Raw genomic sequence first — 56204 nt, 5'->3', positions numbered from 1 at the left:
GTCGCGGGCCACTCGCTCGGTGAATATTCGGCGCTCTGTGCCGCCGGCACCTTCTCGGTTGCCGATACCGCCCGTCTTCTGCGCATCCGCGGCAACGCCATGCAGGCCGCCGTGCCAGTGGGCGAGGGCGCCATGGCGGCGATCATCGGGCTCGAGCACGATGCCGTTTCCGCCATCTGCGGGGAAGCCGGCATTCTCGGCGTCTGCCAGATCGCCAACGACAATGGCGGCGGTCAGCTGGTCATCTCCGGCGGCAAGGCCGCCGTCGAGAAGGCTGCGGCGATCGCTTCCGAAAAGGGCGCCAAGCGCGCCATCATGCTGCCGGTTTCCGCACCCTTCCACTCCGCGCTGATGGCGCCGGCGGCGGAAGCCATGCGCGAGGCGCTGGCGGCCGTCGAAAAGCACAATCCGGTCGTGCCGGTTATCGCCAACGTGCGCGCCGCCCCCGTTTCCGATGCCAATGAGATCGCCGCTTTGCTGGTCGAGCAGGTGACGGGTCAGGTGCGCTGGCGCGAGACGGTGGAATGGTTTGCCGCCAACAACGTCACGCAGCTTTACGAGATCGGCTCCGGCAAGGTGCTGACGGGCCTTGCCCGCCGCATCGACAAGACGGTGAACGGCGTTGCCGTCAACGGCGCTGCCGATATCGACCAGCTTCTTGCCACCCTCATCGGCTGAGACGGATACTCCGGCTGCCGCATTCATCGGGCGCAACTGCGCTGAACATTTTCAGTCCGAAGCTCTAAAGAAGGAATAGGACATGTTTGATCTGACAGGCCGCAAGGCTCTCGTAACCGGCGCGACCGGCGGCATCGGCGAAGAAATCGCCCGCCTTCTGCACAGCCAGGGCGCAACCGTCGGCCTGCACGGCACCCGCGTTGAAAAACTCGAAGCGCTGGCGGCGGAACTTGGCGAACGCGTCAGGATTTTCCCGGCTAACCTCGCCGACCGCGCCGAAGTAAAGGCACTCGGCGAAAAGGCCGAAGCCGAACTGGAAGGCGTCGATATCCTCGTCAACAATGCCGGCATCACCAAGGACGGCCTCTTCGTGCGCATGAGCGACGAGGACTGGGATAACGTCATCGAAGTGAACCTGACGGCGATGTTCCGCCTGACGCGCGAGCTGACGCATCCGATGATGCGCCGCCGTTTCGGCCGCATCATCAACATCACCTCCATCGTCGGCGTTACCGGCAATCCCGGTCAGGCCAACTACTGCGCCTCCAAGGCCGGCATGATCGGTTTTTCGAAGTCGCTGGCCCAGGAAATCGCCACCCGCAACGTCACCGTCAACTGCGTGGCGCCGGGCTTCATCGAAAGCGCGATGACCGGCAAGCTGAACGACAAGCAGAAAGACGCCATCATGGGCGCCATTCCCATGAAGCGCATGGGAACCGGTGCCGAAGTCGCCTCGGCCGTTCTTTATCTCGCCTCCAACGAGGCGGGCTACATGACCGGCCAGACACTGCACGTCAACGGCGGCATGGCGATGATCTGACGGCGCCTGAGGCCGTCATGAAAAGGATTGCGGCGCTGTTTAAGCACCTTCTTGGGTAGCTGGCGCCGCAAGGCCCCGCCGACTGGTTTTCGGCGAAATTGCCTGTCATACGCTGTGCTTAGCGCGTTTTCAGGCTTTTCGACCGATTGAAACCATGTTAAGCGGGCCAAGACTGTGAACAGTCGTCCCGGAGAGACAGGAAGCCGTTGCGATTTTGCGTGACGATGTCTAGCTTGGACCGGGTTGAACGGGTTTGCCAGCGGTGCCGGATTTGAACGGCGCATGAGGGCTTCTAACAGGGCAGGGTGCCGCAAGGCATTCCCTTCAAAATAAAGGTCGAGGAAACCGACATGAGCGATATCGCAGAACGCGTAAAGAAAATTGTAATTGATCATCTTGGCGTTGACGCCGACAAGGTTGTCGAAGGCGCCAGCTTCATTGACGATCTGGGCGCTGATTCGCTCGACACCGTTGAACTGGTCATGGCTTTCGAAGAAGAATTCGGCGTTGAAATCCCCGACGACGCAGCTGACTCGATCCTGACCGTCGGCGACGCCGTAAAGTTCATCGAGAAGGCCCAGGCCTGATCGACCTTGATGGGGGAGGTGCAATATCCTCCCGTCCTTGGCCCGGCTCGTCCGGGCCAATGTTTTATAGGCAGACGGTAACATGCACCCGGGTGGTGCGTGTTCCGGGCAATGCATGGGGGTCACGGGCCGGAGACGGCGCTCACAACCGTCATGCTGAGAGTTGAAATACTGCAGCATCCGATGAACATCTCCTGATGTCCGGCGTTGCATGAAGACCGATGATTTGGATAAGGGCGGAGCATTGGCGATGAGGCGTGTCGTTATCACCGGTACCGGCATGGTATCTCCTCTTGGATGTGGGACGGAAGTGACCTGGGAGCGGCTGCTGGCCGGCCAGAACGGTGCCCGTCTCGTGACTGAATTCGAAGTCGAAGACCTTCCGGCAAAGATCGCCTGCCGTATTCCCGTGGGCGATGGTACCAACGGCACCTTCAATGCCGATGACTGGATGGAACCCAAGGAACAGCGCAAGATCGATCCTTTCATCCTGTATGGCATGGCTGCCGCCGACATGGCGCTTGCCGACGCGGACTGGCATCCGGAAACGGACGAGGACCAGATCGCGACCGGCGTTCTGATCGGCTCCGGCATCGGCGGCCTTGAGGGCATTGTCGAGGCGGGCTATACGCTGCGCGACAAGGGCCCGCGGCGCATTTCTCCATTCTTCATTCCCGGCCGCCTGATCAACCTCGTATCCGGCCAGGTTTCCATCCGCCACAAGCTGCGCGGACCGAACCATGCCGTGGTGACGGCCTGCTCGACCGGCGCGCACGCCATTGGCGACGCCGCCCGTCTGATCGCGCTCGGCGATGCCGACGTCATGGTCGCCGGTGGCGCCGAGTCGCCGGTCTGCCGCATCGCGCTTGCCGGCTTCGCCGCCTGCAAGGCGCTCTCCACCCAGCATAACGACAATCCGGAAAAGGCCTCGCGCCCCTATGACCGTGACCGCGATGGTTTCGTCATGGGCGAGGGTGCGGGCATCGTCGTTCTGGAAGAACTGGAACATGCCAAGGCGCGCGGCGCGAAGATTTATGCGGAAGTCGTCGGTTATGGCCTTTCGGGTGATGCCTATCACATCACCGCACCGTCCGAGGACGGTGAAGGCGCCTATCGCTGCATGTCGATGGCGCTGAAGCGCGCTGGTCTCACGCCTGACGATATCGATTACATCAATGCTCACGGCACCTCGACCATGGCCGATACCATCGAGCTTGGCGCGGTCGAGCGGCTTGTCGGCGAATCGGCCTCGAAGATCTCCATGTCTTCCACCAAGTCGGCCACGGGCCATCTTCTCGGTGCGGCGGGCGCTATCGAGGCAATCTTCGCGACGCTTGCGATCCGCGACAACATCGTTCCGCCGACGCTGAACCTCGACAATCCCGATGTGGAGACGAAGATCGATCTCGTGCCGCACAAGGCGCGCAAGCGGCAGGTCGATGTGGCGCTCTCGAACTCCTTCGGCTTCGGCGGCACCAACGCCTCCCTCGTGCTGCGTCGTTACGAAGCATAATTGCGGCGGCGGCTCTGCCGCCGCTGGCGCCCTCCCACCGGGTGCTGACAAAGGACGTTCTTTCCTTTGAAGAACGCATTGCGGCTTGCGAAAGCCATTCCGGTTTTCGCGCCGATATTGTAGTCGTTTATGGGAAGCGTTTGTCGGTTCGGGGTGATTTCCGGCCGCAGGCTGCTTCCTCCATCGGCTTTGTCCGAAACGATGTTCGTGAAGCGGAACAGCAAGGCTTCACGATATCTCTATGTGGTGCAGGAAGACATTCCGAACCTGTTTTTGCCGCATTACCTGCGCAAAAAGCGCTGACAACGCCGAACTGAAAAGGACCGACGGTGAGCGACACGAACCAGAACAGCCAGGGACCATACGGACAAAACGGCGCGGGCGAAGGCAATCGCGGCCCGATCATTCCGAAATCCCCGACGGAAGCACTGCGGCCGGAAAAAGTGCCGGCTCCGCCCAAGCGCTCCCGCAAGGCCCATGGCCAGCTTGTGATCTTTCTGAATTTTCTGATGACGCTTGCGGTTGCCGTCTGTGTGCTGGCGATTGCCGCTTTCTATTACATGATCGATGCGTTCCAGGAGCCCGGTCCGCTTCAGACGAACACACATTTCACGGTGCGCAACGGCGCCGGCATTATCGAGATCGCCAATAATCTCGAGCGTAACGAGGTCATCTCCAACGCCCGTGTCTTCCGCCTGATGACCGGCAGCTACCTGCAAAAGGACCAGACGCTGAAGGCCGGCGAATATGAGATCAAGGCCGGCGCATCGATGAAGGACATCATGATGCTGCTGGAGTCCGGCAAGTCGATCCTTTATTCCGTGTCGTTGCCGGAAGGCCTGACCGTGAAGCAGATGTTCGCGCGCCTTGGAGCGGATGAAGTGCTGGATGGCGAACTGCCCTCGGCCCTGCCGCCGGAAGGCAGCCTGCGCCCCGATACCTACCGCTTCACCCGCGGCACCAAGCGCGAAGAAATCATCAATCAGATGAGTGCGGCGCAGGACAAGCTGATCGACATGATCTGGGAACGGCGCGATCCCGACCTGCCAATCAAGACCGTCGAGGAATTCGTGACGCTTGCCTCTATCGTCGAGAAGGAAACCGGCAAGGATGACGAGCGCGCTCATGTCGCTTCGGTGTTCTACAACCGTCTGAAGAAGGGCATGCGCCTGCAATCCGACCCGACGATCATCTATGGTCTGTTCGGTGGCGACGGCAAACCGTCGGACCGCCCGATCTACCAGTCGGACCTGCAGAAGCAGACGCCGTTCAACACCTATGTCATCAAGGGCCTGCCGCCGTCGCCCATCGCCAATCCGGGAAGGGCGGCGCTTGAGGCAGTGGCCAATCCATGGCGCACGGATGACCTTTATTTCGTTGCCGATGGCACGGGTGGTCATGTGTTTGCGAAGACGCTTGAAGAGCATAACGCCAATGTGCGCCGCTGGCGCAAGATAGAGGCCGAAAAGGCGGCCTCCGGCGCCAATCCCGATGTTGTCGTGGATGGCCAGCCGGGCGGAGCCGAGGCGGAAAAACCGGCCAACAATTGATAATCCTGACCGGGCCCTGCGATCCGCACGGGCCCGGTTTTGCACGGCATGACGGGGGGCTTCCAGATATGACATTGCAATCGATGACCGGCTTCGCACGCAGCGAAGGAACCTCCGGCCGTTACCGCTGGGCGTGGGAATTGCGCTCGGTGAACGGCAAGGGGCTCGATGTGCGCCTGCGTCTGCCTACCGGTCTTGAAGCGCTGGAAACCGCCCTGCGCGAAATCGCAGGCGAGCATCTTTCCCGCGGCAATATCCAGGCGGGTCTGACGCTGGCGATTGCGGAAAACCGGCTGGAGGCGGTGATCAACCGCGATGCCCTGGCGGCGGTTCTGGCCCTGAAGAAGGAGCTTGGCGATGTGGTGGAGGACAAGCCGCTGAGCTTCGACACGCTGCTCACGCTGCGCGGGCTCGTCGATTTTCGTGAGGCGGAAGATGACGCGGAGGCGCAGGCCGCGCGCAACGGCGATGTGCTTGCCGGCTTCGCCGCCGCCGTCGAGAAGCTGAAGGATATGCGCGAACGGGAAGGGGCGTCGCTGTTTGCCATCCTGTCCGGTCATATCAACCGGATCGAGCAGCTCGCGGACATTATTGAAAACGATCCTTCCCGCCAGCCGGAACAGATCGCGGCACGGCTCGCCCAGCAGATCGCCCTCATCGGCGACGGCTTGCATGGTCTCGACCGTGACCGGCTGCATGCCGAGGCGGCGCTGCTCGCGACCAAGGCGGATCTGCGCGAAGAGATCGACCGGCTGCACGCCCATGTTCAGGCGTCGCGGGAGCTTTTGGCCAATGGCGGGCCGGTAGGGCGCAAGCTCGATTTTCTTGCACAGGAATTTAACCGCGAGTCGAATACAATCTGTTCCAAATCGAACGCCAGTGCGGTAACCGCAGCAGGCATAGAGCTGAAAGTGGTGATCGACCAGTTCCGCGAGCAGGTCCAAAATCTGGAGTAGACCCCATGGTCCCGGTGAATAATTCTCCCGTCACGATTGCCCGCAGAGGGTTGATGCTGGTGATTTCTTCGCCATCGGGCGCGGGCAAATCCACGATTGCGCGCAACCTGCTCGACAAGGACAAGAATATCGGTCTGTCCGTCAGCGTCACGACGCGCCCGCGCCGCCAGAGCGAGATTGACGGCATTCACTACCATTTCATTTCCACGCGTGAATTCGAGCGCCTGCGCGATAGCGATGCGCTGCTGGAATGGGCGGAGGTTCACGGCAATTTTTACGGCACCCCGCGTGGGCCGGTGGAAGACGCGATGGCTGCCGGTCGCGACATGCTGTTCGATATCGACTGGCAGGGCGCCGAGCAGCTTCAGGACAAGATGAAGGCGGACGTCGTTTCGATCTTCATCCTGCCGCCGACCATGACCGAACTTCAATCGCGCCTGCACCGCCGCGCCGAGGACACCGAAGAGGTCATCAAGACCCGGCTTCTCAATTCCCGTGCCGAGATCGAACACTGGCGCGACTATGACTATGTCATCCTCAATGACGACCTGCAGGCCGCCTTCGAGGCCGTCGAAGCCATCGTGAAGGCCGAACGCGTCCGCCGCGACCGCCGCCACGGCATGTTCGATTTCGTGCGGGCGTTGCTCGAGGAAGAGCCGAAGCTTTAAGCGCTTCCGGTAGGCTAAGGCTGGATTCCGAGAGCTAAATCCCTCCCATCCGCTGGGATGGGAAGAATCCATCGCCCGGGCCGTATGGGATAATTTGTTTGACCTGTTTTAGTTAGCTGCGCCCAAAAGCAAGATCGAAGCCAGTCAGGTTTCTGATTGCGGCACCGATCACACCAAAAACCGCGTTCAGAACTGTCTGGACGGTATCGTAAACGAGGAACTCAGAATAAAGCAGCACGCTGCTGAGGGCGAGTTCCTGTGTATGCATGGCCATATCCGCGTGCTCTCGGGAAATCGTGCCGTTCTTGAGGCCTGTCTGCGTTAGCCATGCCTTTTGTGCAATCGACTTAATATGAACGGCAATTTCATTTTTGACTTCGTTGAAGTGCGAAATGAGAACCGCTGAAACCTGCTGCAAAATGCCTTTATAGAGTTCCGACGCATCTTTCGGTTCAAATTTATCCAGATCTAGTGCCTTTGCCATGTGAACCTCACTTCAACCGGGCTTCAAACAACTTCGGAACGCTACAGGCTTCCTTCGTGGCGAATGTGGACGCGGTCTCAACGTTAAAGGGTGCTTTTCGATGAGCAGCCAACTGTGTCATCAGCGCTTCCTGGCAGATCAGCAGTGCTTTGTGAATAATCTGGGCGGGTCTACCGGAAACGCGGTTGCGAAGGTAAGTTGCACGACCTTCGGCAATATAAATTGCCGAACGTACATTTGATACCGCGTCGACGTATATGCCTTCGACCTTGGAGAACGGCGTTTTATCTTCGTAAACAGCAGATACTGCGGCATCAATCTTATCGATATCGTTGTTTAGCGCCTCAATGTGCTTCATCAGCGCTTCATCAAAAGTAGGTGTCACGCTAACGCATGAGGAAAGCGTGAATAGCGAGATGGCCAAAACATAACTTATCTTCACGCGATCCCCCTGATATTTGAAACTGTGAAGTGGAAAATGTACAATAGGAATGGATATATAATTTACAGTTGTGTGTTTGGAGTCAAGCATTGGTTGTGGTCAGGCTTGGTGATTGCGGTCTGGATCATGTCACCCAAGGTGAAAAGCGGAAAATTTCCCAAATAGGCAGTGCTTTTCATAAAGTTTCTTGCGAGCCAGCCATGTTAACAGAGGTGGCTGTGCCACCGATTTCCCGTGGCGCGTGATCGTCGAAAATTCATCATCGGAAATTTATGGACCGCGCCGCAGATCAGGGTCTGCCGCGGACCTGAAGGTATCCCGTGTCGTTAAGCTTTCGTGCCTGGTCCAGCCTTAGAGGCAGTTCGCCAAAGTGACGAATTCCTCCACCGACAGCGTTTCCGCTCGCCGTGTGGGATCGATGCCCGCTTTTTCCAGCAGCGTTTCGCCGCCAAGGCTTTTCACACTCTGGCGCAGCATTTTGCGACGCTGGCCGAAGGCGGCTTCCGTCACCTTTTCAAGCTTGGCGACATCGCACGGCAGCGGCTTGTCCTTCGGCAGCAGGTGCACGACCGTGGAGGTTACCTTCGGCGGCGGGCTGAAGGCCTGCGGGGGGACGTCGAAGGCCATTTCGGCAACCGTGCGCCAGCCGGCGAGAACGCCCAGCCGGCCATAATGGTTGTCGCCTTCTTCGGCCACGATGCGCTGGCCGACTTCCTTCTGGAACATCAGCGTCATCGAGAGCCAGAAGGGCGGCCATTGTTTCGGCAGCAGCCAGTTGACCAGCAATTGCGTGCCGACATTATAGGGCAGGTTGGCGATGATCCGCACCGGTTCGCCGGCGGGAACCAGAGCCTCGAAATCGGTCTTGAGGGCATCGCCTTCGATGACTTCGAGCCGTCCGGGATAATGCGCTTCGATTTCCGCCAGCGCCGGCAGGCAGCGGCTGTCGCGTTCGACGGCGATGACCTTTTTTGCCCCGAGCGAAAGAATGGCGCGGGTGAGGCCGCCGGGACCGGGGCCGACCTCCATCACCGTCACGCCGTCTAGCGGCCCTGCCGTCCTTGCGATCTTCTGGGTGAGGTTGAGGTCGAACAGGAAGTTCTGGCCGAGCGATTTCTTCGCGTCGAGCCCGTGGCGCTGGATGACATCGCGCAGCGGCGGCAGTCCGTCGATGGCCGCCATTATGCGTTGGCCCGGCTGCGGAGGGAAATCTCCGCCGCCATCCTCAGCGCCGCCACAAGGCTCGCCTCATTGGCTATGCCCTGGCCGGCAATGCCGAAGGCCGTGCCATGGTCGGGCGAGGTGCGGATGAAGGGCAAGCCCAGCGTGACATTGACGGAATCGTCGAAGCCGAGCGCCTTGGCCGGAATGAGTGCCTGATCGTGATACATGCACACCGCCACGTCATAACGCTTGCGGGCGGCATCGTGGAACATGGTGTCGGCGGGCAGGGGGCCGAAGGCATCGATCCCATCCTTACGCAACCGCATGGTCGCAGGGTGAACGATATCGCGATCCTCGGTGCCGAGTGCGCCATCTTCACCCGCATGCGGGTTGAGGCCGGCAACCGCCAGACGCGGCGCCTCGATGCCGAATTTCTGCCGGAGATCGGCATCGATGATCCGGCAGGTCGTAACGATCAGCTCTTCCGTGAGAGCGGCCGGCACGTCTTTCACGGGGATATGGATCGTCACCGGAACGACACGGACCTTGGGGCCGGCAATCATCATCACCGGGATGACTTGCTCGCCGGTCTGGCGCAGGGCGAGATCGGCCAGAAATTCCGTATGACCGGGAAAGCCGAAACCCGCCTCGTAAAGCACGGATTTCGCGATCGGATTGGTGACGACGGCCGCAGCCTTGCCCTCGACCGTGAGGGAAACGGCGGTCTCGATGGCCTTGATCGTCGCGTGCGCCGCGCCGACATGCGGCTGACCCGCCTGCACTTCGAAGCCGACAGGAAGGGAGAGGATGGGGAAAGCCTGTTCGAACAGGCCGACGGCGCTTTCCGCATTGCAGGTCTCGATATTGACCGGCACGCCGATCAGCGCCGCACGGCTCGCCACCACATCGGGGTCGCCGATGAAGATGAAGGGCGGCACGCCGTTCTCCCGGCGCTTAGCCCAGGCGGTGATGGCGATGTCGGGGCCGATACCGGCTGGATCTCCCTGTGTCAGGGCAAGCGGCAGGGATGCATATGTCACGGAAAGACCCGGCTCTCGTATCAATATCAGGTGTTGACGATCTGCGCCTTCTTGCGCAGCTCATCCATATATTTCTTTTCGTTCGGGTTTTCGCCGTCCTTGGCCTTCATCAGATCTTCGGACTTGAACACCATCTCCGCCGCATAGTCGTCAGAAACCTGGCGCTGCTTGCAGATGGCCAGATATTCGACGCCCTTTTCGGTGACGCGGGTGCCGGTGGTGCCGCCTTCCTTGGTCTTCTCCACCAGCGCCTTCCAGTCTTCCGGCAGCTCTGGCGCCAGAATGCGGCCAAGGTCCTTGATCGCCACGTCGCGCATGGTCGCGGCGAAGCTCATGGCCTGGTCGCAGCCGGGATAACGCTTGCGCGATGCTTCAGCCTCGGCCTTGCGCTTGCCGGTAATGGCGTTGCGTTTCGATTCCGGGATGACGAAGATGATCTGCTGCAGGAAATATTCCGTGGTGACGGGCTTGTCGCCGCGTTCCTTCAGTCGGGTAACGAGATCCTGCGTCGACATCTTGCCGCGTGCGCCATAACGGGCGTTGACGAGGCGCGGCCAGCTCATCTGAACGGCGATGAAGGCCTTGAAATGATCGGCTCCAACACCCGCCTGCGCAAGCACCTTCGTCAATTGCTGCGGGGTCATCTTGTTGTTGCCGGCAAAGCGTGCGAAGGCCGCATCGACATCGTCGGTGCTGACCGACATCTTGACGCGGCCGATTTCCTCGCGCTTCAGCGCTTCATCGACAAGCTGCTCGCGCGCCTTTTCATTGAGATTACCGGACTGGCGCTGCAGCTTGAGGAAGGCGACGCGCTTGGCAATATCGTCATTGGTGATGGGGGTCTTGTTGACGACGATCTTGACGGTGCTATCGGCGAAGGCCTGGCCGGCATAGGGCACAACGGCCATGGGAACGGCGAATATCGCAAAGGCGAAAGCAGCGCCACGCAAAGCCGTCTTTCCGAAATTCATCATATCCTTCTCCCTTTCGTCGGGCAGGGTCCTGTTGCCCTGTCCCGCCAATCTGTTCTGCCTGATGAGGGGAATATTGAACTCTCCCGCTTTTCAGACCTGCAACTGTGCATCCGCACCGCGAATTTGCCACGTATATATCATCGCGATCCGCAAGACGGCAATGTGTCGGTTTGTTGAAAGAAAACCCGATAGGTTCCATGCGCGGCCGACATTGGCGTGTTGTTGCGGCGAAACCGTGGCTTTACTGGCCAAATGGTAAAAAGGCAGGTCACGATGCTGCGTAACCTGCCTCTAAACTCAGTAGTTGTTTGGCTTCCAGCCGATATCCATGTCATTCCAGTCCTCGTTGGCCGAGCCGACACTGATATCGCCGAGCGTACGGAAGGCCAGACGGGCGTTGATCGACCAGTCATTGGCGGCCTGGCGGCTGGAATTGATATTGCCTTCGTCGGAGTAGCTGACCGTCAGGATCGTGCATTCATCCTGATAGGCAATGCCGATGCGGCGTTCGGCGGCAAACTTCCCGTTCAGATCGTAATTGATCGAACCGAACAGCGACCAGTTATCGTCCATGCGCAGCGAACCGGATGCCTGGATGATATCGCGGTCTTCGTTATAGCCGTATTTCGGCTGCGCCTTGACCTGCGTATAGCTGAGCTTGCCGGTAAGGCGGCGGTCCGAATAGCTGATACCGGTTTCCGAGCGGTTGATGTCGAAATCGTCCTTGTCGAGACGCAGGCTCGACGACAGCGAAAGTCCGATCGGCGCATCGAAAGCGGCCATGGCGACGTAATCCGAACGGTCGGATTCGAGGCCGGAATTGGCGCCGGCATTGACGAGATCGTAAGAGGCGAAGGAATTATCGCCTGCCAGATGGAAGGACTGGCCGGCAATGGCGCGAACGCCGTAGCCGTTGTCGAACGTACCGTTATAACGGAAGCCGATATTGGCGCGCGTGCCGCCTTCGATCCGGTCGAAACCGGAGAATTTGTCGCGTTCGAACAGATTGGTCGCGTCGAACACGAATGCCTGTGCATCCTCGTTCGGAAGGCGGCCGGCATATTGTTCGTTCGGGCGCACGAAAATCTGGGCAATGGGCTCGATCACGTGGCTGCTGTTGAGCGCCGTGAACAGCCATGGATAACGCACTTCCAGACCACCGGTGACCATGCCGCGGAAAGCCGCGCCGTCATGCATCATGCCCTCATAGGCATAGGAGGTCCCGCCCGAGGTGAAGGCCGCGGGAGACATGTCCGTCCAGAGCGCGTCGCCGCGCGCGGCAAGGATCGGCGTAATCTGCAGGCCGCTGTCCATCGTGAAGGTGCGCTTCCACTCGGCTTCGGTGGAAAGGCGCGTATAGTCACCCTCAAGCCCGCTGAAACGCGGATAACCGCCGAGCGCGTAAGCATCCTGCCGCAGGCGCGTGATGCTCGTCAGGTTGGTGGTCAGCGAAAGTTCGCCGCCATAAACCGGATCCGGCACGAAATAACGGTAGTCGACAACCGGGTGGACGATTGCCTGTTTGCGTTCCTTGGCTTCGGTATTGTCCGTATCCTGAACGTTGAAATAATAACCGCGGGCTTCGAAGCTGTTACGCTCACTCGCACCGGTCAGATAGATCTGGTTGGTCTGAACGTCGTTTTTATAACCCTTCAGCCCATAGGTGCGCGAAAAGTTATTGTCGGTCTGCACCATGGCGTCCCAGCCGAACGCCCAGCGCGGGTTGATCGAAAAATCACCCTTGCTTGCGATCATGCCGCGATTGTCGTTGAGGGCGTCGCTGGTGCCGGCCGTGAAGGTTTCGGACTTCTGCTGGCTGATGCCCGCGATCGTGACCGTGTGCATGCCGGTTTCGAAGCGCTGGCGCAATTCTGCCTGCAGCAGCAGACCCTGCGTCGTATAATAGGTTGGCGTGACGGTCACGTCCGAGGTGTCGGACAGGACGTGGAAATAGGGGACACCGATACCGAAACCGAGATTGTCGGTAATGCTCATCTGCGGGAACAGGAAGCCGGATTTACGCTTCACCGTATTGTCCGGAACCGTAAGGAACGGCAGATAGGCGATCGAATGGCCGAAAAGCTGCAGGCGGGCCTTTTCCAGCCGCACCGTATGGGTCTTGCCGTCCTGAACGACGCGCTCGGCCTTGACCTGCCACAAAGGCGCCTTTTCGGGCCGCTCGGCGCAGGGCAGACACGCGGTGTAGACACCGTTGTTGAGCACCATCAGGTCGCCTTCGAGACGCTCGGCGCTTTCACCGGCGATACGGGTATTGTCCGTGGTCTCGACGCGCAGCGCATTGACGAAGCCCTGACCGAAATCGTCGGTCACGTCCATCTCGTCGGCATAGATCTTGTTGCCGCCCGGCTCGATCAGCTCGATGTTGCCATGGGCGATCACGCGGCCGGACTGCTGGTTATATTCCACTTGCTGGGCCACCATGCGGTAGCCCGAATATTTCATGCGAACCACGCCCTTCGCGATCACGCGCTGGGAATCGCGATTATAGGTCAGTTCATTTGCTGTAAGCAGGAGTTTCGAATCGTCTTGGCTTGCCGACGCAAGCAAACCATCCTGGCCGAAAGCGACCGGGCTGGATGCCAAATACGCGCACACAGCGGCACCTGTCAGAAGGGCCGTCCAAAGCCGCCTGATATTCCCGCGGTCAATTACCGCCACTTAGCCGTCCTCCTGATGAAGCAGAATGGTTGCCCCCAAAGCCAACGCCACGATGACTGGAACCCAGACCGCGACGGTGGGAGGGACAACACCACCACTCCCGAATGCCCTTACGAGCACGGTTACTACATAAAGCACGAAGCCGGAAACGATTCCACCCAGAATCACGGAGCGCGATTGGGCGAAGCGGCTGAACTTTAATGAAACGGTCGCGGCGATCAAGGTCATCGCAACCAGAAGCAGGGGCGTCGATAGCAGGAAATGATACTGCGTCTCAAGCGCCTTCGAAGATAGTCCAAAGGACTTTGCAACTTCGATCTTGTGAGAAAGGTCAAAGAAAGCAACGGTTTCCGTCTGCGTCATGCGCTCCTGAACGAATTCCCGTCTCAGATTGGTACTGATCCGCGTGCTTTCTTGCCGAACTGGCACATGCCCGGCGCGCGTTTCCGAAACGCCGTTAAGAAGCCAGTAACCATCTTCCAATTTAGCCGACTTCGCATCCTTACGCGAGACGATGTTTCCGTCCTTGTCGATGTCGATCAGAACCACGTCAAGCAGCAGCGTTCCATTGTCCTCGAAGCTCTTGGCGCCGATGATCGTATCCTGGCCGCCGCTTGACTGGCGCATCCACGGAACGATCTCCTGCTGGCGGCCGCCGCCTGCTTCGTTGCGCAGTCCGGCTTCCATCGCCAGCGACTTGTTCTGACCCCATGCCGCGATGGGGTTGAGGATGGTGACGGAAAGGATGCCGATGAACACCGCGCCGAGCACGAAGGGAAGGATGAACTGCCAGGCGGAAATGCCGGCGGCGCGCGTCACCACCAGTTCGTAACGCCGATTGAGCGAGATCAGCGTCGTCATGCCGACGAAAAGCGCAATGAAGGGCACGGTCTGTTGCAGGATCAGCGGCAGGCGAAGCGCCGTCAGGCCAAGGGCGGCCGGAACGGAATAGCCGGGCAGGCCTGACATGCGCCGTGCCGTTTCGCTGAAGTCGGCAAGGTAAATGATCGAGGATACGCCGAGCACGAACCAGATGGCAGTGATCAGATATCGCTTCAGGAAATACCGGGAGAGCGTGTTGAAAATCATGCGTTGCCGCTCCCAGAGCTTTTCGTCATCCGGCTGGAGAAGAGACGGCGCAGACGACCCATCGCATCGGCGATGGCTTTCGGCATTTTCGGCTTGCGGCCGGTCAGCAGAATGAAGGCGGCGGCGGCGCCGCTGAGGCCCGGAACGGCATAGACCAGCGGAATGAAGGCCGCGCTCTGCTTGATCTGATTGGTGACGTAAAAACCAAGCCAGCGCAGCATGAAGGCCGTCACCAGTGCGGCGACCATCGGATGCAGGCGCGCCTCGCGGTGCGAACGGGCATCGGCGGCGATGACCAGTGAAATCAGCGCGAAGGAGAAGGCGAACATCCAGTCCGACAGGCGCTTGTGCAGCTCGCTGCGGAAATTCTCCGGTGAGCGCTTGTAGCTCGCATTGTTCTCGTCGGGCGAGAGAAGGAAGCCGAGGCTGGCATCGCCCGGAGAGAGCGACGGCTCGGAATCCTGCTTTTCCGACATGGTCGAAAGGTCGAAGGCATAAGACAGGAACTTGACGATCGAAACCTTGCCGTCCGGCGTCTTCTGCTGCACTTCGCCATCGCGCATGGTGAGAGACGTACCGCTTTCATCGATCATGCCTTCCTTGGCATAATAGATGAGATCGAAATTCGGATCGCGGCGGTCGGCGACGAAGAGGCCCTTGAGGATACGGCCCTGCCGCTGGGCGATCTGCACATAGAGACCGTCCTGAATGGTGCGGAAAGTCTTTTCCTCGATCACCGAGGACAGAAGGTCGGCATAGGCGGCGGCCACCATCTGCCGGGCGGAGCTGCGGGCGGGCGGCTCGATGAAATTGGTGATGGTGAAGGAAAACGCACTCAGAATGGCGGCGAGAATGAGAACCGGGCGATACATGATCGAACGGGGCGATCCCGCCGCATCGATGATAGCAAGCTCGGAATCGTTGTTCATCGTCGTGAAGATCTGGGTAATGCCGATCACCAGCGCGAAAGGCAGGACGACGGGGATCAGCGTCGGCAGGATCATCGTCGCGAGCGCCATGAAGGAACCCATCGACTGGCCCGTATCGGTAACGAGATTGATTCTCTGGAGAACCTGGATGGTCCAGATGATGGCCAGCACCGGCAGCAGCGCGACCAGAAACATCTGCGTTGTCCGCCGCAGGATATAGTTCTCGAGAAGCTTCATACGGCCCTGTTCGACATTGTTTTTCCGTGCGATCGCTCGCCGAATTTCCGCCTATCTAATCGCATCGTTTGCAATTGGCTATTCCGGCGTGCTCACAAATATGTTTTGCGCGATGATTTTTCCATCGCCTGTGTCTTTTTGTGGAACAAGCTGTCGGTTTCATGACGCGATTTCGCATTCCACAAAAATGCCTTTCCTTTAACGGCTGTAGGCCTTTAAAGAATGCGGGGTTGCGCCCGGGGCCGAAAAGGCCATGATCATGCGCATCGTGCAAGTCGTAGAAGAAGAGCAGGAAAACATGTCCGCCAAATTCGATATTTCTTTCGCCAATTCAGCCGCGCTTGAAAACGCGCTCGCCGTTGTGCTGCAGGCTTCGGGTGAGGCTCAGGCCGTCGCCGGCGCCTCAGAGGCCGATCCGGGCGGTGTGATCGAAAGGGCGGCGAAGATTTCGGGCTTTTCCGCAAAGTCCATGACGACGCTCGACGTGATCGCGCCGCAGGGTTCCGCCGCCGACCGTCTGCTCGTCATCGGTCTGGGCAAGCCCTCGAAGCTGGTCGCCCATGACTGGCTGCGGGCCGGCGGCACCGCTGCCGCCAGTTTCAAGAAGGCGGACAGGGTCGTCATCTATCTCGATGCGCCGGGCGTAGAGGTCGGTGCGCAGGCGGCTGCAGATTTCGCGCTTGGCCTGCTGCTGCGCGCCTATAGCTTCGATGCCTACAAGACCAAGAAAAAGTCCGACGAAGAGAAGACGCCGAAGAAGGTGGAGATCGTCATCGTCACGGCCGCCCATCAGGAAGCGGAAAAGGCTTTTGCCGTCTCCGAGGCCGTTGCGGGCGGTGTTACCCTGGCGCGCGATCTCGTCAACCTGCCGCCAAATGCTCTCGGCCCCGTCGAATTTGCAGAGAAGGCGGAGGAGCTGCGCAAGCTCGGCGTCGAGGTGGAAGTCCTCGGCGAGAAGGAGCTGAAGAAGCTCGGAATGAATGCGCTTCTCGGCGTGGCGCAGGGGTCGGCGCGCCCGCCCAGACTTGCGGTGATGCAGTGGAACGGCGGCAACAAGAAGGATGAACCGATTGCCTTCGTCGGCAAGGGCGTCGTTTTCGATACCGGCGGCATTTCGCTGAAGCCCGGCCTCAATATGGAGGATATGAAGGGCGACATGGGCGGGGCCGCCGCCGTGACCGGCCTGATGCATGCGCTCGCCGCCCGCAAGGCCAGGGCGAATGTGATCGGCGTCATCGGCCTCGTGGAAAACATGCCTGACGGCAATGCCCAGCGCCCGGGCGATATCGTCACCTCCATGTCCGGCCAGACCATCGAGATCATCAATACCGATGCCGAAGGCCGGCTGGTTCTGGCCGATGCGCTCTGGTACACCAAGGATCGCTTCAACCCGAAATTCATGGTGAACCTCGCCACGCTGACGGGCGCGATCACGGTGGCGCTTGGCAATCTGCAGGCCGGCCTTTTCTCCAATGACGACGAGCTTGCAGCGCGTCTTGCGCAGGCGGGCGATGTGACGGCCGAAAAACTGTGGCGCATGCCGCTCGGCAAGGATTACGACAAGATCATCGATTCCAAATTCGCCGACATGAAGAACAGCTCGGGCCGTCTGGCGGGCTCCGTCACCGCCGCGCAGTTTCTCAAGCGTTTCGTGGGCGAAACATCCTGGGCGCATCTCGATATCGCCGGCACCGCCATGGGTTCGCCGCTGACCGAGATCAACCAGTCATGGGGATCGGGCTACGGCGTCAGGCTGCTGAACGAACTCGTTCGTGCCCATTACGAAGATTGAAGCGAGCGGAGCGGCACGTCTGCGGATGACTGAAATTCTGTTTTACCATCTGACGGAATCGAAGCTGGAGGATGCGTTGCCGCCCTTGCTCGAGAAATCGCTGGAACGCGGCTGGAAGGTCGCGATCCAGACGGTGGGCGAGGAGCGCCGTGATTTCCTCGACACGCATCTGTGGACCTTTCGTGACGACAGTTTCCTGCCGCACGCCACCGATACTTCGCCCGCACCGCAAAACCAGCCGATTCTCCTGACGGCGTCCGACGAGAACGCCAATGCGGCAAGTGTCCGCTTTCTCGTCGATGGCGCCGAGCCGCCGGCGGTCGAGGCTTATGAACGTATCGTATTCATGTTCGACGGATACGATGCCTACCAGCTCGAAATGGCGCGGAATCACTGGAAAAGACTGAAAACAGAGGGACATTCCCTGACTTACTGGCAGCAGTCGCCTGAGGGCCGCTGGCAGAAGAAGGCCTGATCGCACCGCCGATTGGGCATCCCACGATTGGTTCCATACGCAAACAGACCGGCAAAAATTCGCACGTGGCGTCAATTGCCGGTTTTTGCATTATGCGCCCGAAGGAAAGCTCCGAAACAGGCGTGGGCTTTCGTGGGGCGGGTCGTTTGATCCGGTCAAAGGCGGGCGCCGCAGACGAAACAGCAGAAGGACATGAGCATGGGGCAGGCGATTTCACGGCCGGACGGGGAAATGGAGCGTCTGGTCGCGGTGCGGTCGATCATGTCTTTCAAGAATGCCGAAATGCCGGAACTGAAAGTGCTGTCGCAATTGGGGCAGGGCGTTTTCGGTGTGCCCCGGGCGGCCGTCCATATCATTGACGAGGACTGGCTTCACATCGCCGAACAGGCGGGAATGGAGCTCTCGGAATGCCCGCGTGATCTTTCGATCTGCAACCGGGTCATTACCAGACAGGACGTGGTCGTCATCTCCGATCTGACCGCGCATCCGGATTTCCGTTTCATGCCTTATGTAAAGGGCGGGCCGGAATTGCGTTCCTATGCCGGTGCGCCGATCGAGCTGGAGCCGGGCCTCATCGTCGGCGCTTTCTGCCTGGTCGATACGGCGCCGAGAAAATTCTCCGTTACGGAAATCGACAGCCTAAGGCGTTTTGCGTTGCTGGCTGCCGCGCTTTTACGGCTTCAGAAGGCCAATTTCACCATGAGTCTGGCGGAACGCGAATTGCGGGATGCGGCGATGACCGATCCGTTGACCGGTTTTTATAATCGCAAGGCTCTGGAAGCGATTGTCGATAACCAGCTTGGCGCGGCCCTGCGTGCAAACGAGGCCTTCGGTGTCCTTTATCTCGATCTGGATGGTTTCAAGACGATCAACGATACTTTCGGCCATCCGGCGGGTGACCGTGTTCTGACCGAAGCTGCGGGACGCATCCGCAATGCGGTCCGCGGCGAGGATATCGTGGTGCGCATGGGCGGCGATGAATTCGCTATTTTCATACCCCGGCCGGGCACCGCCGAGGTGCTGAACGGACAGGCGGATCAGCTGCTTGCCGCCTTTCGCAAACCTTTCGATGTCGACGGGCAGGAGGTCAGCGCCCGTCTCAGCATAGGTGGCGCACTCGCCCCGCAGGCGGGTGCGGACCGCGCGACGCTTCTGCGGAGTGTCGACGAAGCGCTGTATCAGGCCAAAAAATCAGGGCGCGACCGTTTCGTCAGCCGCGCCCTTTGAGGCATTGTCCTTCAGGAGGCGTTTCTGCTTCTCAGTCGTAGAAGGAATCCACGAATTTGTGGCGGCCGAGCAGGAAGGCGTCGGCCACATGGGTCAGCGGCGCGAGATCGACATCGGAGCGGCCTGCCTTGATGATTTCCGAGAAACGCTCGTAAAGGGCAGGATATTCCCGCTCCGGCTGGGAGAGTTTCTCTTCGCCGTTGATCGAGAGCTTTGCGCCGCCTTCCGAAAGCACCATCCGTCCCGCCGCCGTCTCGGCAACGATATCCCAGCTCTGCTTGCCGGTCTGGCGCCAGTCGAATTCGGCGTGGACGGGCGTTTTCATCACATCGGAAAAATGCAGGTCGGCGGCGATCGGGGCGTCGCGGTTTTCCGGGAATTCGAGCGTGGCCTTGGTCAGGAACAGAGCGCGCGGCAGGATATGGGTGATGATCGAAAGCGCGTTGATGCCGGGGTCGAACACGCCGAGACCGCCCGCCTGCCAGATCCAGGCCTGGTTCGGGTGCCAGTGGCGCACGTCCTCTTTCCAGATGACATGCACGCTGTCGATTTTCGTGGAAGCTAGGAACGCCTTCGCAGCCTCGACCGCCGGCGCATAACGCGAATGCCAGCTTGCAAACAGCGAAAGGCCCTTCTTGTCCGCCAGCCGGACGAGATCCTGCACTTCCGAAAGGGTAGCGCCCGGCGGCTTTTCGAGGAAGACGTGCTTGCCGGCATTCAGCGCCGCGTAAGCAGCCTCATAACGATATTGCGGCGGCATGCACAGCGATACCGCATCGATATCGGGCACAGCCTCCAGCATGGCCTCGATGGTGCCATAGGAAGCGACGCCGTCCACAGTGCCGTGGCGGCTTGCGGTGCAGATCAATTCAAAATCCGGATTGCCTGCAATGGCGGGAAGATGCTGGTCGCGAACGATTTTGCCGACGCCGACGATGGCAAGCTTGGTGGCTGACATGAAGTGGAACCCGTGTGAGTGCTGCAGGGGATAAAGTGTGATTTTTACAAGTTTTTAGCAGAAACGACCGAAGGAGCAAGGTGATCGTTTCCACGCCGCGCGTCTTTTTTCAAGCTGTAATGTCATAACAAAATTTTGGTATGTACATTCGTGGGTTGGGTAGCATTTGAGAATAGCAACTATTTTTCTGAATTTTAAAGTGTTGTTTTTTGTGAATCAGCAGTTTTAATGTCGATTTTTTCCGGTATATTCGCAGAATATTCGTATTAATTTTAGATTTCGCTTTAATAGATTTTTTAAGAGCGGGTGCATGGTGGTTTTACTTGAAGATGGTCGTTCGTCTGGCTCCGTTCGCAAAGTCGATGACAGCAGCCATCCATTCAATGCACATGCATTGGTTTTCGGTGTCATGAGCTGGCCGTATGCTGGCCGTCGCTATGCCCGGTTCGCGGGCTGCTTCGGCATTCCGGTTCCCGATGACGGCAGGGAAATCACATAGGGGATGGTGAGGCGGGCCGATGCGGCGCTTTGGAAGGCGAAGCACCGTGGCCGGTGCTGGCCTCCGTGTATATGGGGCCAATTGTCGGGGGGCAGCGAAGCTTTACAGCGTCGAAGCCGCAATGGCGGCATAGGACACTGAAGGCCTGGCGATTGTGTTATAAATTCTGTCCTGCACGAAGCAGGATTTGTGAAGGCCATATGCCGCAATGCCGGCGCCAGAACAGATAATAATGGGGGAATGCAGATGATGGAATTGATCGCCGCACAAGCGGCAGCATCGGCTGCCGAACTTCCGTTTCTGCTGCTTCAGGCGGCTGCTGTCGTTGGCATGGTGTCTGTGCTGATCCTTCTGCGGCGAAACATCGCCCTCGAGGATCCACGCTATAAAATCTATTACGGCATCGTGTTCGGGGCGACTGGCTTTCTGCTGACATTGCTGGTTTCCGAATTCATCAAGCTGCCCTCCAAACCCTATATCCGCTCCGACCTGCTGTTTCTGGCCGGGGTGCTGGGATCCTGGCAGGGCGGGCTGATCAGCCTTGCCCTCGTGGCGGCCGGGCGTTTCGTGTTCGGCGGTCCCGTGCTGTTTTTTGCGGCCCTGCAGGACATGGTCGTCATTTCGGCCTGCGGCATCATCATGTATGGCTGGATGCGCAAGCGCCGCCTCGCCGATCTGGGAATTCGGGATATCCTTACTGTCTTCGCGGTCAGGTTCATTGCCGTGCTGCTTGCGATCTCTGTCTCATTCGCGCTCGGGCTGGTCGACCAGACGCTGTTTTTGAGCGCAATAGGCCGCCGAACCCTGGGCGCGGTCGCCGTCGGCCTGCCGATGATCGTCTGCCTGTTCATCCTGCTGCGCAGCGAGGCGCGGGCGCGGGAAGAGACACGGAAACGCGAGGTGGCGGCGCGGACGGATTCATTGACCGGCCTGCCCAACAGACGCGCCCTTAAGGACCATATCGAAGCGGCGATGCGGCAGGAGCCGGCCGTTCCGCACGCCCTCATTCTGATCGAGATCGTCAATATTGCCGATGTCGCTGCCTGCGAGGGCGAGGACTGGAGCGATCTTTTCTGGCCGAGGCTGGCGCGGGAAATCTGCGACCGGGAAGACGGCTTATTGTGCAGATCCAATACGCCCTGCAGTTTCATGTTCGGCGATACGACACTTGCGGTCGTCATGCGGGGGATTTCGCTGGAGAAGTCCGAAAGTGCGAAACTCATGATGCATCTGCATGACGGGTTGAGCGCATTTTGCCGCTCGGCGGAGGCGGGGCCGGTGCCGCATCTCAAGATCGGTGCGGCGAATCTGGACAGGCTTTCCCGGCAGAACGTCGCCTCCTTCCTCAGGCACCTCAGCCTCGCGCTGAAGGGAAGCGATCATCCGGTGCAGATTTTCCCCTTCTCCTTTGCCGAAAAAGCGACACGGGACGAGGCCGTGCGGCAGATGCTGGTCAACTGGATCAAATCCGGCACGCCGCCAATTTGCTACCAGCCGAAATACGAAATGCGCAATCGCCGCATGATCGGCGCCGAAGCGCTCCTGCGCGCGGTCGATGCGCGGGGGCAGGCGCTTTCGCCCTATTATGTGCTGGAGATCGCCGAACGCCATCGGCTGCTGGTGGAATTCGAATGGTCGACGATCGAAGCCGTCGTGCGCGATCTTCGCGACCTGCACGGTCTCGATGCGGATTTTCATCTGGCGGTGAATATTTCCGCTTCGTCTTTTGCGAGTGCGCATTTCGCAGACCGGGTCGTGGTGCTGCTGCACGAAATGGCAGTGCCGGCGCATCGCCTCTCGATCGAAGTGACGGAGATGAGCAGGATACCGACCACCGATGTCGTGCAGCAGAATTTCGATACGCTGATTGCCGCGGGCATCCGGCTGGCGCTCGATGATTTCGGCACCGGTTATGCCGCCCTCACTTTGCTTGCGCGGTTCCCGTTCGAAGAGGTCAAGATCGACCACTGGATGACGTCGAGGCTCGACCAGTCGCGGTTCAGGGACGCCATCGCGCTCGCCTTCGAGAGTGCGGAGCGTTACGGCGCAAAGCTGGTAACGGAAGGCATAGAAACGGAAGAGCAGAGCCGGCTTCTCATGCAGATGGGCATACGCTTCGGGCAGGGCTATCTTTACTCCCCCGCCGTGCCGCTCGACCGATTGCAGGCCCGCAGGGCGTGCGCCTAGCGCGGCGGCCAAGGACGGTCAGGGGCAAATTCGGCGACCGCTGCATTGAATGTTTTCCCGGTCTGTGCTGAGAAACGCCTTTGATGAGCGAATGTTATGACCCTTTTTGCAGGTCATGCGGGCGAGCCGATGCTGGAAAACAACGATGCATGGAACGAGGTGCCCGGAAAGCCGGCCGAGCACCTGCCGAATGAGGCGGCCAGGGGCGTGGACAGCGCCGGCCGCTCGCTTCGCGCAGCCGCCCATGCCGTATCAGGCGACAGACACGCGGCGGACAATCCGCGGCCGCTGACAGGATGGAGTTTTCTCAGGTTGTTTCTGGCCTGGGCTTTACTCATGGCGGCCGTCATTTCCGCTCTGGCGGCTTATCAATATGTCAGCCTGCTCGGCGAGCTGGGGCGGCAGAGCGATGCGTTGCAGGCCGAGGCATCCCGCCGGGCCGATCAGCATGATGCCCATGTGACGGCGCTTTCGGCGGTGGCGCAGGCGGAGCAGGGGGCGGATTACGGCCTGCTGCTCGATGTCGCGGCACCCATTCTGCAATTTTACCCGCGCATCGATGAGGTTCAGCTGGTTTCCCTCAATGAGGCGGGGCCTGTTATCGGCACCCGGCCGCTGGAAAACGAGTTGGCAGCGGCGATCCGCAAGGCAGCATCGGTCTTTACCGGACGGCCCGCCCTGGTGGCGAGCGATCTCAGGCCCGGCCATTACATGATCGTCAAGCGCAGCCCCAATAGCGAGACGGCCTCGAAAGTACTGGTGCTTGCCGTCGATGCCGCGCGGCTTCTGGCGTCCGATGCTCCGTTCTGGTCGGCGAAACAGGCGGTGATCCGCCTCAAAATGCCTGACGGTCCAGTCCTGTTCGGTCCGCCCTCTCTACCGGAAGCGCCGCAATATGTCCGGCAGCTGAGCAGCGCCACCCAGCCGCTCATGCTTGAGGTCGCGCTCTCGATCACCTGGCGCGATCTCTTGCCGGGCCGGGCCCTGTTGGCGGGCATGGCTGGGGCGAGCATCGTTTTCCTGCTCGGCACCGTCATGGTAAGACAGAGAACGCGCATGCGCGCCGCCGAAAGACGGGCCGAACTGAGCGGCATGGAGGCGAGGCTCACCCATGCTTCGCGGGTCAATGCACTCGGAGAGATGGCAAGCGGCCTTGCCCATGAACTGACCCAGCCTCTGACGGCGATATTGGCGCAGGCGCAGGCCGGGCGGCGGCTGCTTGCCCGTCAGGATGTCGCGGCCCTTTCCGGTGCCCTCGACGATATGATCGATCAGGCGCGATGCGCCGCCAATATGCTCGACCGGTTTCGCAACTGGTCGCTGCCGCACCGCCAGCCGGTGGCGGCGCATGATCTGCGTGCCGCTCTGCGCAACGTCGATGCGCTGCTTGCCGGCGAAGCGGCCCGGCATGAGGCCAGCATCGACATCGAGATGCCTGATGCTCCGCTCCTGGTGCGGGTCGATCCCGTCGAAATAGAGCAGGTCATGTTCAATCTGCTGCGCAACGCGCTCGATGCGCTCACTGCCATTGAAGGCAGACGCGCGATTACCGCCAGATTAAGCCGGAGCGGTGATTTCGCCCTTCTCGAAGTTGCCGATAACGGCCCCGGTGTCGCACCCGGCCTGCGCGACCGGCTGTTTACGCCCTTTGCCACCACGAAAACGAACGGCATGGGTCTGGGACTTGCCCTCAGCCAGAGGCTGGTGGAGCGCGCAGGCGGCGAAATCCGCTATATCGAGGGTGAGAATGGGGCGCTTTTCCGCGTTGTCCTGCCGCTTGCAGCGGAGGCGCAGAACCCATGACGCTGCCCGTCTATCTCGTCGATGACGATGACGCCGTGCGCAAGGCGCTGATCCTGCTTCTCTCCACCGTCGGCATCAAGGCGAAGGGCTTTGCCGATCCGGTGGTATTTCTCGGCCAGCTATCCGGGCTCGAACCGGGTTGCCTGATCTTCGATATCCGCATGCCCGCCATTACCGGATTGAAGCTGCAGGAAAAGCTGACGGAAGAGGGGATAGACTGGCCTGTCATCATCATTTCCGGTCACGGCAATATCGAAGCCTGCCGCAGGGCCTTTCACAATGGCGCGGTGGATTTTCTCTCCAAGCCCATAGATGAGCAGGATCTCATCGACGCGATCCAGAAGGCGCATCGGATATTGGCCCGCACGCTCGATGCAAAAGCGCTGCACGCGGAAACGATGGCGCTTTTGTCGCTGCTGACCGCACGGGAGAGGGAGATACTCGAACGCATCGCCCTCGGTTTTACCACGCGCCAGATCGCGGACGGGCTTGGGCTTTCGCCGCGCACGGTGGACAGCCATCGCGCCGCCATCGGCCTCAAGCTCGGCACCACCTCGCAGGCGGAAATGACAAGACTCTGGCTGGAAGCCGGCGCGGATCGGTAGAACTACCGAGCCGCCAGCAAGTCTTACGGATTCGCGATGGAACGCCGTCCGCTTAAGCTGCAGTCCTCATCAAGCAAGAGGACCTCTCAATGATCCGCACCCTTCTCATCGCTTCCGCCCTGATCGCTCCTTCGGCCGCATTGGCGCAGACGCTGCCGACCGCGCCCTATCTGCCGCTCGAAATGGCGGAAAAGGCGGCCAAGGCTGCGCTTCAGGCCTGCTCGACCAAGGGCAACGCCGTCACCGTTGCCATCGTGGCCCGCGACGGCGCCACCAAGATGGTGCTGAAGGCGGACGGCTCCGGCCCGCACACGGTCTCCAGCGCAACCGGCAAGGCCTTTGCTGCCGCATCGCTCGGCCGCGATACCGGTGAAATTGCCGAATTCGTCGCCTCCAAGCCCGCCAATGAAGGGCTGCGCACCATGGATGACCGTCTGGTCGTTCAGGCTGGCGGTCTGCCCATCAAGATCGGCGAAGCGCTGGTCGGCGGCATCGGTGTCGGCGGCGCGCCGTCGGGCGCGATCGACACCGAATGCGCCCGTGAAGGCCTCAACGCCATCGGCGCGAAGTAAGATTGTCAATAAGGTCCGGCGGCTTCATGGGAGGTCGCCGTATGCCTTGGGTTGTCAATCTCCGTCATTCCGGCTCAAGGCCGGAATGACGGAGATGGGTTTCCCTTCACAAGGTGCCGAAAACCACGTCACCGCCGCGCATCACCCCGCCATTGCTTCCTCATACTCGCTGGAAAGCAGCAGCCATTGCTCCTCCGCGTCGGAAAGTTTGCTGGCGGCCTCACCGCGTTCTTTCACTTTCTGCGCGGCCTTGGCGGGGGCTTTTTCATATAGGGCCGGGTCGGCAAGTTCCGTGTCGAGCGACTGAATCAGTTTCTCAAGCTTTGCCGTCAGGGATTCGATTTCGTTGATCTTTTTCTTGAGCGGCGCAAGCTGGGCGCGCTTTTCCGCACTGGCCTTGCGCTGATCCGCCTTTGAGGCCTGATCGGCCGCGGCGTCGGTCTTGTCTTCCTTCTTCTTACCGGAGGAAACGACGAGATCGCGATATTCCTCCATGTCGCCTTCGAAGGTCTTGACCGTGCCGTCAGCCACCAGCCACAGCCTGTCCACTGTCGCCTCGATGAGATGGCGGTCGTGCGAGATGAGGATGACCGCGCCGCTGTAGTCGTTCAGCGCCTCGATCAGCGCACGGCGGCTGTCGATATCGAGATGGTTGGTCGGTTCGTCGAGGATGAGCAGGTTCGGCGCATGGAAGGCCGCAAGTCCCATCAGGAGCCGAGCCTTTTCGCCACCGGAAAGGTCCTTTGCCGCCGTCGCCATCTTTTCCGTCGCGAGACCCATCTGTGCCACGCGGGAGCGCACCTGCGCCTCCGGGGCCAGAGGCATCAGTTTGCGCACATGTTCGACCGGCGTTTCATCCGGCACGAGGTCATCGAGCTGATGCTGCGCGAAGAAACCGATCTTCAGGCCAGGGGCGACGCGAAGATCGCCCGCCTGCGGCGCAAGCCGGCCGGAGATGAATTTCGCGAAGGTGGATTTGCCGTTGCCGTTGGAGCCGAGCAGCGCAATGCGGTCGTCATTGTCGATCCTGAGATTGAGCTGCTTCAGGATCGATTTGCCCGGCTCGTAACCCACAGCCCCGCCATTGATGGCGACGATGGGGGAGGCGGGCTGCTTTTCCGGCTCCGGGAAGGTGATCGGCTGGACGTGATCCTCGATCACGGCGGCGACGGTGCCCATGCGCTCCAGCGCCTTGATGCGGCTCTGTGCCTGCCGCGCCTTGGTGGCCTTGGCGCGGAAACGGTCGATGAAGCTTTGCAGGTGCTTGCGCGCGGCGTCGTTTTTCGCCTTCGCCTTCATCTGCAATTCGTCGGCCTCGGCCTTCTGCCGCTCGAACTGGTCGTAACCGCCGCGATAGAAGGTCAGCTTCTTCTGGTCCAGATGCACGATGGAGTTGACGGCATTGTTGAGAAGATCGCGGTCGTGGCTGATGATGATGACGGTGTGCGGATAACGCCGGATATAATCCTCCAGCCAGAGCGTGCCTTCTAGGTCGAGATAGTTGGTCGGCTCGTCGAGCAGCAGCAGGTCGGGCTCTGCGAACAGCACGGAGGCGAGCGCCACGCGCATGCGCCAGCCGCCGGAGAAGGAGGAGGCCGGACGAAGCTGCGCCTCGTGATCGAAACCGAGGCCGGCAAGAATGCTGGAGGCGCGCGCTTCCGCCGAATGGGCGTCGATATCGACAAGCCGCATCTGGATTTCCGCGATACGGTGCGGATCGGTCGCGGTTTCCGCCTCGGCCAGAAGCGCGCTGCGCTCCTTGTCGGCCGAAAGCACGATGGAAATCAGCGATTCTTCGGTGCCTGGGGCTTCCTGCGCCACCTGGCCGATGCGCGCCTGTTTCGGGATTGTCACCGAACCGCTTTCCGCCGAGAAATCGCCGGTGATGACCCGGAACAGGGTGGATTTGCCGGCGCCGTTGCGGCCAACAAGGCCCGCCTTCACACCGGCGGGAAGCGTCACGCTGGCATGGTCGAGAAGCAGACGCCCGGCGATGCGGGCGGAAAGATCGGTAATCGTAATCATGGCGCCGTTTTGGCCGAACTGTCTGGCCAAGGCAAGAGCGCCCGCGCCACATCGGGCGAGATTAAACTGTCAATCGCCGAGCTGCGCCAGATAGCTGCTGCGGCTATGCTGCGCCACGTCCCGCGAATAACCGACGACGCAGTTGCGCGTGCCGCAGCGGGCCGAAAGCAGAGCGAGTTCGGCATGGCCAAAAAACTCGGCCGGCGTCGCGGTTCCATCCACTTCCGCGACGCCGATCGACACGGTTAGATGTTCGCCATCGCCGCCAGTGGTCGCGAAGCGCAATGCCTCCACGCTCTGCCGCAACCGCTCGGCAATGGCCTCGGCCGTGTTTTGCGGCACGCCTGCAAACAGAAAGGCAAACTCATCGCCCCCGATGCGAGCGACGAAATCGTCCTTCTTGATGGTCTTGCGAAACAGGGCGGCGAGACGTCGCAACGCCTTGTTGCCGGCAGACGAGCCATATTTGCCGTTGATTTCGCGGAAATGGTCAATATCCAGCAGCACCAGCGAGGTGGCTGAGGCCGCCCGGTCCCGTGCAAAAAGAGCGCCAAGCTTTTCGAGAAAGGCGGCCCGGTTTGGCAGGGCCGTCAGCGCATCGCGAAGCGAGGCGGCCTGAAGCTCCGCGCGGTTTCTTTCAACCTCGCGGATTTTCACCAGCCCCATGGCGATGAAATGCCGAAGGCTCGTCTGTTCTTCGTGGATATCGCCCAGCAACTCCACGAAGCGCTCCGTTGCGGGCGGCTCGCCATCCTCATCCTGCTCAAGGCTGGCCAGGAAAGTCTGGGTACGCTGAAGGCTTGCATCCAGCCGCGCGGAAATCTGCGTCAGTGTATCGAAGGCCTCGCTTGCCATCTGTTCGGCTTCGATGCGCGAAAAGCCGGGCAGATTGTGCCGCTGGCCGATGAGGTCGATTTCATGCTGCTGAGGCGCATTGCCGAGCGCGAGAATGTCACGGCCCATGGCCGGATTGTGTCCGGACAATATTTCATAGATCAATTCATAATTGCGCGGCAAAGGTGCAATGTTCATCTTGGCGATGAACTGCGTGATCTTGGTAACGACAAGAGCGCTTCTTGCCTGTTCGCGTTTTTTATCGCCCGCCGATGTCGTCACTGACAGCCCCAATAGCAATGGATTATTATGAATGGACCGGCGATAACCGATTGTTGAACGGCGTTATTCTTACAAGCGACGGTTTAAAATAGAATAAATCCACAAAGAAATTTGCCGTCACGAAGCATAAATTCCGCGTTGCGGAAGGCGGGTGTGCCCCAAGCGTTCCTTGATCGATAATATGACAAATCCTGATTTGATTTCGGGCGGCGACCGTTTTTATATCGCTTCATCGATGTTGCAGAAGAGGGGCAGCCCATGACGACTTCCAGAACGCTCTATTCGCTATGCGGAAGCGATACTTCCCGGCCATTTTCTCCCCATTGCTGGAAAACCGTGCTTTCGCTGGCGCATAAGGGGCTGGATTTCGAGGAGCGGCCTTTACCCTTCACGGTGATCCCGACGGTGGAGGACGGGTTTTCGAAGACCGTGCCGATCCTGCGCGACGGGGACGAGCTGGTGAGCGACAGTTTCGAAATCGCGCTTTACCTGGACGAAGCCTATCCGGAGCGCCCGTCGCTGTTCAACGGCGAGGGCGGCAAGGCCATGGCCCGTTTCGTCGAAAGCTGGTCTCAGACGGTGCTTCACCCGGCCATCGTGCGCATTGCCGTGCTCGATATCCACAATATGCTGGACGAGCCGGACCGCCGTTATTTCCGCGACAGCCGCACGAAAGCGCTCGGCCGTCCGCTCGAGGATGTGGTGGCGAACCGCGAGGCGGAAATCGCAGCCTTTCCGGCATTGCTTGCGCCGATCCGGCGTATGCTGAGCTTCCAGCCTTTCATCGGCGGTACATCGCCGCTCTTTGCGGATTACATCGTGTTCGGCGCGCTGCAATGGGCGCGGATCACCACCGGGGCGGATTTGTTCGCCGATAACGACCCCGTGCGGGACTGGTTCGAAGGCTGCCTCGATCTCTACGATGCGAGAGGCCGCAGTGTGACAGCGGCGTGAAATGTCTGGCATGATCGTCGCAATCTCGTCGATCCCCCTTGTTTTCGGGCCTTTGGGCGGGTAAAGACCGCCCACTTTCTCTGAAGGAAAAGGAAACGGACATATGGCGATTGAACGCACATTTTCGATGATCAAGCCAGACGCAACCAAGCGTAACCTGACGGGCGCGATCACCAAGGTATTTGAAGACAACGGCCTGCGCGTCGTCGCCTCCAAGCGCGTCTGGATGAGCAAGCGCGAAGCCGAAGGCTTCTACGCCGTTCACAAAGAGCGTCCCTTCTTCGGCGAACTCGTTGAAGGCATGACCTCCGGCCCGACAATCGTTCAGGTTCTGGAAGGCGAAAACGCCATCCTCAAGAACCGCGAAATCATGGGCGCCACCAACCCGGCCCAGGCCGCTGAAGGCACCATCCGCAAGACCTTCGCGCTCTCCATCGGCGAAAACTCCGTTCACGGTTCCGACGCCCCGGAAACCGCCGCACAGGAAATCGCCTACTGGTTCGCCGAAACCGAAATCGTCGGCTGATTCAAAATCTCAACGGCTTGAATCGCTGTTGCAGGCGATTGCACGAAGCTGCTGAAAAGACTCGAAGAAACGGAGCCGAAAGGCTCCGTTTTTTTGTTTTAGGACGCCGGACACCCCTGGACCGGTCGCATATCCGTCGTGCCATCCGGTTTGAACACTTCCGGATTGGGCGTATAAAGCGGGCCGACCACCAGAGGCTTGGCGGGAAGAAGCGACTGGTCGGTGTCGGAGCGGATCGTGGTTTCGATCGTCTGGAGAATGTCGCCTTCCGGCCCCTTGATGCGGATGGTGACCTTGTAGGGCCGGTCCTGCTTCACGCATTCCACCGGTGGGCTCTGAACCGTGATCTTTTCGTCTTTCGGGAAAATCTTCTCGCGGCTGGTGAGGTCTGGACCGCCACGCGGGTTTTCGAACGTCGCTTCCACCGTGCTGCCATCGCGAACGGGGGCGATGCGCTGAAGCGTCACCAGATAGGTGGCGATGGCGACGCGGTAGTTGAAAACGAACATCCGACCGGAAACCTTGGCCACTTCGCGCGGTTCGTCCCGCTGGCAGCCGGAAAGAGCGAGCATCCCCGCAATCGCCAGCAAGGGGAGGCCAATTCTTCTCATGATCGCACGTCCTTCTTCCGGTGATAGTGCCGGCTGGCTTTCTGCCGGTTGCCGCACACAGCCATATCGCACCAGATACGGCTTCTGTTCTTGCTGCGGTCGATGAAAAGCCAGCCGCAATTGCCGCAGATCCGCAGCCGCTCCCGTGTCTCGCGGGCAAGCAGCGAGAGGGCGGAATGGGCGGTGGCGTTGCCCAGGTTTTCGGCAAGCGGAAACGTCCGCAGCGCCGTGCCGCAGGCGAAGAGAAACCCGGCCAGCCTGTCGTCGCCATCGTCGCCGCCGGTAATGGCGGCGCGGAAATAATCGTCGACAGCCTCGCGAAGATCGAGAAAAACCGCCTGCTTTTCCGCCTCGGGCGCGATGAGCGTGGGAAACCTGTCACGTTCCGCACCGAGCCTTGTGGCCGCTTCGGCAAAGGTCGCGATCTGCGCCGGCACGGCAAAACGGTCGACTGATTTTGCCGCATCCGAGCGCAGGATCACGCTATTGGCGACATCCAGCGCCAATGCACCGCCTGCGAAACGATGTTCTGTCCAGCGAAAGGTCATGCCGCACATTATAACTGTCAAAATTAGTTTTAACAGTTATAATCATGGCGGGAGGACGTGCTTGGCCTATTTCCTGCAACAATTTCTGAATGCCGTGCCGGTCGCCTCGCTTTATGCGGTTCTGGCCTTTGGGTATGCCATCGCCTTTTCGGTTACCAAACGCGCCGATGTCACCTATGGCGCCATATTCGCCTTTGCCGGCCAGACCTGCCTGTTATTTGCGGATTTCGGCTGGAACCGGCTTTGGCTGGTTCTGCCGGCAACATTGGCGCTCGGGGCAGGGGCGGGCCTGTTCGGCGGGCTGTGGGCGGCGGGTTTTGTCGGCAGGGCGGTGATGCGGCCGCTCGCGAAAGCCTCTCCCAATGCCGTGACCGTCGCCTCCGTCGGCGTGCTGATCGCGCTGACCGAAAGCGCGAGGCTGGCCGCCGACACAAGGCAATTATGGCTGCCGCCGCTTTTATCTCAGCCGGTGCGCTTCTGGGCCGATGGCGGCTTTGCCGTGACCCTGACGCCGATGCAGATGCTGAACACGGCGGCCTTCTGCCTGCTCATTCTCACAGGGTCGCTTTATCTTGGCCGTTCCGCTTTCGGCAGGCGCTGGAAGGCGGTGTCGGACGATGCTTTCGCCGCCGCTTTATGCGGGGTAAATGCCGGCCGGATATTTCTCGTGTCCTATTGCGCAGCGGGCCTCGTCGCCGCCATCGCCGGCGTGCTGGCCACATTCTATTACGGCACCATGGATTTCGGCGCTGGTCTGGTCTTTGGCCTGAAGGTGGTGCTGATTTCGGCGGCGGGCGGTTATGCGAGCCCGCTCATCTGCGGCCTCGGGGCCGCCGCCGTTGGCTTTGCGGAAACTTTCTGGGTCGGTTACGGACCGGCCGCCTGGCGCGATGCGGTGGTTCTGGCGATGCTGGTCGGCTGGCTGATTGTCATGCGCAGCAGGGTGGAAGCGCCCTGAGTCCGGCCCCTATCGCCACTTGTCCTTGGCCGTATCGTCGGTTGTCTTTGCCGCAACCCAGTCGCCCGCCGAGCCATCCTTGCCATGTTCCTTTTTCCAGAACGGGGCGGATGTCTTGAGATAATCCATCACGAAATTGGCGCCATCGAAGGCAGCCTGTCGATGCGATGAAGCTGCGATGACGAGGACGATATTTTCGCCGGTGGCGATCTTGCCGTGGCGGTGGATGGCGGTGAGGCCGAGAAGGCCGAAACGCTGCATGGCAAGTTTGGCGATGCGGGTTATTTCCGCCTCCGCCATGCCGGGATAGTGTTCAAGCTCCAGCGCCGCAAGCGTGCCGCCATCATCCCGGCAGAGCCCGGTGAAGGCCACGACCGCGCCGATGCTCTTGTCACCTCCCGTCAGCCGGCGGGTTTCTTCCGCAGCGTCGAAATCCTCTGCCTGCACGCGGACCGTCGGCTGCATCCGCTCATCCCCCCGTCATCGGCGGGAAAATGCCGATCTCGCGCGCGCCGACGATGCTTTCATCATGCTCGACATGTTCCTGATTGACGGCGACGCGGATCACATTGGGGAATTCGAAGGCGGCTTCATAATTTTCACCGCGCGTCGCAAGCCAGGCGATCAGCTCGCCGGCGGTGGTGACGGAGGAGGGGATGTCCAGCTCTTCCTCGTCCGTGCCGATCTTCTCGCGAACCCAGGCGAAATAAACGATCCGTGTCATCAGTCTTCGTCCACGATGTGCTTCAGGCCAGCCTTGAAGTAATCATAGCCGGTATACATGGTCAGCGCCGCCGCGATCCACAGCAGGGTGATGCCCATTTCGGTCGTGTAGGGCAGCACCTTGTCGCCCGCAGGACCCGCGAGCAGGAAGGCGATGGCGACCATCTGGATGGTGGTCTTCCACTTGGCGATGCGGGTGACGGGAACGCTGACCTTCAGCGCCGCCAGATATTCGCGCAGGCCCGAGACCAGAATTTCACGGCAGAGAATGGTGATGGCCGCCCAGAGCGACCAGCCGGCAATGGTGCCGTCCGCCGCCATCAAAAGCAGCACCGAGGCGACCAGCAGCTTGTCGGCGATCGGGTCCAGCATGCGCCCGATATTCGACGTCTGGTTCCAGATCCGCGCGAGATAACCATCGAGGAAATCGGTCAGCGAGGCGATGATGAACAGCCACAATGCCGTCCAGCGCGCGAAATCCGAGCTTTCCAGTTTCCCTTCGATGTAAAAGCACAAAACGATGACAGGAACCGCGAGGATGCGGCCATAGGTGAGTAGGTTGGGAATGCTGTATGCGCGCGAAGCCATGGGAAACCTGTCAGTCTAAGATTAGCTGCCTTGATGCCGCCGCCAGGGCATAGCGTCAACATGTGATTATGTTTTTTTAGCAGTTCGCCACGACGGCGCGGCATCAATCGCTGCCGCTCTCGTGGAAGTGATTGTAGATTTGCCGCGCAACCGTCTCCGAAATGCCGCTGACAGCCATCAGATCGTTGAGGCCGGCGCGGGAAACCGCCTTGGCCGTGCCGAAATGCTGCAGCAGGGAGCGCTTGCGGCCCGGACCGATTCCCGAGATTTCGTCGAGCGGATTGCGCACCATTTCCTTCTTGCGCCGCGCCCGGTGCGAGCCGATGGCGAAGCGGTGCGCTTCGTCGCGCATGCGCTGAATGAAATAGAGCACCGGATCGCGCGGCGGCAGCGAAAAATCGCTGCGCCCATCCGCAAAGAAGCGTTCGCGGCCCGCCTCGCGGTCCACGCCCTTGGCGACGCCGATGGCGGTCACGCAGTCGCGAATGCCGAGTTCGTCGAGAATGGCCCGTACCGCCGTCATCTGGCCCTGGCCGCCATCGATCAGGATCACGTCGGGCCAGGCGGGGAAAGGCATGTCGGCCGCTTCTTCCGGCGTCGGCGTCTGCGTCTGCCCACGGTCGGGTTTTCCCTCTTCCTTCAACAGACGCGAGAAGCGACGGGTCATCACCTCGCGCATCATGCCGAAGTCGTCGCCGGGGGTGATGTCGGTCGATTTGATGTTGAACTTGCGGTACTGGTTCTTCACGAAACCTTCCGGCCCCGCCACCACCATGCCGCCCACGGCATTGGTGCCCATGATATGCGAGTTATCGTAAATCTCGATCCGGCGCGGTACATAAGAAAGACCGAAGGTTTCCGCAAAACCCTTCAGCAGCCGCGCCTGAGACGAGGTTTCCGCCAGCTTGCGGCCATGCGCCTCGCGGGCATTGGCGAGCACATGGTCGGTGATGTCCTTCTTCTCGCCGCGCTGCGGCACGCTGATGGTAACCTTGTGCCCGGCTTTTTCGCCAAGTGCCGCGGCCAGCAGCTCCTGCTCCTCCACCGTTTCGGAAAGCAGGATTTGTTTCGGCACCGGCTTGTCGTCGTAAAACTGCGCCAGGAATGCGTTGAGGATTTCCGAGCCGGCGAGCGATGGGTCGGCCTTGGGGAAATAGGCGCGGTTGCCCCAGTTCTGGCCGGTGCGGAAAAAGAACACCTGAATGCAGGAAATGCCGCCTTCGTGGTGGATGGCGAAGACATCCGCCTCCTCGATGCCGGCGGGATTGATGCCCTGATGGCTCTGGACATGCGAAAGTGCGGCCAGCCGGTCGCGATAGACGGCGGCGCGCTCGAAGTCGAGGTCCTCGGCCGCCTCGTTCATCTGCCGCGCAATCGCGGTCTTGACGCTCTGGCTCTTGCCGGACAGGAAATCCTTGGCTTCCTTGACGAGTTCTTCATACCCCTGATCGCTGATCTCATGCGTGCAGGGGCCGGAACAGCGCTTGATCTGGTAAAGAAGACAGGGGCGCGTGCGGGTTTCGAACACGCTGTCGGTGCAGGTGCGGATCAAAAAGGCGCGTTGCAGCGAATTGATCGTGCGCCCGACCGCGCCGGCCGACGCAAAGGGGCCGAAATAATCGCCCTTGCGTGCCCGCGCTCCACGGTGTTTGAAAATCGCCGGCGCGCGGTTGTCTGCGGTAATGAGAATATAGGGAAAAGACTTGTCGTCGCGCAAAAGCACATTAAAGCGCGGCCGCAAGCGCTTGATGAGATTCGCTTCCAGCAGAAGCGCTTCGGTCTCCGTGCGGGTGGTGACGAATTCCATATGGGTGGTGAAACGCACCATCTGGGCAATGCGGTTGGAATGCACGCGGCCCTGGGCATAATTGCCGACGCGCTTCTTCAGCGAGCGCGCCTTGCCAACGTAAAGCACATCACCCGCCTCGTTGAACATGCGATAGACACCCGGCGAGTTGGGCAGGTGTTTTACGAATTCGGCGATGAGGTCCATGCCCTTCAGGCCGGATTCGTTCTTCCAGCCCGCATTCCAGTCCATGCCAACGACATCGCGCGAAGCCTCTGCCGTTTCCGTTGGGGCAAGGCTTGCATCGTCATCTTCGTCGTCGGTGTCATCGAAGAGAATACCGCCATCAGGCAGCTTCTTTCCGTTCATTCATTTATCTCCGCCACGTCAGGGGTTTCCCAGCCAAGATGCTGGCCGCCGTCGAGCGCGATCATTTGTCCGGTGACCGACGGCGTGTCGTAAAGAAAGCGAATCGTCCGCCCGAACTCGTCCGGTGCGGGACCACGCTTTAATATAAGGCCGTCGATCTGCGCCTGAAAGTCCTCGGGCGCCTGTCTTTCGCTTTTGAAGGTCGGACCCGGCCCGATGGCGTTGACCCGCACACGCGGCGCAAAGCTCTGCGCCATCGTCCGCGTGGCCGTCCACAGCGCCGATTTCGAAAGCGTATAGGAATAAAACCGTGGCGTGAGCGCAAGCACGCGCTGGTCGATGATATTGACGATCAGCCCGGATTTGTTGGCAGGCAGTTGCTCGACAAAGGCGGCGGCGATGAGGGAGGGCGCGCGCACATGCACGGCGAAATGCGCGTCGAAGATCGCCGGATCGGGCTTGTCCGCCGAGTCGTCGAGAAAAACCGACGCATTGTTGATAACGACGCCGATAGGCCCCAGCACTGACGCAGCCTGTTCGATGAGCCCCGAAGCAGGCCCGGATTGTGTCAGATCCGCCTGAACGGCAACGGCCTTGCCACCTTTTTGCCTTATTTCGTTAGCGAATTCCTCGGCGCTGGCCATGGATGCGTTGGCATGGACGGCGATGGCGAAGCCATGGGCGGCCAGATCGGTGGCGATTGCCCGCCCGAGCCGGCGGGCGGCTCCCGTTATCAAGACTGTCTTTTGTATATTTTCTTTCACGGCTGACCTGCATTTGCTCATATCCGTCCTATTTGCTGGATATAAATGCAAATCGCAAGCTGTCCATCGGCCCCAAAAGAATTGGGCGATTTTTTATTCGCAATGCAATTTCGGTTTAATTTGAATATAACTAAGTTTAAAGGCGATCTATTGCTGGTTAGGCTTCTATTAGGGTTAATAAACCCCTTGTGGCAATTAGGCAACGTCTAATTCTAGTCACGTCGCTGCCCCAAACAATTCACATTTTGGCTCTTTGATCTCCGCATTCTCCTATCAAATTCAGTTTCCAGAGGGGCGATTAACCCGACGAGTTTACACCGCGTCTGAGAACAATAGTTTTGAGTACAGAGCGGTCCTGAAAGGAGAATAGCATGCGTATTTTCGTAGCAACCCTTATGGCTTCGACCATGGCAGCCGCCGGCTTTTCGGCTGCTCACGCCGCTGACGCCGTAAATGAAGTGCCGCAGGCACCGGTTTCCTACGACCAGCCCGCGCCGGTCAAGGATTGGTCCGGCGCCTACCTCGGTGGTACGGTCAACTACGATTGGGGTCGTTTCAGCTCCAGCAACGACGGTCGTGACGCCAAGGGCGCTGGCGGCGGTCTCTACGGCGGTTACAACTGGCAGAACGGCCAGCTGGTCTACGGTGCGGAAGCAGACGTCAACCTCGGTGACGAGCGCGGTTCCGCCGGTACGGTCGCAGGTCGCGCCGTCGAAGGCAAGCAGGGCGTCAACGGCTCGCTGCGTGGCCGCGTCGGTTACGACATGAACCCGTTCCTGCTCTATGGTACGGCTGGTCTCGCCGTTTCCGACAACAAGGTTCGTGACGGCGTCAACAAGGACAGCGCCACGGCTCTCGGTTACACGGTTGGTGCCGGTGTTGAAGCCATGGTTACCGACAACATCACCGCTCGTCTGGAATATCGCTACAGCGACTACCAGAAGAAGGACTACACGCTCGGCAACGACGCCTTCTCGCGTGGTTATGACGACCACTCCGTCAAGGCCGGTATCGGCGTCAAGTTCTGATCCCTCAAGGATCGCTATTGGAAAAGCCGGGGTTTTCGCCCCGGCTTTTTTGTTTTTCGGTCTTAAGTGTCGGGATGAATGCCCGGCCTTCCGGCCAGGCATTCGTCTGCATTCGCCTCAGGCGGCGGCTTTCATTTCCGCATAGGCTTCGAAACGCTTGCCGAAGGTTTCCGGCCAGGCGGCCAGCGCCTCGCGCCCTTCGGCCCATTCGCCGGCGAAACGCAGGTCGAGATAACCGATCATTGCGGCAAGGGCGAAATGGCCGCCATGTAGCTTCTTGCCGGTTTTCGGCAGGTTGGTGTTGAGATAATCAAGCCCGCGGACCACCTTGCTCCACTGCTTGTCGATCCATGGCTGGTGGATCTTGTCTTCCGGGCGGTAACGGCGCTCGTAAACGATGGCCAGCAGGCAATCCATGATGCCGTCGCACAGCGCTTCGAGAATTTCCACATCCGTGCGCTTGCCGTTCTTTTTCGGGTAGAGCTTGCCGCCCGAAAGACGGTCGAGATAATGCATGATCGCCACGCTGTCATAGACCGAGCCGCCTTCATCCAGAAGCAGGACAGGAATCTTGCCGAGCGGATTGTTGTCCATCAGCGTTGCGGGCTCGGCATTGGTATCGACACGCACGGAGGTAATGTCGATGCCGAGATGGCGCGCGGCCATACGTACCTTGGCGGAGTAGGGGGAGGCGGGCGAGTAGAGCAGTTCCATGGTCGTGTCCTGTGGGTTGTCGTCTGGGGACTGGATTAGTCAATAAAGCTGCATAGCGGTTTTATGTCTGAAAAATGTGTAGAAGAGCGCAACAGGGAACATTCGATGCGCTCTAGCGAATGGGGATGATTTCCGTGGCGTTGGCGCGGCAGCCCTTGCGGTCAAGCTCGGGGCAGTCGCGGAATGTCATGTCCCTGTTGAGGCAGATGCGCACTTCCTCAAGGCGCCTGCCGTCGCAGCTGATGGAGATGCCGCGTTTCGACAGGCCGGGATTGGCATCGGTGAAGGCGGTTTCTATGGCATCGGCGGAGAGAGTGGCGGCTTCGGCGCCGGAGGCGATCTTTCCCGGCAGCCGGATGGCTTCGAATGCGGCCCGCGTCGCCGAGAAATAGTCCCTCTGCGAAAGGCCGGAGCAGGAGCCGTGCTTGCGCCACTGGTGGCCGATCAGGCCCATGGACGGCATGATGTCGAACATGGTGCGGCCGATCCCGTCCGAAACACGGTCGGGCTCGCCGCTTTGGCAGAATTCGGGATAGCCGTTTTCGTTCTGCGGCCACAGCCCATGCACCACGAAACCGTAACGCCTGTCGCTGCCGCATTGCTGGCGGTTGCCCGAGCCTTCGGAGCTGGCGCAGAACGCCGGTGACCAGGAGAGCGACAGCACGTAAAAATCGAACCCGTTTCCGCGGGGCGCAGGGTTTTTGCCCGTCTCCTGTCGGGAAACGTCGCGCCCTGGAACATCCAACCGGGAATTGCCGGCGGTCTGCGATTGGGATTGTGTCTGCCGGTTGCCGGCGGGTTCGGTCGGAGCCGGATTTTCCCGCGCGAACCACAATGCGCCGAGCGACAGAAGGCCCAGGGCGATGAAACCGGCATAACGCTTCATTCCGTGTACGTTCTCCGGAAAGTGGACGACCTCACATCGCCGGCGGGCGACGATCCGGTCTTACATCAACTTGTGAACGGGGCAAACCGCCAATCTTTGATGAAAAGGTTGAAAGCTTTGCCGCATAACGAATAAAGTCGAACGAATCTTCCGCAAAAGACGGAACAGGGCTGGGGTGAGGCTGGAGGAAATAGGCGGGCATGACCGCATGAAATTCAAGAAATATATCTGGCCCGTCGTTGGCTTCGCGACGATCGGTTTTTCCGCATGGTTGCTCTTTCACGAACTGCGCGGCCTGTCGCTCGATGATCTCTGGGACAGTCTGAAAGCCATTCGCGTGCGGGACTGGCTGTGTTCGGGCCTTGCAACATTGCTGGCCTATGCCGCGCTCGCCGGTTACGACCGCATCGCGTTGCAACATCTTGGCCGCAAAGTGAACTGGTTCTTCATCACGCTCACCTCTTTCACCACCTATGCGCTGTCCCACAATGTCGGGGCCTCGGTATTCTCGGGCGCCGTGGTGCGATATCGGGCCTATACGTCCAAGGGGCTGAGTGTGGCGGAAGTGGGCGTTCTCGTCGGCCTCTGCTCCTTCACCTTCCTCATCGGCACGATCATGCTGATCGGGCTGGTGCTGCTTTACGAGCCTGACATCACCGAACGGTTTACCGGCATTCTGCCCGTCGAAGCCTCCACCACCACAGGCGTGCTGCTGCTCCTTTTCGTCGGCCTTTATATTCTTGGCAGCCTGCTCAGGCTGAAACCCCTGAAAATCGGTTCCTTCGTGCTGCCGTACCCCGCGCCAAAGCTTGTTGCGCAGCAACTCGTCATCGGCCCGATAGAGCTGATCGGCGCGGCGGGCATCATCTATTTCGCGCTGCCGGAAGCCGGGAATCCCGGTTATATGGTCATTCTCGGCATATTTCTGGTTTCCTTCTCGGCGGCGCTCATCTCGCATGCGCCGGGCGGTCTTGGGGTGCTGGAACTGGTCTTCGTCACCGGCCTGCCGGACATGAACCCGGCGGACGTCATCGCGGCGCTTCTGGTCTTCCGGCTGTTCTACCTCATCATTCCCTTCATCATGGCCCTGTTCGTGATCCTGTTCTTCGAACGGTCACAGCTTGCGCAGGCGCAGAGGCGGGAAGGGCTGAGATAGCCCCATCAATTATCTTCCGATTTTTCCTCGCCGCGCAGCCAGAAGGCGCGCTGCGAGGCGAACCTGTCCTGCGCCAGCATTGTCTTCAGGTAGGGCAGCAGCGTATGCAACTCGTCCTTCAGCGTATAGGGCGGATTGACGATGATGAGGCCGGAGCCGCTCAGGCCATCCAGCCGGTCGCTTCTGACGGAAAGTTCCGCGCACAGCATCTTCGGAATGTCGAAGGATTGCAGCCGCTCGTGAAAGTCCTTGATCGGAGCGCCTTTCTTCAGGGGATACCACAGGCAATAGGTGCCGGTGGAAAAACGCCGATAGGCCTTGTTCAAGCCATCGGCCAGACGCTGATATTCATTCTCAAGCTCGAAAGGCGGATCGACGAGGATCAGGCCGCGCTTTTCCTTCGGCGGCAGATGCGCGCCGAGCGACAGCCAGCCATCCAGCTCGGTGACACGCACCTGGTAGTCCCCCTCGAACAGGCGCGCGAGCGCCCGGCTGTCATCCGGGTGCAGTTCCATGGCCGAAAGCCGGTCCTGCGGGCGAAACAGCATGCGCGCGAGTTTCGGTGAGCCGGGATAGAATTTCACGCCACCTTCCGGATTGAGCTCCTTCACGGCGTCAAGATAAGGCTCCAGCAGTTCGGCGATGGGGGCGGGCAGATCGGCCTCCGTCAGCTTGCCGATGCCGGTCTGCCATTCGCCGGTCTTCTGCGCTTCTTCCGAGGTAAGGTCGTAAAGCCCGATGCCGGCATGGGTGTCCAGCACCCGAAAGGCCTTGTCCTTGTTCTGCAGGTAGCGCACGAGGCGGGCGAGAACGGCATGTTTGAGGACATCCGCGAAATTGCCGGCGTGATAGATGTGGCGGTAGTTCATGGATGTGTCTCGCTTGCCGTTTATCCGGATGAATGGTCAGGATGAATATTCTTGATGGACGTCACTTCGGCCTTTTTGCCGTATCGTTGATGCAATATACAAAAGACATGAACGTTGCGACCCCGATTTCCGCTGAAAAAGCCGCCCCGAAGTCCGAAGTCCGTATCGGACACACGGTCTGCCCGCATGACTGTCCGAGCGCCTGCGCGCTCGAGGTCGACATCAATGCCGATGGCCGCATCGGCCGCGTGCGCGGGGCTAACGCCAATACTTACACCGCCGGCGTGATCTGCGCCAAGGTGGCGCGTTACTCCGAACGCATCTATCATCCCGGCCGTCTTCTGACGCCGAAGCGCCGCAAGGGTGCGAAGGGCGCCGGCGACTGGCAGGAAATCTCCTGGGAAGCGGCTCTGGACGAGGTGGCGGACGCTTTCGTCAAGGCCGAGGCGCGGCATGGTGCTGAGGCGATATGGCCGTATTTCTACGCCGGCACCATGGGACAGGTGCAGCGGGATTCCATTGAGCGGCTGCGCCACGCCAAAAAATATTCCGGCTTTTTCGGTTCGATCTGCACCAACATGGCCTGGACCGGTTATGTGATGGGCACCGGCGCGCTGCGTGGTCCGGACCCGCGCGAGATCGCCAAGGCCGATGTCGTGGTTATCTGGGGCACCAATGCGGTCGCCACGCAGGTCAATGTCATGACCCATGCGGTGAAAGCCCGCAAGGAACGCGGCGCGAAGATCGTCGTCGTCGATATCTACGACAATCCGACCATGAAGCAGGCGGATATGCGCCTCGTCGTCCGCCCCGGCACGGATGCCGCGCTTGCCTGCGCCGTCATGCACATCGCCTTCCGCGACGGTTACGCCGACCGTGATTATATGGCGCGCTTCGCCGACGATCCTGCCGGGCTCGAGGCGCATCTGAAGACCAAGACGCCGCAATGGGCATCCGAAATCACCGGCCTTTCCGTCGACGAGATCGAGGATTTCGCAAGGCTTGTCGGCACCACGAAGAAGACCTTCTTCCGGCTCGGATATGGTTTTGCCCGCCAGCGCAACGGCGCGGTCGCCATGCATGCGGCGCTTTCCATCGCCACGGTTCTCGGTTCCTGGCAATATGAGGGCGGCGGCGCGTTCCATAACAATGGTGACATCTTCCGGCTCAACAAGGCGGAACTGATGGGTAGTTCTTACGCCGACCCCGAGGTGCGCCAGCTCGACCAGTCGCAGATCGGCCGCGTGCTGACGGGGGACGCGGAGGCGCTGCGCCACGGCGGCCCGGTGACGGCGCTGCTCATCCAGAACACCAATCCCGTCAATGTCGCGCCCGAACAGCGGCTGGTGAAACAGGGCTTCCTGCGCGACGATCTCTTTGTCGCCGTGCATGAGCAGTTCATGACCGAGACGGCTGATGTGGCCGATATCGTGCTGCCTGCGACCATGTTCCTCGAACATGACGACATCTACCGCGCCGGCGGCCAGAACCATATTCTGCTTGGGCCCAAACTGGTGGAGCCGCCGGAAACGGTGCGCACCAATCTCTTCGTCATCGAGGAACTGGCAAAACGCCTCGGCGTCGACCATATGCCGGGCTTCGGCCTTTCGGCCCGCGATCATGTCGACCGTATGCTCAAAGTCAGCGGCTGGGGCGATTTCGACACGCTGGCTGAAGAGAAGTGGATCGATGCACAACCGTCCTTCGAGGTGGCGCATTATCTCGAAGGATTCGGTTATGGCGATGGCAAATTCCGCTTCAGCCCCGAATGGGCGACTGGACCGTCTCCGAACAAACCGCCGAAAAATATCGGTGTGATGGGGCCTGTTGCGCAATTTCCGAAATTCCCGGATCAGGTCGACGTTATCGAAACCGTGGACGGTGACCATCCTTTCCGGCTGGCGACATCGCCAGCACGCAACTTCCTGAACTCCACCTTCGCGGAAACCAAGACCTCCGTGCAGAAGGAAGGCCGTCCGGAAGTGATGATCTGTCCCGAGGATGCGAGCGGCAACGGCATCGCCGATGGCGACATCGTCCGCATCGGCAATGCGCGCGGCGAAGTGAGACTCCATGCGAAAATCGTGGAGGGTGCAAGACCGGGTGTGCTGATCGCCGAAGGGCTGTGGCCAAACAGGGCGCATCTGGATGGCGAAGGCATCAATGTGCTGACCGGCGCCGATGTCGTCGCGCCCTATGGCGGTGCGGCTTTTCACGACAACAAGGTGTGGCTCCGCCGCGATGACGGGGCTCGCGAGGCTTGATATTGCGCCGCAACACGGGCAGGCTGAAATCCCACGACAGGCAAGGACATATCCGGTGACACAGACGCAGGCGAAAAACATTCCGGCCGACACGGATGCGGGCAGAATCCGGCTGGTGGAAAAAGAAACCGTCTGGAAGGGCTTCGTGCATATGCAGAAGCTCGTTTTCGACCAGCGCATGCCGGATGGCAAAACCATACGCATTGTCCGGGAAGTCCACGACCATGGCAGCGCCGCCGCCATTCTCCTTTATGACCCGAAGCGCGACAGCGTGGTGATGGTGCGCCAGTTCCGCCCCGCCGCCTTCGTGAACGGCGATCAAAGCTTCATGATCGAGGTGCCGGCGGGGCTTCTCGACGACGACGACGCGGCCGTCGCCATTCGCCGTGAGGCGATGGAAGAATCCGGCTACGCCGTCGAAAAGGTCGATTATCTGTTCGATATGTATGCCAGCCCCGGCACGCTGACGGAAAAGGTCAGCCTCTTCGTCGCCCGCATCGATCTTGACGTGCAGGCCGGCAGCGGCGGCGGACTGGAGGACGAAGGCGAGGATCTGGAGGTTCTGACCTACCGGCTGGATGAAGCCTTCGCGATGATCGCATCGGGTGAAATCACCGATTCCAAGACGATCATTCTGCTGCAATGGGCGATGTTAAATCGTGCCGGACTCGGAAAGTGACGGTCAAGGCCTTCGTAGTGGACGCGGTTACTTGCGCCCTACATTTTTCCATTTAGTGACCTGATCCGCGGTTGCTTGTTTTCGTTGTGCCCGCTCTTTCCTTATCTTGGCGATGAGACTTCGCCGGGCTTGGGAATGAATTGTCTTCACAACACGCACGGCGACCTCCTTTCCAAGTATGATATAATTGCAGCTCAGCCTCGCCTATATTTTTACGAGAATCGGAGAGGAGTTGGCTTGGTCACTGGGCTTATTACCACGAATGGCACTGCCGAATCAAAACCTGCCTTTCACACCCATCCCCACGAAAATCGACTGCAAGTCACCGCCGCCGGCATTCTTTTCCGATGACAGGTTTCCGGCGCCTGCGCCGCTGTAGTGGGTGTCTCCGCGCCCGAGGCTGGTATAGTCATATGCGCCGTCGAGATAGATCGAGGCATTCTCGGTCAGGTCATAGGCGACGCCGGCCTTCACCCCGAACATGCCGGCGACGTCGAATTTGTCGGTAAAGCGCATGTCGCGCAGCCAGTGATCGTCGGTCGCCTTGCCGTAGACCATGGCGCCGCCTTCGAGGCCCAGATTGAGTGACCAGTTGCCGAACCTCTGGCCGCCCGTCAGGTTGCCGTAGAAAACCGGGATTTGCTGGCGATAGGTGATCCCCTTGAGGCCATCCTTGAATTTGCCGGAGAAATCGCGGGGGGAGAAAACGCTGTAAACGGCGTTGCCGCCATAAGCGGACCATTGAACATCCGTATAACGAAAACCGACGCCGGCGCTGAGATATTGCTGCGGATCGTCCAGTAACATGCGATTGAGCTCGAGGTTTCCCGAAAAATAATGGTCGAGCCGCGTATCGTCGTGCTGGGAACGGTGGCTCCAATTGTCCTTGGAGCTATCTCTGGAAAAAGGCCAAACCCAGTCATAGTCGGTCATGTAGCCGTCGCCCTCGAAGCCGACACGGCCTTCCGCCTTGACGCGCCAGCCGGGCGCAAGTTCAAGCCCGAGCGAACCGCGCAATGCCACGGCGTTTTTGGTTTCCCATTCGAGTTCGCTCAGCTTGCGACCACCGATATGGACGGTTTCCGTCGCGCGGAGATTGAGAACGCCGGCATCCACTGAGGCCGTAATGCCGCTTTGCTCAGCCGCGACGGGCAGACTGGCGCCCGCCATCAGGACAACAGAGAGCGGCAGGGAAAATCTCGAAAATGGCATAATCGCTCCTGAATGACCGGAGGGCCCGAAATAAGGGCCGTTGCGGGCATTAAAGATGATTATGGTAAACGATCGGTTTATTTTCCGAAAAATACCACTATGGGTGCTTTTTGTACTTTAGTTATAGCGTTATCAGGAGGCGGAGATGAGGTTGGAATACTCAGTATTACTTTCGTCATCCGTGGAGACCGCCTTGCCGTCTTCCATTCGAACCTTGCCTTCGGCAAGCCGCTTCAGGGTGAGCGGATAGAGCTGATGCTCGACTGTCAGGATCCGCGCCGCCAGAGTTTCAGCCGTATCGCCGGAAACGACCGGCACCGCACCCTGCGCGATTGTCGGGCCTTCATCCATGCCTTCGGTGACGAAATGCACGGTGCAGCCGGAAATCTTCATGCCGCTGTCAATGGCCCGCTGATGGGTGTTGAGGCCGGGGAAAAGCGGCAGCAGGGAAGGGTGGATATTGATGATGCGCCCTTCATAGGGAGCAATGAAATCCCCCGATATCAGCCGCATGTAACCGGCGAGACAAATGATATCGGGCGCGATTTCACCAAGTGCGGCCAGAATGGCGCCCTCATGCTCGGCCTTGCTGGCATAGGTCTTGCGTTCGAAGACCAGCGTGGGAATGCCCATGCTCCGTGCCTTTTCCAGCCCGCCCGCAGACGCCTTGTCGGAGATGACGCAGACGATTTCCGCCGGAAAATCCGCCGCCTGACAGGCCTTGGCCAGCGACACCATGTTGGAGCCGCTGCCGGAAATGAAAACGACGACGCGTTTGCGGCCGGACGGGAAGGCGGCGCTCATCATAGGCCGAGAGCGCCCTTGTAGATGGTGCCATGTGCGCCTTCTTCGCGGGCGACCATGCGGCCGAGCGGGAAGACGGTTTCACCTTCGGCAGTCAGAACCTCGGTGACCTTTTCGGCATTTTCAGCCGAAACGACGACGATCATGCCGACGCCGCAATTGAAGGTGCGCAGCATTTCCTTCGCTTCAACGCCGCCGGTTTTCGCCAGCCACGAGAAGACCGCGGGAACCTTGATCGCGTCGAGATCGATTTCGGCGGCGAGATGCTTGGGCAGAACGCGCGGAATATTCTCCGGGAAACCGCCGCCGGTAATATGCGCCAGCGCCTTCAGCGCGCCGGTCTCGCGGATCGCTTTCAAAAGCGGCTTCACATAGATGCGGGTCGGCGTCAGCAGCGCTTCGCCGAGCTTCTTGCCGTCCGCGAAGGGGGCAGGCGCGCTCCAGTCGAGACCGGAGATCGACACGATCTTGCGCACCAGCGAAAAGCCGTTGGAGTGAACACCGGAAGAGGAGAGGCCGAGAATGACGTCGCCTTCGGAAATATCGCCGGCCGGCAGAAGCTGGCCGCGTTCGGCAGCACCCACGGCAAAGCCCGCGAGATCGTAATCGCCATCGGAATACATGCCGGGCATTTCAGCGGTTTCGCCGCCGATCAGCGCACAGCCGGATTCGCGGCAGCCGGCGGCAATGCCGGAAACGATGGCTGCACCCTGGTCCGGGTCCAGCTTGCCGGTGGCGAAATAATCGAGGAAGAACAGCGGTTCTGCGCCCTGGACGACGAGATCGTTGACGCACATGGCGACGAGATCGATACCGACGGTGTCGTGATAGTCAGCATCGATGGCGATCTTCAGCTTGGTGCCGACGCCGTCATTGGCGGCCACCAGAACCGGATCGGTGAAGCCCGCGGCTTTCAGATCGAACAGGCCGCCGAAGCCGCCGATTTCGCCATCCGCGCCGGGACGCCGCGTCGAACGCACCGCCGGTTTGATCTTTTCGACCATCAGGTTGCCGGCGTCGATATCCACACCCGCATCACTATAGGTAAGACCGTTCTTGCCCGACTGGCTCATGGCTCTCGTCTCCGCTGGTTCCTTTGGCGTCGCCATTCGCACGGGACGGGGCCTGATGCAAGGGTTTGAGTGGCAAAAGCTCCGGTTTTTAACGGCTTTGGCGGGGCTTGTCGGATTGGGTGCTCACGATGGCTGCGGCGCGGCGCGACAGACGAGATTGAGCAGGCCGTCATTGGATGTATCGGAATTTTCCTCTATCGGCCGTCCGTTCTCACCATAACGTGCGGCGATCTCGAAGCCCGCCGCTTCCAGCTGGCGGGTCTGGGCGGCAAGGTCGATGAAATAAAACAGGCCGCTCCAGCGGTGCGCCTGATCCGCGAGAATGGCATATTCCGGTGTCCGCCGTGTCGAAGGTTGCAGGCGCAGATAGTTGATCCAGCTTTGCGGATGCAGCGAATTCACCACCTCGCGCGGGTGCCAGGAGCGGCGGTGCAGCGGCATGCCGCCGGCCCGCTTCCATTGGCGATTGTGAAACGAAAAGATGAAATATCCGCCAGGTGCGAGGATGCTTCGCACGGCATGGATGATGGCAAGCCGGTCCTCGTGGTCGAAGGCGCTTAGAATCGCGAGCGCGCCGAGCACGCAATCGAAACGCTCCGCGCCGAACTGGCCGATCGCCCGCACATCCATGTCGAGAAACGTGGCGGCTGGAAAATTGCGCCGCGCCAGCGCAAGCATCGGCTGCGAGCGGTCGATGCCGATATAGTCTCCCACCAGCGGCAGAAGCGGCTTCGTCGTTCGTCCGGTGCCGACGCCGAGGTCAAGCAGCCGCTTGCCCGCATAGGCGTGGCGGAACTGGTCGAGAATGATGCGTTCGGCCGGGTAAAGCTGCTGGTTGTCATACCATTCGGCGACTTCGGGATTATCGAAGAGACCGGCATTATATTCCGCGATGCCATTTTCACTGGTGCTTTGCATCGTGCCCCCCGGCCGCCGGACATGAAGGAGCGTCGTTGGCCCGCCCGGCAATATTTGATAGTTGTCTAATATTTGCTGCCGGTCAACCTGTCGTTGCGAGGGGTTGGCCGGAAATGAGGGATTTTACCGCTGTGCGGGCAGTCTCCTTCTGCCCACGCGCGAAAGCGCCGGTCTTGACCATTTGCATATGCGCATCCTATCTCCATCATGGGCGGTGACGGTGCGGCGATAAAGGATGAACGGATGCAACCCCATGTAAGCGGTACGAGCCTGCGCCGGCAGGTTTTTTTCTGGATCGGCGTGCTTGCCGTCTTTGTCCTTTTCCTGATGGTCTTCAGCTCCATTCTCCTGCCTTTCGTGGCGGGCATGGCGCTTGCCTATTTTCTCGACCCGGTCGCCGACTGGCTGGAACGGCGTGGCCTCAGCCGGTTGATGGCCACCGTCGTCATCCTCGTCTCCTTCGTGCTGATCTTTGCGCTGTCGCTCATCATCATCATTCCGCTGATCGCCGCCCAGGCCTCGGAATTCATCACGCGCATCCCGCAATATATCTCGTCATTGCAGCAGCTGATTGCCGGCGCCGACACCAATCTCCTGCCGGACTGGGTGAGCAGCCAGATCGACGCCGTGAAGGAGAATTTTTCGAAGCTTTTGACCGAAGGCGCGGGTTTCATCGGCACGCTTTTGACGCAGATATGGAATTCCGGCAAATCGCTGGTCGATGTCATGTCGCTTCTGGTCGTCACGCCCGTGGTCGCCTTCTATCTGCTGCTCGACTGGGACAGGATGATCGACAAGGTCGATAGCTGGATACCGCGCGATTATGTCCATACCGTCCGTCAGATCGCCCGCGACATGGATAAGACCATTGCCGGTTTCGTGCGCGGGCAGGGGTCGCTCTGCATCATTCTCGGCGTTTATTACGCCGTCGGCCTGTCGCTGGTGGGTTTGAACTTCGGCCTGCTGATCGGCCTTTTCTCAGGTCTTATCAGCTTCATTCCCTATATCGGCTCCATGGTCGGCCTCATCCTTGCCGTCGGCGTCGCCATAGTGCAGTTCTGGCCGGATTACATCTATGTGTTCCTGACGCTTGTGGTGTTCTTCTCCGGCCAGTTCATCGAAGGCAACATCCTGCAGCCGAAGCTTGTCGGCAAAAGCGTCGGCCTGCATCCGGTCTGGCTGATGTTCGCCCTTTTCGCCTTCGGTGCGCTTTTCGGTTTCGTCGGGCTTCTCGTCGCGGTGCCGGCGGCAGCGGCGGTCGGCGTGCTTGTCCGCTTCGCCCTGTCGCGGTATCTTGAAAGCGATCTTTACCACGGGCATGCCGCCAACCTTCCCTGGGACACAAACCCTGCCCTGGAAGAAGGGGAAACGTCCTCCGGCAAGGTTGACTCTCAGAGCTGACGATGACTGACCAAATCAAAACCGACAACGCCCGGTCGAAGGCCGAGCAGCTGCCGCTCGCATTCTCGCACCAGTCCGCTTCCGGAAGGGATGATCTCCTCGTCTCCGTCTCGCTTGCGGCTGCCGTCAGCCTCATCGATGAATGGCCGAACTGGCGCTCGCCCGTCGTCGTGCTGGCCGGGCCGCCGGGTTCGGGAAAATCGCATCTCGCCAATATCTGGAAAAATATCAGCGACGCGCGCGACATTCACCCCGAGACGGGCTCGGATGCCGCGCGTGCGGCCGAAACGGGGCCTGTTCTTTTCGAGGACGCCGACCGGCGCGGTTTTGACGAGACCGAACTTTTCCATGTCATCAACAGCGTGCGCCAGCACGGCACCACGCTTTTGATGACGAGCCGGCAATGGCCCGCCGCATGGCCGGTGACGCTGCCCGATCTGCGTTCGCGCCTCAAAGCCGTAACGGTGGTGGAAACCGGCGAGCCGGACGAGGGGCTTTTGGCGCAGGTGCTGGTGAAACTCTTCGCCGACCGGCAGCTTTACATGGATGACAAACTCATAGGTTACATCGTCAATAGAATGGAGCGTTCGCTCGATACGGCGCAGACGATCGTGGACCGGATCGACCGGCTGGCGCTCGCACGTGGAACGAGAATTACACGGCCGCTGGTGGCGGAGGTCCTCAATGCGATGGACAACGCAGCGGCGGGCAGCGGACTGGACGTCGATTGACTGTCACAGTTCCGTCGTCAAACTGTTATACGGGCAAGAAGGACGATCGCGCGATGCAGCAGGATCACGGAACGGAAATCGGTCAGGGGATGGAACAGGGAATGGACGCTATCGCGCAGGAAGACTTCAACAAGGTTCAGCCCGTGACCGAAGGCGAGAGCCTTTGGGACAGCCCGGCGCGTTTCATCAACCGCGAATTCTCCTGGCTCCAGTTCAACCGCCGCGTTCTCGAAGAAACGCTGAATACGGATCATCCGCTCTTGGAGCGGCTGCGCTTCCTCTCCATCTCGGCCGCCAACCTCGATGAATTTTTCATGGTCCGCGTCGCCGGCCTTGAAGGGCAGGTGCGCCAGAAGATCACCGTCAGGACGCCGGACGGCAAGACGCCGGCCGAACAACTTGAAGATATTCTGAAGGAAATCGACAATCTGCAGATGGAGCAGCAGGCCTCGCTCGCCGTTCTGCAGCAGTACCTTGCCAAGGAAGAAATCTTCATCGTGCGGCCCGCCGCACTTTCGGATGCGGACCGCACCTGGCTGGAAACGGAGTTCGAGGAACGCATGTTCCCCGTTCTGACGCCGCTCTCCATCGACCCGGCGCACCCGTTCCCCTTCATTCCCAATCTCGGCTTTTCCATGGGCCTGCAGCTCGACAGCGTCAACGGCCGCGAGCCGATGACGGCGCTGTTGCGCCTGCCGCCTGCGCTCGACCGTTTCGTGCGCCTTCCGGACGAAAAGAACGCCATCCGCTACATCACGCTTGAAGATGTGGTCGGCCTGTTCATCCACCGGCTCTATCCCGGTTATACCGTGCGCGGTTCCGGTACGTTCCGCATCATCCGCGACAGCGATATCGAGGTGGAGGAAGAGGCGGAAGATCTGGTCCGTTTCTTCGAGAGCGCGCTGAAGCGCCGCCGCCGCGGTTCCGTCATCCGCATCGAGACCGACAGTGAAATGCCGCAGTCGCTCAGGCAATTCGTGGTGCATGAGCTTGGCGTGCCGGATAACCGCGTCGCCGTTCTGCCCGGTCTTCTCGCGCTCAACACCATCTCGGAAATCGTTCGCGCGCCGCGCGACGATCTGAAATTCGAGCCCTATAACGCCCGTTTCCCCGAGCGTGTGCGCGAACATGCCGGCGATTGCCTCGCCGCCATCCGCGAAAAGGACATGGTGGTTCACCACCCCTATGAGAGCTTCGACGTGGTCGTGCAGTTCCTGCTGCAGGCCGCGCGCGATCCCGATGTGCTCGCCATCAAGCAGACGCTCTACCGCACCTCCAATGACAGCCCGATCGTTCGCGCGCTGATCGACGCGGCCGAAGCCGGCAAATCCGTCACCGCACTGGTCGAGCTGAAGGCGCGCTTCGACGAAGAGGCGAATATTCGCTGGGCGCGCGATCTGGAGCGCGCCGGCGTGCAGGTCGTCTTCGGCTTCATCGAACTCAAGACCCACGCGAAGATGTCGATGGTTGTGCGCCGCGAGGACGGCAAGCTCAGAACCTATTGCCACCTCGGCACCGGCAACTATCACCCGATCACCGCCAAGATCTATACCGACCTGTCCTTCTTCACCTGCAACCCGAAGATCGCCCATGACATGGCGAATATCTTCAACTTCATCACGGGTTACGGCGAACCGGAAGAGGGCATGAAGCTGGCCGTCTCGCCCTATACGCTGCGCGCCCGCATCGTGAAGCACATCAACGAAGAGATCGAACATGCCAAGCGCGGTGCGCCGGCGGCGATCTGGATGAAGATGAATTCGCTGGTCGATCCTGAAATCATCGATTCCCTTTACCGCGCCAGCGCCGCTGGCGTGGAGGTCGATCTTGTCGTGCGCGGCATCTGCTGCCTGCGCCCGCAGGTGCCGGGCCTGTCGGACAATATCCGCGTCAAATCCATCGTCGGCCGCTTCCTCGAACACAGCCGCATCTTCTGCTTCGGCAATGGTTTCGGCTTGCCGTCGGACAAGGCGCTGGTCTATATCGGCTCGGCCGACATGATGCCGCGCAACCTTGATCGGCGTGTGGAAACGCTGGTTCCGCTCACCAATCCCACCGTGCATGAGCAGGTTCTTTCACAGATTATGCTGGGCAATCTCATTGACAACCAGCAGAGCTACGAGATACTTGCGGACGGAACGTCGAGGCGCATCGAGGTGCGTAAAGGCGAAGAACCGTTCAACGCGCAGCACTATTTCATGACCAATCCCAGCCTTTCCGGACGTGGTGAAGCCTTGAAATCCAGTGCGCCCAAATTGATTGCCGGGTTGATTTCGTCCCGCAAGAAACAGGCTGAATGACTCGATCAGAAGCACAGGGGCGGCTGACCGGCCTTGCCCCCGTTTCCGTCATAGATATTGGTTCGAACTCCGTTCGTCTCGTCGTATATGAAGGTCTTTCCCGCGCGCCTGCGGTGCTGTTCAATGAAAAGGTCCTGTGCGGCCTTGGCAAGGGACTGGCGCTGACGGGCCGCATGCATGAGGAAGGCGTCAGCCGGGCGCTGATGGCGCTTCGGCGTTTTCATGTCCTTTCGGAGCAGGCGCAGGCGCAGAAGCTCTATGTGCTGGCGACGGCCGCGGCGCGTGAGGCGGAAAACGGCCCGGATTTCATCCGTGAGGCTGAAGCCATTCTCGGCTGCGAGATCGAGGTGCTGTCAGGCGAAAAGGAAGCGCTTTATTCCGCCTATGGCGTGATCAGCGGTTTCCATGATCCAGACGGCATCGCCGGTGACCTCGGCGGCGGTTCGCTCGAACTCATCGACATCAAGGGCAAGAGCTGCGGCGAGGGCATAACCCTGCCGCTCGGCGGCCTGCGGCTGTCGGAGCAGTCGGACGGCTCGCTGGAAAAAGCGGCGACGATTGCCAGAAAACACGTCAAATCCTTCGCCAGGCTTCTGGCGGCGGGTGAGGGGCGCACCTTTTACGCGGTGGGCGGCACCTGGCGAAACATCGCCAAGCTGCATATGGAGATATCGGGCTATCCGCTGCATATGATGCAGGGCTACGAATTGCCGCTGGAGGAAATGCTGAATTTTCTCGAGGAGGTCATCGTCTCCCGGGATAGCAAGGACCCGGCCTGGCAGGCGGTCTCCAAGAACCGCCGCTCGCTTCTGCCCTTTGGCGCCATCGCCATGCGCGAAGTTCTGAAAATGATGAAGCCGGCCAGGATCGCCTTCTCGGCGCAGGGCGTGCGCGAAGGTTATCTCTATTCGCTGTTGACCGAAGAGGAGCGGGATTCCGACCCGCTGCTGGTTGCCGCCGATGAACTTGCCATTCTGCGCGCTCGCTCGCCGGAACATGCGCGCGAACTGGCGGACTGGAGCGGCCGCACATTCCCGGTTTTCGGCGTTGACGAGACTGAAGAGGAGAGCCGTTACCGGCAGGCGGCCTGCCTTCTCGCCGATATCAGCTGGCGCGCCCATCCCGACTATCGCGGATTGCAGGCGCTCAACATCATCGCCCATTCTTCCTTCGTGGCGATCACCCATCCCGGCCGAGCCTATATTGCGCTTGCCAATTATTATCGCTTCGAAGGTCTGAACGACAACGGCACCACGCAGCCGCTCGCCGCCATGGCGGGCGACCGGTTGCAGGAGCTTGGTAAATTGCTCGGCGGCCTGCTGCGCGTCGTCTATCTCTTCTCGGCTTCGATGCCGGGCGTCGTCGATCACCTCAAATTCCGCAAATCCGGCAATCCCGATCTCGATCTGGAATTCGTCGTGCCGCACGATTATTGCGATTTCGCCGGCGAGCGGCTGGACGGGCGTTTGCAGCAACTGGCGAAGCTGACGGGCAAGCGGCTGGCGTTCGTGTTCGAGTAACGAACGGCGCGTTTCTGTTTCGCGACAGGAACGCTCCTGGCCTCCACTATGACCAGCGCTCGCAAAAGGCTTCGATATCGCTCGACTGAAAGTCGGAAAGCCGTGCCATGATCGTTTCGAATGGCCAGTCCCACCATGCGATTGAAGTAAGCTTTTCCGCGATGGATCGCGAAAATCGTTCGCGAATGATCTTCGCGGGAACGCCGCCGACGATGGTGTAGGGCGGCACATCTTTGGTGACGACCGCGCCGGCGGCGAGCACTGCCCCGTCTCCAACCGTGACACCCGGCAGGACGATAACCCCGTGACCGATCCAGACATCGTGACCGATGACGGCGCGGTCCTCCCTGCGCCGGTCGAAAAAGGCGTCATCGCGCACGGCATCCGCAGAATAATATTCAGGGCAATAGCTGAAACGGTGCATTGATGGCCGGTCCATCGGATGGTTCGGAGCGCCTATCCTGACCTCTGCGGCGATGGCGCAGAATTTTCCGATCGTTGCATCGCCCACCATGCAACGGGGGCCAAGATAGGAGTAATTGCCGAGTTCGACATTGTGCAGGGAGGTCTCAGCCAGAATTTCGCAGCATTCGCCGATATTGGAATCTCTTATGCTCGCCGTCGCATGGATGACGGTCTCTGCAATTTTCGGGCGCTTGATCTGTGCGGTCGAATCCATTCCAGCCTCCGGATTTGCGCCTGCTTAACAGGCGACGATGAAGGTGCTGTGACGTGGAATGGCCATAGGAGCCCGGCCGGGCGGGGCATCCTTTCTAAAACGCAGATCGCGCGCGATGCCGCGTGACGCGAAATCCTGTCTTCACGCGGAATGTATCACTTGCCGGAGACATCCGCCGCGGCAGGCGTTTTCTTCCAGTAGTGGTCGGATATGTTTTGCGCGTTCCGAATGATGTGGCCGGCGATTTCGGGGTCTCCGCCCTCGAAGGTTTTCGGGTCGGCCCCGCATAACATCAGGAAGAGCTGCTGATGCGCGACAGCGGCAAAATAGTCGTGGGGCGGTGGCTGCATGTCTGAACCGGCGGCCCGGAATGCCTCAGTAACCTCTTTGCTGGCACGCTCGAGTGCTGCGTGAATGGTGGTCATCATCGCCGCTTCCGTGCGCTCCAATATGTCCTGTACCTGCCGTTCCGCCGGTGTCAGAACCGGGCAACTCTCACTCATCGAATATCTCTCCTGTCGGTGCAACCATTCCACCGGGCGATATTATCGCAAGGATTGTGTCCGCTTTGCGGGAAAGATTGACATCGTGGTCTTGAAACGCAACAGCCTGACTGACCGCCGTGCCGTGAGGCGCGGATCGAAACGGCAATCGGCTGGCACTGCTTTGCAAACGGCTCAGCCGTGCCCGAGCGCCTTGCGGATGCAGGCGCTGAGATAGGCATATTGCAGCGGCGTTATCGTCGCCATGGCTTCCGTGCGGCTGGCAAGCCTGTCCTGATAGCCGACCGGAATATCGAACTGGCTGAAGGTGAAATCCCAGCGGGTGCCTTCGACGATATTGTAAAAATGGTCGGCACCGCTGACAGCGGTTTTGGCGAGCTCTCCGCCGAAAATATCCTGCACCACCAGCGCGGTGACGCTGCCTTGCCCCTTGGCGGGGTTTTCGCGCGACCAGAGTCCGCTCGTCTCGCCCGACCAGCTTTTCTTCAGGGCGTAATAAAGTCTTTCTGCATGGTCCTGCATGAAACGTCTTCTTTTCCGCAAGCATGTTTCGGTTAAAGCATTTCCAGCG

The 56204-nt window shown here is 60.0% G+C and carries 54 protein-coding genes (1 of these 54 running past the window's edge); 26 read left to right on the top strand and 28 right to left on the bottom strand.

The features are described 5' to 3' along the window. From fabD to gmk, 8 genes are all read left to right on the top strand, one after another. A protein-coding gene (gene fabD / locus ACIK7D_RS02450; protein ID WP_137452112.1) for an ACP S-malonyltransferase crosses the window boundary here: on the top strand, positions 1–678 show its 3' portion. The gene continues 267 nt to the left of window position 1, outside the view; the window shows 678 of its 945 coding nt (coding positions 268–945); its start codon lies beyond the left edge, outside the window; it ends in the stop codon at positions 676–678. An 82-nt stretch (positions 679–760) separates the two neighbouring features. Then, entirely contained in the window at positions 761–1498 is a 738-nt protein-coding gene (gene fabG, locus ACIK7D_RS02445; RefSeq protein ID WP_127757608.1) for a 3-oxoacyl-[acyl-carrier-protein] reductase, read from the top strand. 350 nt (positions 1499–1848) lie between these two features. Further along, positions 1849–2085, top strand: coding sequence for an acyl carrier protein (locus tag ACIK7D_RS02440; protein ID WP_003502080.1), 237 nt, complete (start codon positions 1849–1851; stop codon positions 2083–2085). A gap of 250 nt (positions 2086–2335) precedes the next feature. After that, entirely contained in the window at positions 2336–3598 is a 1263-nt protein-coding gene (gene fabF, locus ACIK7D_RS02435; protein WP_400155532.1) for a beta-ketoacyl-ACP synthase II, read from the top strand. A gap of 41 nt (positions 3599–3639) precedes the next feature. Next, the gene (locus ACIK7D_RS02430; protein WP_400155531.1) at positions 3640–3915 is read left to right on the top strand and encodes a hypothetical protein; all 276 of its coding nucleotides are present in this window, start codon (positions 3640–3642) and stop codon (positions 3913–3915) included. A gap of 12 nt (positions 3916–3927) precedes the next feature. Beyond that, positions 3928–5148: an endolytic transglycosylase MltG gene (gene mltG / locus ACIK7D_RS02425; RefSeq protein WP_020810689.1), complete on the top strand. Its 1221-nt coding sequence runs from the start codon at positions 3928–3930 to the stop codon at positions 5146–5148. Between the two features lie 68 nt (positions 5149–5216). Next, positions 5217–6104 carry a YicC/YloC family endoribonuclease gene (locus tag ACIK7D_RS02420; protein WP_125145877.1) on the top strand — a complete coding sequence of 296 codons (888 nt, stop codon included), beginning with the start codon at positions 5217–5219 and terminating at the stop codon, positions 6102–6104. Positions 6105–6109: 5 nt separating this feature from the next. Then, a complete protein-coding gene (gene gmk / locus ACIK7D_RS02415; protein WP_080817281.1) occupies positions 6110–6772 on the top strand; it encodes a guanylate kinase in 663 nt (220 codons plus the stop codon). Between the two features lie 112 nt (positions 6773–6884). Here gmk and ACIK7D_RS02410 read toward each other — a convergent pair whose 3' ends face one another. The 8 genes from ACIK7D_RS02410 to ACIK7D_RS02375 all read right to left on the bottom strand — a co-directional run bounded on the left by ACIK7D_RS02410 (position 6885) and on the right by ACIK7D_RS02375 (position 15810). Further along, entirely contained in the window at positions 6885–7256 is a 372-nt protein-coding gene (locus ACIK7D_RS02410; protein WP_080817280.1) for a hypothetical protein, read from the bottom strand. 7 nt (positions 7257–7263) lie between these two features. Continuing rightward, the gene (locus ACIK7D_RS02405; protein WP_233282920.1) at positions 7264–7698 is read right to left on the bottom strand and encodes a hypothetical protein; all 435 of its coding nucleotides are present in this window, start codon (positions 7696–7698) and stop codon (positions 7264–7266) included. A gap of 351 nt (positions 7699–8049) precedes the next feature. Further along, positions 8050–8880 carry a 16S rRNA (adenine(1518)-N(6)/adenine(1519)-N(6))-dimethyltransferase RsmA gene (gene rsmA, locus ACIK7D_RS02400; protein WP_080817278.1) on the bottom strand — a complete coding sequence of 277 codons (831 nt, stop codon included), beginning with the start codon at positions 8878–8880 and terminating at the stop codon, positions 8050–8052. After that, positions 8880–9902, bottom strand: a complete 1023-nt coding sequence (gene pdxA / locus ACIK7D_RS02395) for a 4-hydroxythreonine-4-phosphate dehydrogenase PdxA (protein WP_400155530.1) — start codon at positions 9900–9902, stop codon at positions 8880–8882. Before pdxA ends, rsmA begins: the two co-directional genes overlap by 1 nt. 26 nt (positions 9903–9928) lie before the next feature. After that, positions 9929–10876 (bottom strand): peptidylprolyl isomerase, encoded by a 948-nt coding sequence (locus tag ACIK7D_RS02390; RefSeq protein ID WP_080817277.1) that lies wholly within the window; start codon positions 10874–10876, stop codon positions 9929–9931. A 297-nt stretch (positions 10877–11173) separates the two neighbouring features. Next, positions 11174–13555: an LPS-assembly protein LptD gene (locus tag ACIK7D_RS02385; RefSeq protein ID WP_080817276.1), complete on the bottom strand. Its 2382-nt coding sequence runs from the start codon at positions 13553–13555 to the stop codon at positions 11174–11176. Next, on the bottom strand, positions 13556–14644 hold the full coding sequence (gene lptG, locus ACIK7D_RS02380) for an LPS export ABC transporter permease LptG (RefSeq protein WP_003520741.1): 1089 nt from the start codon (positions 14642–14644) through the stop codon (positions 13556–13558). After that, entirely contained in the window at positions 14641–15810 is a 1170-nt protein-coding gene (locus tag ACIK7D_RS02375) for an LptF/LptG family permease (RefSeq protein WP_080817275.1), read from the bottom strand. The genes lptG and ACIK7D_RS02375 overlap by 4 nt, the downstream gene beginning before the upstream one ends. Positions 15811–16108: 298 nt before the next feature. Here ACIK7D_RS02375 and ACIK7D_RS02370 point away from each other — a divergent pair, with 298 nt between their 5' ends. The 3 genes from ACIK7D_RS02370 to ACIK7D_RS02360 all read left to right on the top strand — a co-directional run bounded on the left by ACIK7D_RS02370 (position 16109) and on the right by ACIK7D_RS02360 (position 19304). Continuing rightward, complete coding sequence (locus ACIK7D_RS02370) at positions 16109–17602, top strand: leucyl aminopeptidase (RefSeq protein WP_080818758.1); 1494 nt, start codon at positions 16109–16111, stop codon at positions 17600–17602. A gap of 25 nt (positions 17603–17627) precedes the next feature. Further along, complete coding sequence (locus ACIK7D_RS02365) at positions 17628–18077, top strand: DNA polymerase III subunit chi (protein WP_003520745.1); 450 nt, start codon at positions 17628–17630, stop codon at positions 18075–18077. Positions 18078–18275: 198 nt separating this feature from the next. Then, positions 18276–19304, top strand: a complete 1029-nt coding sequence (locus ACIK7D_RS02360; protein WP_080818757.1) for a sensor domain-containing diguanylate cyclase — start codon at positions 18276–18278, stop codon at positions 19302–19304. A 31-nt stretch (positions 19305–19335) separates the two neighbouring features. Here ACIK7D_RS02360 and ACIK7D_RS02355 read toward each other — a convergent pair whose 3' ends face one another. Beyond that, positions 19336–20262: a Gfo/Idh/MocA family protein gene (locus ACIK7D_RS02355; protein ID WP_080817274.1), complete on the bottom strand. Its 927-nt coding sequence runs from the start codon at positions 20260–20262 to the stop codon at positions 19336–19338. Between the two features lie 745 nt (positions 20263–21007). Here ACIK7D_RS02355 and ACIK7D_RS02350 point away from each other — a divergent pair. The 4 genes from ACIK7D_RS02350 (at position 21008) to ACIK7D_RS02335 (ending at position 25928) form a co-directional block, all read left to right on the top strand. After that, positions 21008–22948: a GGDEF domain-containing phosphodiesterase gene (locus ACIK7D_RS02350; RefSeq protein WP_080818756.1), complete on the top strand. Its 1941-nt coding sequence runs from the start codon at positions 21008–21010 to the stop codon at positions 22946–22948. Between the two features lie 96 nt (positions 22949–23044). Further along, the gene (locus ACIK7D_RS02345; protein ID WP_400155529.1) at positions 23045–24751 is read left to right on the top strand and encodes a sensor histidine kinase; all 1707 of its coding nucleotides are present in this window, start codon (positions 23045–23047) and stop codon (positions 24749–24751) included. Next, a complete protein-coding gene (locus tag ACIK7D_RS02340) occupies positions 24748–25356 on the top strand; it encodes a response regulator transcription factor (protein WP_080817271.1) in 609 nt (202 codons plus the stop codon). The genes ACIK7D_RS02345 and ACIK7D_RS02340 overlap by 4 nt, the downstream gene beginning before the upstream one ends. Before the next feature lie 89 nt (positions 25357–25445). Further along, the gene (locus tag ACIK7D_RS02335) at positions 25446–25928 is read left to right on the top strand and encodes a heme-binding protein (RefSeq protein WP_020813405.1); all 483 of its coding nucleotides are present in this window, start codon (positions 25446–25448) and stop codon (positions 25926–25928) included. A 141-nt stretch (positions 25929–26069) separates the two neighbouring features. Here ACIK7D_RS02335 and abc-f read toward each other — a convergent pair whose 3' ends face one another. Beyond that, positions 26070–27953: a ribosomal protection-like ABC-F family protein gene (gene abc-f / locus ACIK7D_RS02330; protein ID WP_400156002.1), complete on the bottom strand. Its 1884-nt coding sequence runs from the start codon at positions 27951–27953 to the stop codon at positions 26070–26072. 69 nt (positions 27954–28022) lie between these two features. After that, positions 28023–29069: a GGDEF domain-containing protein gene (locus ACIK7D_RS02325; RefSeq protein ID WP_162936684.1), complete on the bottom strand. Its 1047-nt coding sequence runs from the start codon at positions 29067–29069 to the stop codon at positions 28023–28025. A gap of 258 nt (positions 29070–29327) precedes the next feature. Between ACIK7D_RS02325 and ACIK7D_RS02320 the strand changes: the two genes are divergently transcribed. After that, on the top strand, positions 29328–30023 hold the full coding sequence (locus ACIK7D_RS02320; RefSeq protein WP_020813408.1) for a glutathione S-transferase family protein: 696 nt from the start codon (positions 29328–29330) through the stop codon (positions 30021–30023). Positions 30024–30126: 103 nt separating this feature from the next. Continuing rightward, complete coding sequence (ndk, locus tag ACIK7D_RS02315; RefSeq protein WP_003496769.1) at positions 30127–30549, top strand: nucleoside-diphosphate kinase; 423 nt, start codon at positions 30127–30129, stop codon at positions 30547–30549. Between the two features lie 98 nt (positions 30550–30647). Here the strand turns inward: ndk and ACIK7D_RS02310 are convergent, their stop codons facing one another. Continuing rightward, positions 30648–31160, bottom strand: coding sequence for a hypothetical protein (locus tag ACIK7D_RS02310; RefSeq protein WP_400155528.1), 513 nt, complete (start codon positions 31158–31160; stop codon positions 30648–30650). Next, positions 31157–31717 (bottom strand): CGNR zinc finger domain-containing protein, encoded by a 561-nt coding sequence (locus ACIK7D_RS02305; RefSeq protein WP_400155527.1) that lies wholly within the window; start codon positions 31715–31717, stop codon positions 31157–31159. The genes ACIK7D_RS02310 and ACIK7D_RS02305 overlap by 4 nt, the downstream gene beginning before the upstream one ends. A gap of 52 nt (positions 31718–31769) precedes the next feature. Between ACIK7D_RS02305 and ACIK7D_RS02300 the strand changes: the two genes are divergently transcribed. Then, a complete protein-coding gene (locus tag ACIK7D_RS02300) occupies positions 31770–32666 on the top strand; it encodes a branched-chain amino acid ABC transporter permease (protein ID WP_400155526.1) in 897 nt (298 codons plus the stop codon). A 9-nt stretch (positions 32667–32675) separates the two neighbouring features. Here the strand turns inward: ACIK7D_RS02300 and ACIK7D_RS02295 are convergent, their stop codons facing one another. From ACIK7D_RS02295 to ACIK7D_RS02275, 5 genes are all read right to left on the bottom strand, one after another. Next, positions 32676–33131 carry a molybdenum cofactor biosynthesis protein MoaE gene (locus tag ACIK7D_RS02295; RefSeq protein WP_400155525.1) on the bottom strand — a complete coding sequence of 152 codons (456 nt, stop codon included), beginning with the start codon at positions 33129–33131 and terminating at the stop codon, positions 32676–32678. A 4-nt stretch (positions 33132–33135) separates the two neighbouring features. Then, positions 33136–33390: a molybdopterin converting factor subunit 1 gene (gene moaD / locus ACIK7D_RS02290; protein WP_065654069.1), complete on the bottom strand. Its 255-nt coding sequence runs from the start codon at positions 33388–33390 to the stop codon at positions 33136–33138. Then, on the bottom strand, positions 33390–33977 hold the full coding sequence (gene pgsA / locus ACIK7D_RS02285) for a CDP-diacylglycerol--glycerol-3-phosphate 3-phosphatidyltransferase (protein ID WP_003520759.1): 588 nt from the start codon (positions 33975–33977) through the stop codon (positions 33390–33392). Before pgsA ends, moaD begins: the two co-directional genes overlap by 1 nt. 103 nt (positions 33978–34080) lie before the next feature. Next, complete coding sequence (gene uvrC / locus ACIK7D_RS02280) at positions 34081–36132, bottom strand: excinuclease ABC subunit UvrC (RefSeq protein ID WP_400155524.1); 2052 nt, start codon at positions 36130–36132, stop codon at positions 34081–34083. Beyond that, positions 36129–36917 (bottom strand): SDR family oxidoreductase, encoded by a 789-nt coding sequence (locus tag ACIK7D_RS02275; protein ID WP_400155523.1) that lies wholly within the window; start codon positions 36915–36917, stop codon positions 36129–36131. The genes uvrC and ACIK7D_RS02275 overlap by 4 nt, the downstream gene beginning before the upstream one ends. Positions 36918–37267: 350 nt before the next feature. On the opposite strand from ACIK7D_RS02275, the gene ACIK7D_RS02270 reads away from it, so the two are divergent. Further along, positions 37268–37924 carry an outer membrane protein gene (locus ACIK7D_RS02270; protein WP_035261664.1) on the top strand — a complete coding sequence of 219 codons (657 nt, stop codon included), beginning with the start codon at positions 37268–37270 and terminating at the stop codon, positions 37922–37924. Positions 37925–38041: 117 nt separating this feature from the next. On the opposite strand, the gene ACIK7D_RS02265 is transcribed toward ACIK7D_RS02270, so the two are convergent. Continuing rightward, positions 38042–38638, bottom strand: a complete 597-nt coding sequence (locus ACIK7D_RS02265) for a glutathione S-transferase (protein ID WP_400155522.1) — start codon at positions 38636–38638, stop codon at positions 38042–38044. Between the two features lie 112 nt (positions 38639–38750). After that, complete coding sequence (locus tag ACIK7D_RS02260; protein ID WP_400155521.1) at positions 38751–39524, bottom strand: ribonuclease; 774 nt, start codon at positions 39522–39524, stop codon at positions 38751–38753. 208 nt (positions 39525–39732) lie between these two features. On the opposite strand from ACIK7D_RS02260, the gene ACIK7D_RS02255 reads away from it, so the two are divergent. Further along, complete coding sequence (locus ACIK7D_RS02255; RefSeq protein ID WP_003520764.1) at positions 39733–40680, top strand: lysylphosphatidylglycerol synthase domain-containing protein; 948 nt, start codon at positions 39733–39735, stop codon at positions 40678–40680. Between the two features lie 5 nt (positions 40681–40685). Here ACIK7D_RS02255 and ACIK7D_RS02250 read toward each other — a convergent pair whose 3' ends face one another. Beyond that, positions 40686–41549, bottom strand: a complete 864-nt coding sequence (locus ACIK7D_RS02250) for a 23S rRNA (adenine(2030)-N(6))-methyltransferase RlmJ (protein ID WP_269314568.1) — start codon at positions 41547–41549, stop codon at positions 40686–40688. Positions 41550–41590: 41 nt separating this feature from the next. On the opposite strand from ACIK7D_RS02250, the gene ACIK7D_RS02245 reads away from it, so the two are divergent. Both ACIK7D_RS02245 and ACIK7D_RS02240 read left to right on the top strand, forming a co-directional pair. Then, positions 41591–43813 (top strand): molybdopterin-dependent oxidoreductase, encoded by a 2223-nt coding sequence (locus ACIK7D_RS02245; protein WP_400155520.1) that lies wholly within the window; start codon positions 41591–41593, stop codon positions 43811–43813. A gap of 55 nt (positions 43814–43868) precedes the next feature. Continuing rightward, a complete protein-coding gene (locus tag ACIK7D_RS02240; protein WP_174056612.1) occupies positions 43869–44492 on the top strand; it encodes an NUDIX domain-containing protein in 624 nt (207 codons plus the stop codon). Positions 44493–44768: 276 nt separating this feature from the next. Here the strand turns inward: ACIK7D_RS02240 and ACIK7D_RS02235 are convergent, their stop codons facing one another. The 4 genes from ACIK7D_RS02235 to ACIK7D_RS02220 all read right to left on the bottom strand — a co-directional run bounded on the left by ACIK7D_RS02235 (position 44769) and on the right by ACIK7D_RS02220 (position 48499). After that, positions 44769–45704: an omptin family outer membrane protease gene (locus ACIK7D_RS02235; RefSeq protein WP_400155519.1), complete on the bottom strand. Its 936-nt coding sequence runs from the start codon at positions 45702–45704 to the stop codon at positions 44769–44771. Between the two features lie 132 nt (positions 45705–45836). Further along, on the bottom strand, positions 45837–46511 hold the full coding sequence (gene purN, locus ACIK7D_RS02230; RefSeq protein ID WP_400155518.1) for a phosphoribosylglycinamide formyltransferase: 675 nt from the start codon (positions 46509–46511) through the stop codon (positions 45837–45839). Continuing rightward, on the bottom strand, positions 46508–47581 hold the full coding sequence (gene purM, locus ACIK7D_RS02225; RefSeq protein WP_078054076.1) for a phosphoribosylformylglycinamidine cyclo-ligase: 1074 nt from the start codon (positions 47579–47581) through the stop codon (positions 46508–46510). Before purM ends, purN begins: the two co-directional genes overlap by 4 nt. Before the next feature lie 123 nt (positions 47582–47704). After that, positions 47705–48499: a class I SAM-dependent methyltransferase gene (locus tag ACIK7D_RS02220; protein WP_020811533.1), complete on the bottom strand. Its 795-nt coding sequence runs from the start codon at positions 48497–48499 to the stop codon at positions 47705–47707. Between the two features lie 243 nt (positions 48500–48742). On the opposite strand from ACIK7D_RS02220, the gene ACIK7D_RS02215 reads away from it, so the two are divergent. Genes ACIK7D_RS02215 through ppx form a run of 4 tightly spaced genes read left to right on the top strand, consistent with a single transcriptional unit; the run spans position 48743 to position 54451 of the window. Further along, positions 48743–49900 (top strand): AI-2E family transporter, encoded by a 1158-nt coding sequence (locus tag ACIK7D_RS02215; protein ID WP_080818751.1) that lies wholly within the window; start codon positions 48743–48745, stop codon positions 49898–49900. 2 nt (positions 49901–49902) lie between these two features. Next, a complete protein-coding gene (gene hdaA, locus ACIK7D_RS02210) occupies positions 49903–50631 on the top strand; it encodes a DnaA regulatory inactivator HdaA (RefSeq protein ID WP_400155517.1) in 729 nt (242 codons plus the stop codon). After that, the gene (locus ACIK7D_RS02205) at positions 50628–52931 is read left to right on the top strand and encodes an RNA degradosome polyphosphate kinase (protein ID WP_400155516.1); all 2304 of its coding nucleotides are present in this window, start codon (positions 50628–50630) and stop codon (positions 52929–52931) included. Before hdaA ends, ACIK7D_RS02205 begins: the two co-directional genes overlap by 4 nt. After that, the gene (gene ppx, locus ACIK7D_RS02200) at positions 52928–54451 is read left to right on the top strand and encodes an exopolyphosphatase (RefSeq protein ID WP_127757583.1); all 1524 of its coding nucleotides are present in this window, start codon (positions 52928–52930) and stop codon (positions 54449–54451) included. Before ACIK7D_RS02205 ends, ppx begins: the two co-directional genes overlap by 4 nt. Positions 54452–54497: 46 nt before the next feature. On the opposite strand, the gene ACIK7D_RS02195 is transcribed toward ppx, so the two are convergent. From ACIK7D_RS02195 to ACIK7D_RS02185, 3 genes are all read right to left on the bottom strand, one after another. Beyond that, complete coding sequence (locus ACIK7D_RS02195) at positions 54498–55130, bottom strand: DapH/DapD/GlmU-related protein (protein ID WP_400155515.1); 633 nt, start codon at positions 55128–55130, stop codon at positions 54498–54500. A 155-nt stretch (positions 55131–55285) separates the two neighbouring features. Then, complete coding sequence (locus ACIK7D_RS02190; RefSeq protein WP_400155514.1) at positions 55286–55633, bottom strand: hypothetical protein; 348 nt, start codon at positions 55631–55633, stop codon at positions 55286–55288. Positions 55634–55807: 174 nt separating this feature from the next. Continuing rightward, positions 55808–56155: a hypothetical protein gene (locus tag ACIK7D_RS02185; protein WP_065654053.1), complete on the bottom strand. Its 348-nt coding sequence runs from the start codon at positions 56153–56155 to the stop codon at positions 55808–55810. Positions 56156–56204: the final 49 nt, after the last annotated feature.

It is taken from the genome of Agrobacterium sp. P15N1-A, from assembly GCF_044626815.1.
In the GTDB taxonomy this organism is placed as follows: Bacteria; Pseudomonadota; Alphaproteobacteria; order Rhizobiales; family Rhizobiaceae; genus Agrobacterium; species Agrobacterium leguminum.
The sequence above is the reverse complement of the archived record's forward strand: the minus strand, read 5'-3'. Positions and strand labels throughout refer to the sequence as shown.

Excerpts from the sequence above, each read along its gene's own strand:
- ACIK7D_RS02260 (WP_400155521.1), bottom strand. The coding sequence starts at position 39,524 with ATGAAGCGTTATGCCGGTTTCATCGCCCTGGGCCTTCTGTCGCTCGGC.
- ACIK7D_RS02335 (WP_020813405.1), top strand. The coding sequence starts at position 25,446 with ATGATCCGCACCCTTCTCATCGCTTCCGCCCTGATCGCTCCTTCGGCC.
- ACIK7D_RS02275 (WP_400155523.1), bottom strand. The coding sequence starts at position 36,917 with ATGAGCAAATGCAGGTCAGCCGTGAAAGAAAATATACAAAAGACAGTC.
- ACIK7D_RS02310 (WP_400155528.1), bottom strand. The coding sequence starts at position 31,160 with ATGAGAAGAATTGGCCTCCCCTTGCTGGCGATTGCGGGGATGCTCGCT.
- ACIK7D_RS02195 (WP_400155515.1), bottom strand. The coding sequence starts at position 55,130 with ATGGATTCGACCGCACAGATCAAGCGCCCGAAAATTGCAGAGACCGTC.
- ACIK7D_RS02390 (WP_080817277.1), bottom strand. The coding sequence starts at position 10,876 with ATGATGAATTTCGGAAAGACGGCTTTGCGTGGCGCTGCTTTCGCCTTT.
- ACIK7D_RS02250 (WP_269314568.1), bottom strand. The coding sequence starts at position 41,549 with ATGAACTACCGCCACATCTATCACGCCGGCAATTTCGCGGATGTCCTC.
- lptG (WP_003520741.1), bottom strand. The coding sequence starts at position 14,644 with ATGATTTTCAACACGCTCTCCCGGTATTTCCTGAAGCGATATCTGATC.
- ACIK7D_RS02265 (WP_400155522.1), bottom strand. The coding sequence starts at position 38,638 with ATGGAACTGCTCTACTCGCCCGCCTCCCCCTACTCCGCCAAGGTACGT.
- rsmA (WP_080817278.1), bottom strand. The coding sequence starts at position 8,880 with ATGGCGGCCATCGACGGACTGCCGCCGCTGCGCGATGTCATCCAGCGC.
- hdaA (WP_400155517.1), top strand. The coding sequence starts at position 49,903 with ATGACTGACCAAATCAAAACCGACAACGCCCGGTCGAAGGCCGAGCAG.
- uvrC (WP_400155524.1), bottom strand. The coding sequence starts at position 36,132 with ATGAACGGAAAGAAGCTGCCTGATGGCGGTATTCTCTTCGATGACACC.
- ACIK7D_RS02220 (WP_020811533.1), bottom strand. The coding sequence starts at position 48,499 with ATGCAAAGCACCAGTGAAAATGGCATCGCGGAATATAATGCCGGTCTC.
- moaD (WP_065654069.1), bottom strand. The coding sequence starts at position 33,390 with ATGACACGGATCGTTTATTTCGCCTGGGTTCGCGAGAAGATCGGCACG.
- ACIK7D_RS02185 (WP_065654053.1), bottom strand. The coding sequence starts at position 56,155 with ATGCAGGACCATGCAGAAAGACTTTATTACGCCCTGAAGAAAAGCTGG.
- ppx (WP_127757583.1), top strand. The coding sequence starts at position 52,928 with ATGACTCGATCAGAAGCACAGGGGCGGCTGACCGGCCTTGCCCCCGTT.
- gmk (WP_080817281.1), top strand. The coding sequence starts at position 6,110 with ATGGTCCCGGTGAATAATTCTCCCGTCACGATTGCCCGCAGAGGGTTG.
- fabF (WP_400155532.1), top strand. The coding sequence starts at position 2,336 with ATGAGGCGTGTCGTTATCACCGGTACCGGCATGGTATCTCCTCTTGGA.
- ACIK7D_RS02235 (WP_400155519.1), bottom strand. The coding sequence starts at position 45,704 with ATGCCATTTTCGAGATTTTCCCTGCCGCTCTCTGTTGTCCTGATGGCG.
- ACIK7D_RS02420 (WP_125145877.1), top strand. The coding sequence starts at position 5,217 with ATGACATTGCAATCGATGACCGGCTTCGCACGCAGCGAAGGAACCTCC.
- ACIK7D_RS02245 (WP_400155520.1), top strand. The coding sequence starts at position 41,591 with ATGAATATTCTTGATGGACGTCACTTCGGCCTTTTTGCCGTATCGTTG.
- ACIK7D_RS02360 (WP_080818757.1), top strand. The coding sequence starts at position 18,276 with ATGGGGCAGGCGATTTCACGGCCGGACGGGGAAATGGAGCGTCTGGTC.
- ACIK7D_RS02320 (WP_020813408.1), top strand. The coding sequence starts at position 29,328 with ATGACGACTTCCAGAACGCTCTATTCGCTATGCGGAAGCGATACTTCC.
- ACIK7D_RS02190 (WP_400155514.1), bottom strand. The coding sequence starts at position 55,633 with ATGAGTGAGAGTTGCCCGGTTCTGACACCGGCGGAACGGCAGGTACAG.
- ACIK7D_RS02350 (WP_080818756.1), top strand. The coding sequence starts at position 21,008 with ATGATGGAATTGATCGCCGCACAAGCGGCAGCATCGGCTGCCGAACTT.
- purN (WP_400155518.1), bottom strand. The coding sequence starts at position 46,511 with ATGATGAGCGCCGCCTTCCCGTCCGGCCGCAAACGCGTCGTCGTTTTC.
- pgsA (WP_003520759.1), bottom strand. The coding sequence starts at position 33,977 with ATGGCTTCGCGCGCATACAGCATTCCCAACCTACTCACCTATGGCCGC.
- ACIK7D_RS02410 (WP_080817280.1), bottom strand. The coding sequence starts at position 7,256 with ATGGCAAAGGCACTAGATCTGGATAAATTTGAACCGAAAGATGCGTCG.
- ACIK7D_RS02270 (WP_035261664.1), top strand. The coding sequence starts at position 37,268 with ATGCGTATTTTCGTAGCAACCCTTATGGCTTCGACCATGGCAGCCGCC.
- ACIK7D_RS02345 (WP_400155529.1), top strand. The coding sequence starts at position 23,045 with ATGACCCTTTTTGCAGGTCATGCGGGCGAGCCGATGCTGGAAAACAAC.
- ACIK7D_RS02365 (WP_003520745.1), top strand. The coding sequence starts at position 17,628 with ATGACTGAAATTCTGTTTTACCATCTGACGGAATCGAAGCTGGAGGAT.
- ACIK7D_RS02355 (WP_080817274.1), bottom strand. The coding sequence starts at position 20,262 with ATGTCAGCCACCAAGCTTGCCATCGTCGGCGTCGGCAAAATCGTTCGC.
- purM (WP_078054076.1), bottom strand. The coding sequence starts at position 47,581 with ATGAGCCAGTCGGGCAAGAACGGTCTTACCTATAGTGATGCGGGTGTG.
- abc-f (WP_400156002.1), bottom strand. The coding sequence starts at position 27,953 with ATGATTACGATTACCGATCTTTCCGCCCGCATCGCCGGGCGTCTGCTT.
- ACIK7D_RS02440 (WP_003502080.1), top strand. The coding sequence starts at position 1,849 with ATGAGCGATATCGCAGAACGCGTAAAGAAAATTGTAATTGATCATCTT.
- ACIK7D_RS02340 (WP_080817271.1), top strand. The coding sequence starts at position 24,748 with ATGACGCTGCCCGTCTATCTCGTCGATGACGATGACGCCGTGCGCAAG.
- ACIK7D_RS02215 (WP_080818751.1), top strand. The coding sequence starts at position 48,743 with ATGCAACCCCATGTAAGCGGTACGAGCCTGCGCCGGCAGGTTTTTTTC.
- ACIK7D_RS02255 (WP_003520764.1), top strand. The coding sequence starts at position 39,733 with ATGAAATTCAAGAAATATATCTGGCCCGTCGTTGGCTTCGCGACGATC.
- ndk (WP_003496769.1), top strand. The coding sequence starts at position 30,127 with ATGGCGATTGAACGCACATTTTCGATGATCAAGCCAGACGCAACCAAG.
- ACIK7D_RS02370 (WP_080818758.1), top strand. The coding sequence starts at position 16,109 with ATGTCCGCCAAATTCGATATTTCTTTCGCCAATTCAGCCGCGCTTGAA.
- fabG (WP_127757608.1), top strand. The coding sequence starts at position 761 with ATGTTTGATCTGACAGGCCGCAAGGCTCTCGTAACCGGCGCGACCGGC.
- ACIK7D_RS02305 (WP_400155527.1), bottom strand. The coding sequence starts at position 31,717 with ATGTGCGGCATGACCTTTCGCTGGACAGAACATCGTTTCGCAGGCGGT.
- ACIK7D_RS02295 (WP_400155525.1), bottom strand. The coding sequence starts at position 33,131 with ATGCAGCCGACGGTCCGCGTGCAGGCAGAGGATTTCGACGCTGCGGAA.
- ACIK7D_RS02375 (WP_080817275.1), bottom strand. The coding sequence starts at position 15,810 with ATGAAGCTTCTCGAGAACTATATCCTGCGGCGGACAACGCAGATGTTT.